Annotated in this window: 52 protein-coding genes, 1 tRNA gene and 2 rRNA genes (1 of these 55 running past the window's edge); 34 read left to right on the forward strand and 21 right to left on the reverse strand. The window is 67.7% G+C overall.

The annotated features are described in order from the left end of the window. Nucleotides 1–19: 19 nt before the first annotated feature. The 19 genes from ABD230_RS00005 (at nt 20) to ABD230_RS00095 (ending at nt 22,065) form a co-directional block, all read left to right on the forward strand. Nucleotides 20–1,544, forward strand: a 16S ribosomal RNA gene (locus tag ABD230_RS00005). 483 nt (nt 1,545–2,027) lie between these two features. Then, a 23S ribosomal RNA gene (locus ABD230_RS00010) occupies nt 2,028–5,130 on the forward strand. Together the 16S and 23S rRNA genes form the textbook arrangement of a ribosomal RNA operon. A gap of 997 nt (nt 5,131–6,127) precedes the next feature. After that, nucleotides 6,128–7,039 carry a hypothetical protein gene (locus tag ABD230_RS00015; RefSeq protein ID WP_344368571.1) on the forward strand — a complete coding sequence of 304 codons (912 nt, stop codon included), beginning with the start codon at nt 6,128–6,130 and terminating at the stop codon, nt 7,037–7,039. Next, nucleotides 7,036–8,064 (forward strand): HAD-IIA family hydrolase, encoded by a 1,029-nt coding sequence (locus ABD230_RS00020; protein WP_344368572.1) that lies wholly within the window; start codon nt 7,036–7,038, stop codon nt 8,062–8,064. The genes ABD230_RS00015 and ABD230_RS00020 overlap by 4 nt, the downstream gene beginning before the upstream one ends. 92 nt (nt 8,065–8,156) lie before the next feature. Next, nucleotides 8,157–8,345 carry a hypothetical protein gene (locus ABD230_RS00025; protein WP_344368573.1) on the forward strand — a complete coding sequence of 63 codons (189 nt, stop codon included), beginning with the start codon at nt 8,157–8,159 and terminating at the stop codon, nt 8,343–8,345. Between the two features lie 3 nt (nt 8,346–8,348). Then, nucleotides 8,349–9,158, forward strand: a complete 810-nt coding sequence (locus ABD230_RS00030) for a TlyA family RNA methyltransferase (RefSeq protein ID WP_344368574.1) — start codon at nt 8,349–8,351, stop codon at nt 9,156–9,158. Then, on the forward strand, nt 9,113–10,069 hold the full coding sequence (locus tag ABD230_RS00035) for an NAD kinase (protein WP_425546174.1): 957 nt from the start codon (nt 9,113–9,115) through the stop codon (nt 10,067–10,069). The genes ABD230_RS00030 and ABD230_RS00035 overlap by 46 nt, the downstream gene beginning before the upstream one ends. After that, entirely contained in the window at nt 10,062–11,759 is a 1,698-nt protein-coding gene (recN, locus tag ABD230_RS00040) for a DNA repair protein RecN (RefSeq protein ID WP_344368576.1), read from the forward strand. Before ABD230_RS00035 ends, recN begins: the two co-directional genes overlap by 8 nt. A gap of 186 nt (nt 11,760–11,945) precedes the next feature. Next, the gene (pyrG, locus tag ABD230_RS00045) at nt 11,946–13,607 is read left to right on the forward strand and encodes a CTP synthase (RefSeq protein ID WP_344368578.1); all 1,662 of its coding nucleotides are present in this window, start codon (nt 11,946–11,948) and stop codon (nt 13,605–13,607) included. Next, nucleotides 13,600–14,271 carry an NUDIX domain-containing protein gene (locus tag ABD230_RS00050; protein WP_344368580.1) on the forward strand — a complete coding sequence of 224 codons (672 nt, stop codon included), beginning with the start codon at nt 13,600–13,602 and terminating at the stop codon, nt 14,269–14,271. The genes pyrG and ABD230_RS00050 overlap by 8 nt, the downstream gene beginning before the upstream one ends. After that, nucleotides 14,268–15,173, forward strand: a complete 906-nt coding sequence (locus ABD230_RS00055) for a site-specific tyrosine recombinase XerD (RefSeq protein ID WP_344368581.1) — start codon at nt 14,268–14,270, stop codon at nt 15,171–15,173. The genes ABD230_RS00050 and ABD230_RS00055 overlap by 4 nt, the downstream gene beginning before the upstream one ends. Nucleotides 15,174–15,216: 43 nt before the next feature. Then, nucleotides 15,217–16,104 carry a ParA family protein gene (locus ABD230_RS00060; RefSeq protein ID WP_344368582.1) on the forward strand — a complete coding sequence of 296 codons (888 nt, stop codon included), beginning with the start codon at nt 15,217–15,219 and terminating at the stop codon, nt 16,102–16,104. Continuing rightward, nucleotides 16,088–16,945, forward strand: coding sequence for a segregation and condensation protein A (locus tag ABD230_RS00065; RefSeq protein WP_425546175.1), 858 nt, complete (start codon nt 16,088–16,090; stop codon nt 16,943–16,945). The genes ABD230_RS00060 and ABD230_RS00065 overlap by 17 nt, the downstream gene beginning before the upstream one ends. Beyond that, entirely contained in the window at nt 16,935–17,624 is a 690-nt protein-coding gene (scpB, locus tag ABD230_RS00070) for an SMC-Scp complex subunit ScpB (protein WP_344368583.1), read from the forward strand. The genes ABD230_RS00065 and scpB overlap by 11 nt, the downstream gene beginning before the upstream one ends. Then, complete coding sequence (locus ABD230_RS00075) at nt 17,611–18,408, forward strand: pseudouridine synthase (RefSeq protein ID WP_344368584.1); 798 nt, start codon at nt 17,611–17,613, stop codon at nt 18,406–18,408. The genes scpB and ABD230_RS00075 overlap by 14 nt, the downstream gene beginning before the upstream one ends. Before the next feature lies 1 nt (nt 18,409). After that, nucleotides 18,410–19,492: a prephenate dehydrogenase gene (locus tag ABD230_RS00080; RefSeq protein ID WP_344368585.1), complete on the forward strand. Its 1,083-nt coding sequence runs from the start codon at nt 18,410–18,412 to the stop codon at nt 19,490–19,492. A 2-nt stretch (nt 19,493–19,494) separates the two neighbouring features. Continuing rightward, the gene (gene cmk, locus ABD230_RS00085; RefSeq protein ID WP_344368586.1) at nt 19,495–20,184 is read left to right on the forward strand and encodes a (d)CMP kinase; all 690 of its coding nucleotides are present in this window, start codon (nt 19,495–19,497) and stop codon (nt 20,182–20,184) included. A 53-nt stretch (nt 20,185–20,237) separates the two neighbouring features. Continuing rightward, nucleotides 20,238–21,749, forward strand: a complete 1,512-nt coding sequence (gene der / locus ABD230_RS00090; RefSeq protein ID WP_344368588.1) for a ribosome biogenesis GTPase Der — start codon at nt 20,238–20,240, stop codon at nt 21,747–21,749. 79 nt (nt 21,750–21,828) lie between these two features. Continuing rightward, nucleotides 21,829–22,065 (forward strand): DUF167 domain-containing protein, encoded by a 237-nt coding sequence (locus tag ABD230_RS00095; RefSeq protein WP_344368589.1) that lies wholly within the window; start codon nt 21,829–21,831, stop codon nt 22,063–22,065. 56 nt (nt 22,066–22,121) lie between these two features. Here ABD230_RS00095 and ABD230_RS00100 read toward each other — a convergent pair whose 3' ends face one another. Beyond that, nucleotides 22,122–22,919 carry a YqjF family protein gene (locus ABD230_RS00100; protein WP_344368590.1) on the reverse strand — a complete coding sequence of 266 codons (798 nt, stop codon included), beginning with the start codon at nt 22,917–22,919 and terminating at the stop codon, nt 22,122–22,124. 53 nt (nt 22,920–22,972) lie between these two features. On the opposite strand from ABD230_RS00100, the gene ABD230_RS00105 reads away from it, so the two are divergent. Continuing rightward, complete coding sequence (locus ABD230_RS00105; RefSeq protein WP_344368592.1) at nt 22,973–23,455, forward strand: nitroreductase/quinone reductase family protein; 483 nt, start codon at nt 22,973–22,975, stop codon at nt 23,453–23,455. Nucleotides 23,456–23,465: 10 nt separating this feature from the next. Beyond that, entirely contained in the window at nt 23,466–24,440 is a 975-nt protein-coding gene (locus ABD230_RS00110; protein ID WP_344368593.1) for a CHAD domain-containing protein, read from the forward strand. Between the two features lie 58 nt (nt 24,441–24,498). Here ABD230_RS00110 and ABD230_RS00115 read toward each other — a convergent pair whose 3' ends face one another. Then, nucleotides 24,499–25,122, reverse strand: a complete 624-nt coding sequence (locus tag ABD230_RS00115) for a GNAT family N-acetyltransferase (protein WP_344368594.1) — start codon at nt 25,120–25,122, stop codon at nt 24,499–24,501. Nucleotides 25,123–25,131: 9 nt separating this feature from the next. Further along, nucleotides 25,132–25,662, reverse strand: a complete 531-nt coding sequence (locus tag ABD230_RS00120) for a nitroreductase family deazaflavin-dependent oxidoreductase (protein ID WP_344368596.1) — start codon at nt 25,660–25,662, stop codon at nt 25,132–25,134. A gap of 71 nt (nt 25,663–25,733) precedes the next feature. Between ABD230_RS00120 and ABD230_RS00125 the strand changes: the two genes are divergently transcribed. Together ABD230_RS00125 and ABD230_RS00130 are read left to right on the forward strand one after the other, a co-directional pair. Continuing rightward, nucleotides 25,734–26,222: a MarR family winged helix-turn-helix transcriptional regulator gene (locus ABD230_RS00125; RefSeq protein ID WP_344368598.1), complete on the forward strand. Its 489-nt coding sequence runs from the start codon at nt 25,734–25,736 to the stop codon at nt 26,220–26,222. Nucleotides 26,223–26,305: 83 nt separating this feature from the next. After that, nucleotides 26,306–26,382: transfer RNA gene (locus ABD230_RS00130), tRNA-Pro, on the forward strand. On the opposite strand, the gene ABD230_RS00135 is transcribed toward ABD230_RS00130, so the two are convergent. The 10 genes from ABD230_RS00135 to ABD230_RS00180 all read right to left on the reverse strand — a co-directional run bounded on the left by ABD230_RS00135 (nt 26,345) and on the right by ABD230_RS00180 (nt 34,940). Then, nucleotides 26,345–28,294 (reverse strand): recombinase family protein, encoded by a 1,950-nt coding sequence (locus ABD230_RS00135; RefSeq protein WP_344368600.1) that lies wholly within the window; start codon nt 28,292–28,294, stop codon nt 26,345–26,347. The genes ABD230_RS00130 and ABD230_RS00135 overlap by 38 nt on opposite strands. 203 nt (nt 28,295–28,497) lie before the next feature. Then, a complete protein-coding gene (locus ABD230_RS00140; RefSeq protein WP_344368601.1) occupies nt 28,498–29,307 on the reverse strand; it encodes a hypothetical protein in 810 nt (269 codons plus the stop codon). Further along, the gene (locus tag ABD230_RS00145) at nt 29,304–29,594 is read right to left on the reverse strand and encodes a hypothetical protein (protein ID WP_344368602.1); all 291 of its coding nucleotides are present in this window, start codon (nt 29,592–29,594) and stop codon (nt 29,304–29,306) included. The genes ABD230_RS00140 and ABD230_RS00145 overlap by 4 nt, the downstream gene beginning before the upstream one ends. Before the next feature lie 17 nt (nt 29,595–29,611). Next, nucleotides 29,612–30,433: a replication-relaxation family protein gene (locus tag ABD230_RS00150; RefSeq protein ID WP_344368603.1), complete on the reverse strand. Its 822-nt coding sequence runs from the start codon at nt 30,431–30,433 to the stop codon at nt 29,612–29,614. A 178-nt stretch (nt 30,434–30,611) separates the two neighbouring features. Continuing rightward, nucleotides 30,612–32,762 (reverse strand): type IV secretory system conjugative DNA transfer family protein, encoded by a 2,151-nt coding sequence (locus tag ABD230_RS00155; RefSeq protein ID WP_344368604.1) that lies wholly within the window; start codon nt 32,760–32,762, stop codon nt 30,612–30,614. 361 nt (nt 32,763–33,123) lie between these two features. Next, nucleotides 33,124–33,324, reverse strand: a complete 201-nt coding sequence (locus ABD230_RS00160) for a hypothetical protein (RefSeq protein WP_344368605.1) — start codon at nt 33,322–33,324, stop codon at nt 33,124–33,126. Next, nucleotides 33,324–33,941 (reverse strand): MT-A70 family methyltransferase, encoded by a 618-nt coding sequence (locus ABD230_RS00165; protein ID WP_344368606.1) that lies wholly within the window; start codon nt 33,939–33,941, stop codon nt 33,324–33,326. The genes ABD230_RS00160 and ABD230_RS00165 overlap by 1 nt, the downstream gene beginning before the upstream one ends. A gap of 194 nt (nt 33,942–34,135) precedes the next feature. After that, nucleotides 34,136–34,438 carry a hypothetical protein gene (locus ABD230_RS00170; protein ID WP_344368608.1) on the reverse strand — a complete coding sequence of 101 codons (303 nt, stop codon included), beginning with the start codon at nt 34,436–34,438 and terminating at the stop codon, nt 34,136–34,138. Continuing rightward, nucleotides 34,438–34,740 (reverse strand): hypothetical protein, encoded by a 303-nt coding sequence (locus ABD230_RS00175; RefSeq protein WP_344368609.1) that lies wholly within the window; start codon nt 34,738–34,740, stop codon nt 34,438–34,440. The genes ABD230_RS00170 and ABD230_RS00175 overlap by 1 nt, the downstream gene beginning before the upstream one ends. 2 nt (nt 34,741–34,742) lie before the next feature. Continuing rightward, nucleotides 34,743–34,940: a hypothetical protein gene (locus ABD230_RS00180; protein ID WP_344368610.1), complete on the reverse strand. Its 198-nt coding sequence runs from the start codon at nt 34,938–34,940 to the stop codon at nt 34,743–34,745. Between the two features lie 250 nt (nt 34,941–35,190). Between ABD230_RS00180 and ABD230_RS00185 the strand changes: the two genes are divergently transcribed. Beyond that, a complete protein-coding gene (locus ABD230_RS00185) occupies nt 35,191–36,183 on the forward strand; it encodes a hypothetical protein (protein WP_344368611.1) in 993 nt (330 codons plus the stop codon). A gap of 303 nt (nt 36,184–36,486) precedes the next feature. On the opposite strand, the gene ABD230_RS00190 is transcribed toward ABD230_RS00185, so the two are convergent. Then, entirely contained in the window at nt 36,487–37,041 is a 555-nt protein-coding gene (locus ABD230_RS00190) for a histone-like nucleoid-structuring protein Lsr2 (RefSeq protein WP_344368612.1), read from the reverse strand. Here ABD230_RS00190 and ABD230_RS00195 point away from each other — a divergent pair. From ABD230_RS00195 to ABD230_RS00230, 8 genes are all read left to right on the forward strand, one after another. Continuing rightward, nucleotides 36,938–37,258, forward strand: coding sequence for a ribbon-helix-helix domain-containing protein (locus tag ABD230_RS00195; protein WP_344370128.1), 321 nt, complete (start codon nt 36,938–36,940; stop codon nt 37,256–37,258). The genes ABD230_RS00190 and ABD230_RS00195 overlap by 104 nt on opposite strands. Before the next feature lie 288 nt (nt 37,259–37,546). After that, nucleotides 37,547–39,112, forward strand: coding sequence for a type I restriction-modification system subunit M (locus tag ABD230_RS00200; protein WP_344368613.1), 1,566 nt, complete (start codon nt 37,547–37,549; stop codon nt 39,110–39,112). After that, the gene (locus ABD230_RS00205; protein WP_344368615.1) at nt 39,109–40,281 is read left to right on the forward strand and encodes a restriction endonuclease subunit S; all 1,173 of its coding nucleotides are present in this window, start codon (nt 39,109–39,111) and stop codon (nt 40,279–40,281) included. Before ABD230_RS00200 ends, ABD230_RS00205 begins: the two co-directional genes overlap by 4 nt. Further along, complete coding sequence (locus ABD230_RS00210; protein WP_344368619.1) at nt 40,278–43,379, forward strand: type I restriction endonuclease subunit R; 3,102 nt, start codon at nt 40,278–40,280, stop codon at nt 43,377–43,379. Before ABD230_RS00205 ends, ABD230_RS00210 begins: the two co-directional genes overlap by 4 nt. A gap of 35 nt (nt 43,380–43,414) precedes the next feature. Then, on the forward strand, nt 43,415–44,152 hold the full coding sequence (locus tag ABD230_RS00215) for a DUF6414 family protein (RefSeq protein WP_344368620.1): 738 nt from the start codon (nt 43,415–43,417) through the stop codon (nt 44,150–44,152). After that, a complete protein-coding gene (locus ABD230_RS00220) occupies nt 44,142–45,311 on the forward strand; it encodes an AAA family ATPase (RefSeq protein ID WP_344368621.1) in 1,170 nt (389 codons plus the stop codon). The genes ABD230_RS00215 and ABD230_RS00220 overlap by 11 nt, the downstream gene beginning before the upstream one ends. Then, nucleotides 45,308–47,077, forward strand: a complete 1,770-nt coding sequence (locus tag ABD230_RS00225) for an ATP-dependent nuclease (RefSeq protein WP_344368622.1) — start codon at nt 45,308–45,310, stop codon at nt 47,075–47,077. Before ABD230_RS00220 ends, ABD230_RS00225 begins: the two co-directional genes overlap by 4 nt. After that, entirely contained in the window at nt 47,070–48,551 is a 1,482-nt protein-coding gene (locus ABD230_RS00230; protein WP_344368624.1) for a UvrD-helicase domain-containing protein, read from the forward strand. Before ABD230_RS00225 ends, ABD230_RS00230 begins: the two co-directional genes overlap by 8 nt. Nucleotides 48,552–48,733: 182 nt before the next feature. Here ABD230_RS00230 and ABD230_RS00235 read toward each other — a convergent pair whose 3' ends face one another. The 7 genes from ABD230_RS00235 to ABD230_RS00265 all read right to left on the reverse strand — a co-directional run bounded on the left by ABD230_RS00235 (nt 48,734) and on the right by ABD230_RS00265 (nt 56,416). Further along, nucleotides 48,734–48,910 (reverse strand): hypothetical protein, encoded by a 177-nt coding sequence (locus tag ABD230_RS00235; protein ID WP_344368626.1) that lies wholly within the window; start codon nt 48,908–48,910, stop codon nt 48,734–48,736. An 11-nt stretch (nt 48,911–48,921) separates the two neighbouring features. Further along, entirely contained in the window at nt 48,922–49,359 is a 438-nt protein-coding gene (locus ABD230_RS00240; RefSeq protein ID WP_344368627.1) for a hypothetical protein, read from the reverse strand. Nucleotides 49,360–49,500: 141 nt separating this feature from the next. Next, nucleotides 49,501–49,896 carry a hypothetical protein gene (locus tag ABD230_RS00245; RefSeq protein WP_344368628.1) on the reverse strand — a complete coding sequence of 132 codons (396 nt, stop codon included), beginning with the start codon at nt 49,894–49,896 and terminating at the stop codon, nt 49,501–49,503. 341 nt (nt 49,897–50,237) lie between these two features. After that, nucleotides 50,238–51,350, reverse strand: coding sequence for a hypothetical protein (locus tag ABD230_RS00250; RefSeq protein ID WP_344368631.1), 1,113 nt, complete (start codon nt 51,348–51,350; stop codon nt 50,238–50,240). A 334-nt stretch (nt 51,351–51,684) separates the two neighbouring features. After that, complete coding sequence (gene helR, locus ABD230_RS00255; protein WP_344368632.1) at nt 51,685–53,829, reverse strand: RNA polymerase recycling motor ATPase HelR; 2,145 nt, start codon at nt 53,827–53,829, stop codon at nt 51,685–51,687. Nucleotides 53,830–54,060: 231 nt separating this feature from the next. Next, nucleotides 54,061–54,834: a 2-oxo acid dehydrogenase subunit E2 gene (locus ABD230_RS00260; protein WP_344368633.1), complete on the reverse strand. Its 774-nt coding sequence runs from the start codon at nt 54,832–54,834 to the stop codon at nt 54,061–54,063. A gap of 22 nt (nt 54,835–54,856) precedes the next feature. Beyond that, a complete protein-coding gene (locus tag ABD230_RS00265; protein WP_344368636.1) occupies nt 54,857–56,416 on the reverse strand; it encodes a carboxylesterase/lipase family protein in 1,560 nt (519 codons plus the stop codon). Between the two features lie 93 nt (nt 56,417–56,509). On the opposite strand from ABD230_RS00265, the gene ABD230_RS00270 reads away from it, so the two are divergent. Both ABD230_RS00270 and ABD230_RS00275 read left to right on the forward strand, forming a co-directional pair. Continuing rightward, nucleotides 56,510–57,337, forward strand: a complete 828-nt coding sequence (locus ABD230_RS00270; RefSeq protein WP_344368637.1) for an NUDIX hydrolase — start codon at nt 56,510–56,512, stop codon at nt 57,335–57,337. Nucleotides 57,338–57,395: 58 nt separating this feature from the next. Beyond that, on the forward strand, nt 57,396–57,671 hold the 5' portion of the coding sequence (locus ABD230_RS00275) for a mismatch-specific DNA-glycosylase (protein WP_344368638.1). 303 nt of this gene lie beyond the right edge of the window; only the first 276 of its 579 coding nucleotides appear in the window; it begins with the start codon at nt 57,396–57,398; its stop codon lies beyond the right edge, outside the window.

Here is a 57,671-nt window from a genome sequence, read left to right on the forward strand (position 1 = left end):
GGGGTTGGTTGAACCATTTTTTTTGGAGAGTTTGATCCTGGCTCAGGACGAACGCTGGCGGCGTGCTTAACACATGCAAGTCGAACGATGAAGCCTAGCTTGCTGGGTGGATTAGTGGCGAACGGGTGAGTAACACGTGAGTAACCTGCCCTGGACTCTGGGATAACCCCGAGAAATCGGAGCTAATACCGGATAGGACCTTTCCCCGCATGGGGTTTGGTGGAAAGTTTTTCGGTTTGGGATGGACTCGCGGCCTATCAGCTTGTTGGTGAGGTAATGGCTCACCAAGGCGTCGACGGGTAGCCGGCCTGAGAGGGTGACCGGCCACACTGGGACTGAGACACGGCCCAGACTCCTACGGGAGGCAGCAGTGGGGAATATTGCACAATGGGCGCAAGCCTGATGCAGCAACGCCGCGTGCGGGATGACGGCCTTCGGGTTGTAAACCGCTTTTGTCAGGGAAGAAGGGCTTCGGCTTGACGGTACCTGGAGAAAAAGGACCGGCTAACTACGTGCCAGCAGCCGCGGTAATACGTAGGGTCCGAGCGTTGTCCGGAATTATTGGGCGTAAAGAGCTCGTAGGCGGTTTGTCGCGTCTGCTGTGAAATCCAGGGGCTCAACCCCTGGCCTGCAGTGGGTACGGGCAGACTTGAGTGGTGTAGGGGAGACTGGAATTCCTGGTGTAGCGGTGGAATGCGCAGATATCAGGAGGAACACCGATGGCGAAGGCAGGTCTCTGGGCACTTACTGACGCTGAGGAGCGAAAGCGTGGGGAGCGAACAGGATTAGATACCCTGGTAGTCCACGCCGTAAACGTTGGGCGCTAGATGTGGGGACCTTTCCACGGTTTCCGTGTCGTAGCTAACGCATTAAGCGCCCCGCCTGGGGAGTACGGCCGCAAGGCTAAAACTCAAAGGAATTGACGGGGGCCCGCACAAGCGGCGGAGCATGCGGATTAATTCGATGCAACGCGAAGAACCTTACCAAGGCTTGACATACACCGGAACACCCTGGAGACAGGGGACTCTTTGGACACTGGTGTACAGGTGGTGCATGGTTGTCGTCAGCTCGTGTCGTGAGATGTTGGGTTAAGTCCCGCAACGAGCGCAACCCTCGTCGCATGTTGCCAGCACGTTATGGTGGGGACTCATGTGAGACTGCCGGGGTCAACTCGGAGGAAGGTGGGGATGACGTCAAATCATCATGCCCCTTATGTCTTGGGCTTCACGCATGCTACAATGGCCGGTACAAAGGGCTGCGATGTCGTAAGGCGGAGCGAATCCCAAAAAGCCGGTCTCAGTTCGGATTGAGGTCTGCAACTCGACCTCATGAAGTCGGAGTCGCTAGTAATCGCAGATCAGCAACGCTGCGGTGAATACGTTCCCGGGCCTTGTACACACCGCCCGTCAAGTCATGAAAGTCGGTAACACCCGAAGCCGGTGGCCTAACCCTTGTGGAGGGAGCCGTCGAAGGTGGGATCGGTGATTAGGACTAAGTCGTAACAAGGTAGCCGTACCGGAAGGTGCGGCTGGATCACCTCCTTTCTAAGGAGCTACTCGCACCCTTTCGGGGGTGCGCAGTGCATGCCGGTTCCGAGGCGAACGTCCTCGGTCGGTGAGCTCATGGGTGGAACATTGACATAGGTGCTCGTCTGGATGGTTCAGACCTAGTACGCCTGCTTCGGTGGGTTGGAACGGTGGGGGCCGGATGGTCGGGTACGTGCACGCTGTTGGGTCCTGAGGGACCGGACATGGCCTGGTGCCTCCTGTCGGGGGTGCGGGTCGGGGTTGGTTCCCCGTGCAGGCCTTCATCGTTGCCGGCGTTCGCTGGTGGGGGTGGGGGTGCTGTCCGTCTGTTGAGAACTACATAGTGGACGCGAGCATCTTAGATTCGATGCCCTGGTCGCTCTTCGTGAGTGGTGGGGTGTCGGGTCACAAGGTCAAGCACGGTGCGCCCTTCGGGGTGTGCCGGACTGATCATTGGTCACCATCATCCTTCGGGGTGGTGGTTTCTGAAAACTCATGTGATTTCAAGTTTCTAAGAGCAAACGGTGGATGCCTTGGCATCTGGAGCCGAAGAAGGACGTCGTAATCTGCGATAAGCCTCGGGGAGCTGATAAACGAGCTGTGATCCGAGGATTTCCGAATGGGGAAACCCCGCCAGGCCCTTCGGGTGACCTGGTGACTCCCGCCTGAATGTATAGGGCGGGTAGAGGGAACGTGGGGAAGTGAAACATCTCAGTACCCACAGGAAGAGAAAACAACCGTGATTCCGTGAGTAGTGGCGAGCGAAAGCGGAAGAGGCTAAACCGGCCTTGTGTGATACCCGGCAGGGGTTGCATGGTCGGGGTTGTGGGACCTTTCGTGCTGTTCTGCCGGACAGCGACGGTGACGCGTCGGGTATAGACGAACCGGATTGAAAGCCGGACCGGAGTGGGTGTGAGTCCCGTAGTCGAAATGCCTGGCCGGCCGGAAGGGGATCCCAAGTAGCACGGGGCCCGAGAAATCCCGTGTGAATCTGTCAGGACCACCTGATAAGCCTAAATACTCCCAGATGACCGATAGCGGACAAGTACCGTGAGGGAAAGGTGAAAAGTACCCCGGGAGGGGAGTGAAAGAGTACCTGAAACCGTTTGCTTACAAACCGTCGGAGCCTCCTTGTTGGGGTGACGGCGTGCCTTTTGAAGAATGAGCCTGCGAGTTAGTGATCTGTGGCGAGGTTAACCCGTGTGGGGTAGCCGTAGCGAAAGCGAGTCTGAATAGGGCGATTGAGTCGCAGGTCCTAGACCCGAAGCGAAGTGATCTATCCATGGCCAGGTTGAAGCGACGGTAAGACGTCGTGGAGGACCGAACCCACTTAGGTTGAAAACTGAGGGGATGAGCTGTGGATAGGGGTGAAAGGCCAATCAAACTTCGTGATAGCTGGTTCTCTCCGAAATGCATTTAGGTGCAGCGTTGCGTGTTTCTTGCCGGAGGTAGAGCTACTGGATGGCCGATGGGCCTCAACAGGTTACTGACGTCAGCCAAACTCCGAATGCCGGTAAGTGAGAGCGCAGCAGTGAGACGGTGGGGGATAAGCTTCATCGTCGAGAGGGAAACAACCCAGACCACCGACTAAGGTCCCTAAGCGCGTGCTAAGTGGGAAAGGATGTGGAGTTGCACAGACAACCAGGAGGTTGGCTTAGAAGCAGCCACCCTTGAAAGAGTGCGTAATAGCTCACTGGTCAAGTGATTCCGCGCCGACAATGTAACGGGGCTCAAGCACGTCACCGAAGTCGTGGCATTGACATTTATGGTAGGCCTTCGTGGTCCAGCCGTGTCGATGGGTAGGAGAGCGTCGTGTGCCGGGTGAAGCGGCGGTGGAAACCAGCCGTGGACGGCACACGAGTGAGAATGCAGGCATGAGTAGCGAAAGACGGGTGAGAAACCCGTCCTCCGGAAGACCAAGGGTTCCAGGGTCAAGCTAATCTGCCCTGGGTAAGTCGGGACCTAAGGCGAGGCCGACAGGCGTAGTCGATGGACAACGGGTTGATATTCCCGTACCGGCGAAGAACCGCCCACACGAGACCAGGAGTGCTAAGCATCCCAAGCCGTGCATGATCCCTTCGGGGTGACGCGCGGGGCGGCATGCGACCCCGTCTGGTGGAGTGAGCGTGATAACAGGTGTGACGCAGGAAGGTAGCCCAGCCCGGGCGATGGTTGTCCCGGGGCAAGCGTGTAGGCCGAGCGATAGGCAAATCCGTCGCTCATGATGGTTGAGACGCGATGCGGATGAAAAGTGGGTGATCCTATGCTGCCGAGAAAAGCATCGACGCGAGGTTCCAGCCGCCCGTACCCCAAACCGACTCAGGTGGTCAGGTAGAGAATACCGAGGAGATCGAGAGAATCGTGGTTAAGGAACTCGGCAAAATGCCCCCGTAACTTCGGGAGAAGGGGGGCCGGATACGTGAACACCCTCGCGGTGGGAAGCGTTGAAGGCCGCAGAGACCAGTGGGAAGCGACTGTTTACTAAAAACACAGGTCCGTGCCAAGTCGCAAGACGATGTATACGGACTGACGCCTGCCCGGTGCTGGAAGGTTAAGAGGACCGGTTAGCTCTTCGGAGCGAAGCTGAGAATTTAAGCCCCAGTAAACGGCGGTGGTAACTATAACCATCCTAAGGTAGCGAAATTCCTTGTCGGGTAAGTTCCGACCTGCACGAATGGCGTAACGACTTCCCAGCTGTCTCAACCGCGAACTCGGCGAAATTGCATTACGAGTAAAGATGCTCGTTACGCGCAGAAGGACGGAAAGACCCCGTGACCTTTACTACAGCTTGGTATTGGTGTTCGGTGTGGCTTGTGTAGGATAGGTGGGAGACTGTGAAGCGGGCACGCCAGTGTTCGTGGAGTCATTGTTGAAATACCACTCTGGTCACTCTGGATATCTAACTTCGAACCGTGATCCGGTTCAGGGACAGTGCCTGGTGGGTAGTTTAACTGGGGCGGTTGCCTCCCAAAGAGTAACGGAGGCGCCCAAAGGTTCCCTCAACCTGGTTGGCAATCAGGTGGCGAGTGTAAGTGCACAAGGGAGCTTGACTGTGAGACTGACAGGTCGAGCAGGGACGAAAGTCGGGACTAGTGATCCGGCAGTGGCTTGTGGAAGCGCTGTCGCTCAACGGATAAAAGGTACCTCGGGGATAACAGGCTGATCTTGCCCAAGAGTCCATATCGACGGCATGGTTTGGCACCTCGATGTCGGCTCGTCGCATCCTGGGGCTGGAGTAGGTCCCAAGGGTTGGGCTGTTCGCCCATTAAAGCGGTACGCGAGCTGGGTTTAGAACGTCGTGAGACAGTTCGGTCCCTATCCTCTGCGCGCGCAGGAAATTTGAGAGGATCTGACCCTAGTACGAGAGGACCGGGTTGGACGAACCTCTGGTGTGCCAGTTGTTCCGCCAGGAGCACCGCTGGTTAGCTACGTTCGGGATGGATAACCGCTGAAAGCATCTAAGCGGGAAGCCGGCCTCGAGATGAGATTTCCATCCCCTTCGGGGGGAGAGGCTCCCAGCCAGACGACTGGGTTGATAGGCCAGATGTGGAAGCACCGCAAGGTGTGCAGCTGACTGGTACTAATACGCCGACAACTTGACAATCACTCATTCACACCATCGTTGTAAGGCAGCGGTGTGGAGCCTGATACTCGCGTCCACTCTGTGGTTCCCTTCAGACGGAAACACACACAACCGAACAGAGACAACACCCCCACCCCCCGGAAGCTAAGACTCGCAGCGCCGATGGTACTGCAGGGGCGACCCTGTGGGAGAGTAGGACACCGCCGGACATTCATTGCAGAGTGGCCACCCGCAGCGTTCAATAGCGAACGCCGGCGGGTGGCCATTCTTCGTTAACGCAGGGGCTCCGCAACGGCCCGAGAGTACGGTTGAGTCCACAGGACTCCCAAGGCAGGACGACAGGAACACCGTGAGCGATTCCACGCAGGATCCCGGCGAGCGCCGGAAGGACCGAGACGACGATCGCCGCAGCGGCCGTGCTGAGCGCTCCGGGAGTTCGGGCCAGGGTCGTCGGCCCGGTCGGGACGGCGGGCCGCGAGGCGGCGCCGGCGCGAGGTCGTCCGGGCGCGAGGGCGAGCGTCGCTCCGGTTCGCGCGACGATCGCGGGCAGGACCGAGGACATCATGCGCGTGGCGGGACCCGGCGCGACGACGACCGCTCGTACGGCGCGAGTCGCGACGGCGGACGGTCATACGGTTCGCGTCGCGACGGGGAGCGGTCGTCCGGGGCGCGTCGCGATGACGCGCGTGGATACGGTTCCCGCCGTGAGGGCGAGCGGTCCTCCGGCCAGCGGCGAGACGGGGACCGGTCGTACGGCGCCGGTCGTGACGGCGGGCGGTCGTACGGTTCGCGTCGTGACGGTGACCGGTCGTCCGCGCCTCGTCGCGATCGGGACGGCGCGCGGGGCTTCTCCCGCGACGACCGACGCGATCAGGGGCAGGGCCGCGGCCGACCCGAGCGCTCGGGCGGAGCGCGTGAGCCGCGTCACGGCGGGCGCGTCGCCGGCCGCCCGGCGCAGCGCGCCGGCGATCGGGGGCGGGATCGCGCGCCGCGCGCGGCCGTCCACGGCGCCGCCGAGTTGGCGGTCCGGCCGCGACACGACGATCCGCCGGTCGCTGACCGGATCACGCCGAGGGACCTCGACTCCGCCGCGCGTGCCGAACTGAAGACCCTCTCGAAGGAGAACGCCGACTGGGTCGCGCGGCACCTCGTCGCCGCGGCCGAGGCGCTGGAGGACGACCCGGGCCTGGCGCACCGTCACGCGCTCTCCGCCGCGCGTCGTGCAGGACGCGTTGCCGTCGTCCGCGAGACCCTCGCGATCACGGCCTACGCCACGGGGGACTTCCCGCTCGCGCTGCGCGAGCTCCGCACCTACCGCCGGCTCTCCGGGCACGACGACCAGATCGCGCTCATGGTCGACAGCGAACGCGGTGTCGGGCGACCGGACCGGGCCCTCGAGCTCGGCCGCTCCGTCGACCGCTCGACGCTTCCCCCGCAGGTGCAGGCCGCGCTCGCGATCGCGATGTCCGGCGCACGCCTGGATCTCGACCAGCCCGAGCTCGCCCTCGCCGAACTCGAGATCCCGCAGCTCGACCCCGATCGCGCGTTCTCGTACAGCCCGGCCCTGTTCGCCGCCTACGCCGAGGTCCTCGAGGAGCTCGAGCGGACGGACGAGGCGGCCGACTGGCGCGCCCTCACGGAGCGCGCCGAGGCGGCGCTCGACGGTGCGCGTCCGGACTTCGTCGAGGTCTTCGAGCTCGAGGAGGACGAGGCGCCCGTGCCGATCGCCGACGGCGGGAACCCGGTCGACGACGAGGCCGCGACGGCAGCCGAGGAAGACGTCGAGTCAGGATCGTCGACGGACGTCGAGGGAGCCGATTCGGAGGCCGAGCCGACCGAGTCGTCCGACCCCGCGGATGCGATCGAGCCGGAGGTCGCGGCGATCCTCGCCGAGACCGCGGGACTCGACGACGACACCGACCGGGCATGAGCCCGCTGTTCGGCCCGCGCCGCGGCGCGGCGCCCCTCGACGGCGTCGACGCCGTCTTCGCGGACCTCGATGGTGTCGTGTACGCCGGACCGCACGCGATCCCGCATGCGGTCGAGAGCCTGAACCGGGTCGCCGAGACGATGCCGGTCGCGTACCTCACGAACAACGCGTCGCGCAGCGACGAGCAGGTCGCCGCGCACCTGCGCTCGCTCGGGCTGCGCCCCTCCGCTCGGGACGTCGTCACCTCGCCGCAGGCCGCGATACGGCTGCTCGCGGCATCCGTCGACCCGGGGTCCCTCGTGCTCGTCGTCGGCGGCGACGGCATCGTCACCGAGCTCGAGCGGCACGGCTACCGCGTGACGCGCTCGGCCGACGATGCACCGGACGCGGTGATGCAGGGCTTCCACCCCGACGTGGGATGGCGGCAGCTCGCGGAGGCGGCCTTCGCCCTCAACGCCCACGGCGGCCCGGGGGAGCCGGGCGGCATCCCGTGGATCGCGACCAACATGGACTGGACCATCCCCGTCGAGCGCGGCATCGCCCCCGGCAACGGCACGCTGGTGTCGGCCGTGCACACGGCCGCAGGGCGCTTCCCGGAGGTCGCGGGCAAGCCGGAGGCGCCGATCTTCGACGAGGCGTGCGAGCGGTTCGGCGCCGAACGGCCGCTCATGGTCGGCGACCGGCTCGACACCGACATCCGCGGAGCCAACCGCGCCGGCATGGCCTCGCTGCTCGTGCTCACCGGCATCGACCGGGCGAAGCAGGCGCTGGCGGCGGATGCCGCGAGCCGGCCGGACTTCATCGTCGCCGACCTGCGGCAGCTGCACGATCCGTACCCCGAGGTGGAGCGACGCCGCGGCGGAGTGCGCGTCGGGCGCGCCGAGGTGCGCGTCGACGGCCGCCGCGTCGTGATCGAGCGCGACGGCGACGAGCCGCTCGACCTCCTGCGCGCAGCGTGCCTCGCGATCTGGGAGTGCGGGACGGCGATCCACGCCCTGGACGTGCCCGAGCGCCTGTACCGCTGATCCGGGCCGACGCCGCTCGGGCCGGGCCCGATGCGATCCGCCCCGCGGCGCGGGCCGCCCTCGGTGACGGCGGCACCGGGTACCGTGGAGGCGTGAGCACAGGAGACCTCGACGCCGACGAGCCGATGGAGACGACCGACGACCTCCCGGCGTCCGCCGCCGACGCGCTCGAGGCGATCGACAGGGCGCCGCTCGAGGAGCGCGCCGCGGGATTCGACGCGCTGGCCGAGCAGTTGCGGCGCGAGCTCGAGCGGTCCGACCCGGCGCGCGCCGCGGGCTGATCGGTGGCCGACCAGCGGCTCGATGCGGCACTGGCGGCGCGGGGGCTCGCCCGTTCGCGCACGCACGCGGCCGCGCTCATCGCCGACGGCGCGGTGCGCGTCGACGGCCGGCCGGCGACGAAGGCCTCCCACCGCGTGGCGGAGGACGCCGTGATCGACGTGGCCGGCGCCGACCACTACGTCAGTCGCGCGGCGCACAAGCTCCTCGCCGCACTCGATGCCTTCGCCGTCGACCCGGCCGATCGCGTCGTGCTCGACGCCGGCGCGTCGACCGGCGGGTTCACCCAGGTGCTGCTCGAGCGGGGCGCGCGCACGGTGCTGGCGGTCGACGTGGGACACGGCCAGCTGGCCGCGCAACTGCAGGGCGCTGCGGGGCTCGTCCTCGTCGAGGGCTGCAACGTGCGTCACCTCGATGCGCCGAGGCTCGCCGCCCTGACCGGGGTCGCGGAGCGCCCGACGCTCGTGACCGCCGACCTGTCGTTCATCTCGCTCACCACCGTCCTGCCCGCACTGCAGGCGTCGGCCGCGCCGGACGCCGAGTTCGTCCTCCTCGTGAAGCCGCAGTTCGAGGTCGGTCGCAGCGGCACGCGCGAGGGCGTCGTGCGCGACGCCGACGCCCGTGGCGACGCCGTCATGAACGTGCTGTGGGCCGCCCACGACCTCGGCCTGCGCACCGCCGGCGTCCTGTCCTCCCCGATCGCCGGCACGCACGGCAATCTCGAGGTCCTGGTCCTGCTGAGCACGACTCGGGGCGGGGATCCGTCAGAATGGTCGGGTCGGGTCCGAGAATCGACAGGAGGCGTCACGGCGTGAGCGATGCACGGCACTTCCTCGTGGTCTCGCACACCGGTCGTACCTCGGCACTGGATGCCACGGCCGACGTGTGCGGCCAGCTCGCGTCCGCCGGTGCGATCCCCGTGGTCGCCGCGGAGCAGTGGCACGACGTCATGTCGGCGCTGCCCGAGCTCGAGGGCATGGTCAAGCGGTTCGAGGAGGTCTCGCCGGCCTCGATCGAGCTCGTGATCGTGCTCGGCGGCGACGGCACGATCCTGCGCGCCGCCGAGCTCACGCGCGACCATCCCGTGCCGCTGCTCGGCGTGAACCTCGGCCACGTCGGCTTCCTCGCCGAGAGCGAACGCGACGACCTGGGCTACACGGTCGGCCGCGCACTCGCACGCGACTACACGGTCGAGGAGCGCACGACCCTGTCGGTCCGCGCCAAGGTCGCCGAGGAGGTCGTCTACGAGGGCTGGGCACTCAACGAGGCGACGGTCGAGAAGGCCGAGCGCGAGCGCATGCTCGAGGTCGTCATCGAGGTCGACCGGCGGCCGCTGTCGTCGTTCGGCTGCGACGGCGTCGTGATGTCCACGCCGACCGGGTCCACGGCGTACTCGTTCTCCGCCGGGGGGCCGGTCGTCTGGCCCGCCGTCGAGGCGCTCCTGCTGGTGCCGCTCAGCGCGCACGCGCTCTTCGCTCGCCCGCTCGTCGTCGGGCCGGAGTCCTCGCTCGCAGTCGAGGTGCTCCAGCGCACCGAGGCGTCCGCCGTCATCTGGTGCGACGGGCGACGGATGTTCGAGCTGCCGCCCGGGGCTCGCGTCATCGTCCGCCGGTCGACCGTGCCGGTCCGGCTCGCACGGCTCCACCAGGCCCCGTTCACCGATCGGCTCGTCAACAAGTTCCAGCTCCCCGTGACGGGATGGAAGGGGCCGGTCGCCGGTGATTGAGGAACTCGGGATCCGCGACCTCGGCGTGATCGCCGAGGCCGCGCTGCCGCTCGGACCGGGATTCACGGCGGTCACGGGCGAGACGGGCGCGGGCAAGACCATGGTCGTCACGGCGCTCGGGCTCCTCCTCGGCTCCCGTGCCGACGCCGGCACCGTGCGCGCGGGCGCGAAGCAGGCATGGGTCGAGGGGCGGTGGCTGCTCGCCGACCCCGACGCCGTGGCCGAGCGCGTCGCCGACGCCGGCGGCGAGATCGACGCGGGCGAGCTGCTGCTCGGGCGATCGGTGTCCGCCGAGGGCCGGAGCCGCGCGATCGTCGGCGGCCGCAGCGCGCCGGTCGGGGTCCTCGCCGAGCTCGCCGACCACCTCGTCGTCGTGCACGGGCAGGCCGACCAGCAGCGACTGCGCTCGGCGACCGCGCAGCGGGAGGCGCTCGACCGCTTCGCCGGGCCCGACCTGGGCGCGGTGCTCGGCGAGTACCGTTCGGCCTTCCGCGCCTGGCGATCCGAGGCCGAGGAACTCCGTGCGCTCCGCGACCATCACGACGAGCGGCTCCGCGAGGCCGAGGAGCTGCGGCAGGCGCTCGACGAGCTCGAGGCGGCGGATCCGCAGCCCGGAGAGGACGACGCGCTCCAGGAGCGCGCCGAACGGCTGACCAACCTCGAGGAGCTGCGGCTCGCCGCCGCCCAGGCCCGTGAGCTCGTCTCCGCGGAGGTCGCAGGTGACGACACTCCCGACGCGATCACGCTCGTCGAGTCCGCACGCCGCCACGTCGAGCGGGTCGTCGCGCACGACGCCGCGCTCGCACCGATCGCCGAGGGCATCGCGAGCGCCGGCTTCGCCCTCGCCGACGCCGCGACCGAGCTGTCGAGCTACCTGGCCGGACTCGACGCCGACGGCGCCGCGGAGCTCGAGACGGTCCAGGAGCGGCGGGCCGTGCTCACCGCGCTCGCGCGTCGGCACGGATCCCTCGACGCCGCCCTGTCCTTCCGGCACGACGGCGGGCTCCGGCTCGTCGAGCTCGACGGCGACGACGACCGGATCGCCGAACTCGAGGACCGGGTCGCGCAGCACGCGGCCGCGGTCGACGAACTGGCCGACCGACTCACGGCGCTCCGCACGGACGCGGCCGGTCGCCTGGCCGCGGCCGTCACGGCGGAGCTGTCGGCGCTCGCCATGCCCGACGCCGAACTCACGGTGGCGGTCGAACGGGCCGCGGAGCCCGCGGCGCACGGGCGCGACCAGGTCGCGATCCTCCTGCGACCTCATTCCGGCACCGAGCCCCGTCCGGTCGCGAAGGGCGCGTCGGGCGGCGAGCTCTCGCGGGTGATGCTCGCGATCGAGGTGGTCATCGCCGGGGCCGATCCGGTGCCCACGTTCGTCTTCGACGAGGTCGACGCCGGCGTCGGCGGCGCCGCCGCGATCGAGATCGGCCGCCGGCTCGCGCGGCTCGCCGAGCGGTCGCAGGTCATCGTCGTGACGCACCTCGCCCAGGTCGCGGCGTTCGCCACGAACCACCTGAGCGTCGTGAAGGGCACCGACGGCCGGGTGACGGCGTCGAGCGTCCGCCAGCTCGAGGGCACCGATCGCGAGGCCGAGATGGCGCGACTGCTCTCCGGGCTCGCCGACTCCGAGTCCGGGCTCGCCCACGCACGCGAGCTGCTCGAGATCGCCGACCGCGACGCCGCCTGACGCGCGACACGCCGCGCAGTCGCATCGTCCCCGGTCGGGTCCGAGCCCGGATTCATGCGGCACGCGGCCGGGGCGGCACCCCGCAGCACGGGTGTCGGAGCATTCCCAGCCGGGAGTCGGATAGACTACAAGCCCGTGGTGGATGATCGCGGCGCAGACATTTCGAACACTGAACTCACGAACACCGTGACCAAGCACATCTTCGTGACTGGCGGTGTCGTTTCCTCACTGGGCAAGGGCCTGACGGCGGCAAGCCTCGGCAACCTGCTCACGGCGCGGGGCCTGCGGGTGGTGATGCAGAAGCTCGACCCCTACCTCAACGTCGATCCCGGCACGATGAACCCGTTCCAGCACGGCGAGGTCTTCGTGACCGACGACGGCGCCGAGACCGACCTCGACATCGGCCACTACGAGCGCTTCCTCGACATCAACCTGTCGCAGGCCGCGAACGTCACGACGGGCCAGATCTACTCGACGGTCATCGCCAAGGAGCGTCGCGGCGAGTACCTCGGCGACACCGTCCAGGTGATCCCGCACATCACCGACGAGATCAAGCGCCGGATGCGCCTGCAGGCGTCCGAGACGCCGAAGCCCGACGTGATCATCACCGAGATCGGCGGGACGGTCGGCGACATCGAGTCGCAGCCGTTCATCGAGTCCGCCCGCCAGGTGCGCCACGAGCTCGGCCGCAAGAACGTGTTCTTCGTGCACGTCTCGCTCGTGCCGTTCATGGGCGCCTCGGGCGAGCAGAAGACGAAGCCGACGCAGCACTCCGTCGCCGCGCTGCGCTCCATCGGCATCCAGCCCGACGCGCTCGTGCTCCGCAGCGACCGTCCCGTCACCGAGGCGAACAAGCGCAAGATCGCGCTCATGTGCGACGTCGACGAGGGCGCCGTCGTGAACGCGGTCGACGTGCCCTCCATCTACGACATCCCGACGATGCTGCACGAGCAGGGGCTCGACGCGTACCTCATCGACGCGCTCGACCTCGACGGCAAGGCGGCCGAGGTCGACTGGTCGGCCTGGTCCGACCTGCTGAAGGTCGTGCACGACCCCGCCCACGAGGTCACCATCGGCCTCGTCGGCAAGTACATCGACCTGCCCGACGCCTACCTCTCGGTCACCGAGGCGCTGCGCGCCGGCGGCTTCGCGAACGACACGCGCGTGACCATCGAGTGGATCCCGTCCGACGAGTGCCGCACGCCCGAGGGCGCGAAGGAGAAGCTCTCGCACCTCGACGGCATCTGCGTGCCCGGCGGCTTCGGCGTCCGCGGCATCGAGGGCAAGCTCGGCGCCCTGCACTTCGCGCGCGAGAACGGCATCCCCACGCTCGGGCTGTGCCTCGGCCTGCAGTGCATGGTGATCGAGTACTCCCGCAACGTGGTCGGCCTGGCCGACGCGTCGTCGAGCGAGTTCGACCCCGACACCGAGTTCCCGGTCATTGCGACCATGGAGGAGCAGGTCGAGATCATCGCCGGGGGCGACCTCGGCGGAACGATGCGCCTCGGCCTCTACCCGGCGGCCCTCGCCGAGGGCTCGATCGTCGAGGAGCTGTACGGCTCCCCGCAGATCAGCGAGCGCCACCGTCACCGCTACGAGGTGAACAACGCCTTCCGCGACCGCATCGCCGAGGCGGGCCTCGTGTTCTCCGGCATGTCGCCCGACCGCCACCTCGTCGAGTTCGTCGAGCTGCCGCGCGACGTGCACCCGTTCTACGTCGCCACGCAGGCGCACCCCGAGCTCCGGAGCCGCCCGAACGACGCGCACCCGCTCTTCCGCGGCCTCGTCGCCGCGGCGCTCGAGCGGCACCAGGCCAGCCTGCTGTTCGACGACGTCGACGATGCCTGACACGGCCGCCGTCGCAGGCGACCGGGACGCGCTGCCCGCCGACGAGTACGTCGACCTCCCGATCCTCGAACGCGAGACCGTGTTCGAGGGTCGGATCTGGGACGTGCGGCGCGACACGCTCGACTACGGTCCCGCCGGCGCCCGCATCGTGCGCGAGTACGTGGCGCACCCGGGAGCCGTCGCCATCCTCGCCCTCGACGAGACGGACCGGGTGCTGCTCATCAAGCAGTACCGGCAGCCCGTCCGGGCCCGCGAGTGGGAGATCCCGGCGGGCCTGCTCGACGTCGCGGAGGAGCCCCCGCTCGAGGCGGCCAAGCGCGAGCTCGCCGAGGAGGCCGACCTCGTGGCATCCGACTGGGCGGTGCTCGCCGACTACTTCACGACGCCCGGCGGCAGCGACGAGGCGATCCGCGTCTACCTCGCGCGCGGGCTCGCAGCGGCGCCCGAGGTGCACGAGCGCGAGGACGAGGAGGCCGACATGGAGCGTCGCTGGGTGCCGCTCGACGCCTGCGTCGACGCCGTGCTCGCGCGCCGGACCGGCAACCCCTCGTTCACCGTCGGCGTGCTCGCCGCGGCGGCCGCGAGGTCGCGGGACTGGTCGACGCTCGGCCCGGCGGACGCGGCGTGGCCGGCGCACCCCAGCCAGAGGCCGGCCGCCGGGTGAGTGGGCGCGCGGTCGACGACTACCTGCGGCACCTCACCGTGGAGCGCGGCCTCGCGCGCAACACCCTCGCGTCGTACCGGCGCGACCTCGCGATCTACGGCGAGTGGCTCGACGCCGCGGGGATCGCCGGACCCGAGGCCGCGACCGGGGCGGACCTCGCCGCGTTCGTGCGGTACCTCGGCGGCGAACGCCAGCCGCCGCTCGCGGTCTCCTCGATCGCGCGCGTGGTCTCCGCGGTCCGCGGCCTGCACCGCTTCCTCGCCGAGGAGGGGCGCACGCCGACCGACCCCGCCCGCGACCTCCGCCCGCCGAAGCTGCCGATGCGGCTTCCCAAGGCGATCCCCGTCGAGGACGTCGCGGCCATCATCGAGGCCGCGCGCGTCGGCGAGGACGTCACGGCGCTCCGCGACGTGGCGCTGCTCGAACTGCTCTACGCCACCGGCGCCCGGGTCTCGGAGGCCACGGCACTGAACGTCGACGACCTCGTCGACGACGAGGTCGTGCGCCTCTTCGGCAAGGGCGGGACGCAGCGGATCGTGCCGGTGGGCAGCTACGCGCGACGCGCCCTCGACGCGTACCTCGTGCGTTCCCGTCCCGTGCTGTCGGTGCGGGGGAGCGCGACCCCGGCGCTCTTCCTCGGCGTCCGCGGCCGACGGATGTCGCGGCAGGCCGTCTGGCAGGTGCTGCAGGATGCCGCGGAGCGCGCCGGCGTCGCGGCATCCGTCTCGCCGCACACGCTCCGGCACTCCTTCGCGACGCACCTGCTCGCGGGCGGGGCCGACGTGCGCGTCGTGCAGGAACTGCTCGGGCACGCGTCCGTGGCGACGACGCAGATCTACACCCTGGTCACGGCCGACACACTCCGCGAGATGTACACGGTCGCGCACCCCCGCGCTCGTTAGAATCGACCAAGCAATCCGGATACGACGGGGAGAGAGCCGCACCGTGACCTACGAACACGACCCGGCGGACGGCACCGCCACGCTGGAGTCGTCGGACCTGGGTCCCACCGGCCGCCCCGCACGCGACTTCCCCGAGCCCGAGGCGCTGCGCTCGCACGGCCCGGCCCGCATCATCGCCCTCTGCAACCAGAAGGGCGGCGTCGGCAAGACCACGACGACGATCAACCTGGGTGCGGCGCTGGCCGACTACGGCCGCCGCGTGCTCGCGGTCGACTTCGACCCGCAGGGCGCCCTGTCGGCCGGGCTCGGCGTCCAGACGCACGACGTCCCCACCGTCTACGACCTGCTGCTTTCGCGCGGCGTGGCACCCGCCGACGCCGTCCAGCGGACCGCGGTCGAGGGCCTCGACGTCATCCCGGCGAACATCGACCTGTCCGCCGCCGAGGTGCACCTCGTGACCGAGGTCGCCCGCGAGCAGATCCTCGCCGGCGTGCTGCGCAAGGTCTCGGGCGACTACGACGTGGTGCTCATCGACTGCCAGCCCTCGCTCGGCCTGCTCACCGTGAACGCGCTGACGGCCAGCCACGGCGTCGTGATCCCGCTCGAGTGCGAGTACTTCGCCCTCCGCGGGGTGGCCCTGCTCATCGAGACCATCGACAAGGTCCGCGACCGGCTGAACCCGGCGATCACGCTCGACGGCATCCTCGCGACCATGTACGACGCCCGCACGCTGCACTCGCGCGAGGTGCTCGAGCGCGTCGTCGACGCGTTCGACGACCGCGTGCTCGAGACCGTCATCACCCGGACCGTGAAGTTCCCGGATGCCACCGTCGCCGCGACCCCGATCACCGAGTTCGCCCCCGACCACCCCGCCTCCCGGGCCTACCGACAGCTCGCCAGGGAGCTGATCGACCGTGGCGCGGTCGCCTGAGCCCAGCGCGGCGGCACCGACCTCCGAGGCGCAGGATGCGCACGAGCACGACGTCGAGCCAGAGTTCCGCGTCGCGCTGTCCAACTTCGAGGGTCCGTTCGACCTGCTGCTCTCCCTCATCGCCAAGCACGAGCTCGACATCACCGAGGTGTCGCTCTCGGCCGTCACCGACGAGTTCATCGCGTACCTGCGCGGCATCGAGACCGACGAGGACCTCGACCGTGCGAGCGAGTTCCTCGTCGTGGCGGCGACGCTGCTCGACCTGAAGGTCGCGGGGCTGCTGCCGCAGGGCGAACTCGTCGACGCCGAGGACGTCGCGCTGCTCGAGGCGCGCGACCTGCTGTTCGCCCGCCTGCTGCAGTACCGGGCGTTCAAGGAGGCCGCGCAGTGGTTCGGCGGACGCATCGAGGCCGAGTCGGTCCGGCACGCGCGGAGCGTCCGCCTCGAGGAGCGCTTCCGGCAGCGCGCACCGGAGCTGCGGTGGACCGTGGATGCTGCGGACTTCGCCGCCCTCGCGACGCTCGCCCTCACGCCGCGCGAGATCCCGACCGTGGGCCTGGACCACCTGCACGCGCCGCTCGTGTCGATCCGCGAGCAGGCGGCGCACGTCGTGGCGGTGCTCCGCAGCGGCGAGCCCGTGACGTTCCGCCAGCTGATCGCCGGCGTCGACCGGCCGGGCGTGGTCGTGGCGCGGTTCCTCGCCGTGCTCGAGCTGTACCGGCACGCGGCGATCGGGTTCGACCAGCTCGAGCCGCTGGGGGAGCTGACCCTGCACTGGGCCGCGAGCGAGCACTGGTCCGACGACCGACTGGAGAGCCTGGGAGCCGACTATGACGAGTGAGACCGACGACGTGGCCGTGGACGCGACCGGAGGCCCCGAGGTCTCCGTGGCGACGCCGCTCGACGTGCCCGGCCAGCCGCGACTCGACCTCGACCGCGCGATCGAGGCCCTGCTGTTCATCGCCGACGAGCCGCAGAGCCTCGTGCACCTCGCGGCCGCGGTCGCCCGGCCCATCGCAGAGGTGAAGGCGTCCATCGCGCGGCTGCGGGCCGACTACGACGGCGGGGCGGCGTCCGGCGAGCCGCGGACCGACGCGGGGGAGCAGGCCGGCGGAAGCGGCATCCGTCGCGCCTTCGAGCTGCGGGAGGTCGGCGGGGGCTGGCGGTTCTACGCCCGCACCGAGTACGACGCCCTCATCACGAGCGCCGTGCTCGCGCAGACCTCGACGAAGCTCAGCCAGGCGGCGCTCGAGACACTCGCCGTGATCGCCTACAAGCAGCCGATCTCGCGGTCCTCGATCGCGTCGATCCGGGCCGTGAACGTCGACTCCGTCGTCCGCACCCTGCTCGGCCGGGGCCTCATCACCGAGGTCGACACCGACGAGGAGACGGGCGCGATCCTCTACGGCACGACCGACCTGCTGCTCACGAACCTCGGCATCTCGTCGCTCGACGACCTGCCGCCGATCTCGCCGCTGCTCGACGGCGGCCAGGAGGGATTCGACCGTGACCTCGTCTGATCGCACCGGGGGCGCCGACGCCGCGCCCGAGGGCGTCCGGCTGCAGAAGGCGCTCGCCGCGGCCGGCGTCGCCAGCCGCCGCGTCGTCGAGAACCTGATCGTCGAGGGCCGCATCGAGGTGAACGGCCGCGTCGTCACGGAGCTCGGCACCCGCATCGACCCGCTCGCCGACGAGGTCTCGGTCGACGGGGTCGCGGTGCAGCTCGACCAGGACAAGCGGTACTTCATGCTGAACAAGCCGCGCGGCGTCGTCTCGTCGATGCGGGACGAACAGGGCCGGCCCGACCTGCGCCGGTTCACGGACCCGCTCGACGTGCGGGTCTTCAACGTCGGCCGCCTCGACGGCGACACGAGCGGCCTGCTGCTGCTCACCAACGACGGCGACCTCGCCCACGTGCTCGCGCACCCGTCGTTCGGCGTCGAGAAGACGTACATCGCGAAGGTGACGGGTCGGATGACGGCCCAGACCCTGCAGCAGCTGAAGCGCGGGATCGAGCTCGAGGACGGCCCGATCCGGGTCGACCGCGCCAAGATCCTGCAGCCGCAGCCCGACGCCGGGCACACGATGGTCGAGGTCACCCTGCACTCGGGTCGCAACCGGATCGTGCGTCGCATGCTCGACGCCGTCGGCCACCCCGTCGTCGAGCTCGTGCGCCGGCAGTTCGGCCCGCTGCACCTCGGCACCCTGCGCTCGGGCCACGTGCGCGAGTTGTCTAAGATCGAACTCGGCCAGCTCCTGACCATCGCCCGCGCGGCGGACGCCGGCCGGAAGGGGAAGCGCTGACGTGGTCGAGTCACGGCTCATCGGACCGGTGCGCGTCGTCGGCGCCGGCCTGCTCGGCACGAGCATCGCCCTCGGGCTCCGCGCCCGCGGCATCGAGGTGATCCTCGCCGACGCGTCCCCGACGCACGTCGCGATCGCGGTCGACCTCGGCGCCGGTCGGCCCGCACGCCCCGAGGACGCACCGCAGCTCATCGTCGTCGCCGTGCCGCCGGACGTCACCGCGAGCGTCGTCGCGGCCGAGCTCGAGGCGTTCCCCGACTCGATCGTCACGGACGTCGCGAGCGTCAAGGCGGGCGTGCTCGCCGAGCTCGTCGAGGCCGGTGCCGACGTCTCGCGGTACATCGGGTCGCATCCGCTGGCCGGTCGCGAGCGCGGCGGCCCGCTCGCCGCGCGCGCCGACCTCTTCGCGGGGCGGCCGTGGGTGGTCGCCGCGCACGACGAGATCAGCTATCGCCGGGCGGGCGCCATCGACGACCTGATCCTCGACCTCGGCGCGACGCTCGTCGAGATGACGCCCGAGGAGCACGACCGCGGCGTCGCGCTCATCTCGCACGTGCCGCAGGTCGTCTCGAGCATCATGGCGCGCCGCTTCATCGACGCCCCGAACGCGGCCCTCGGCCTGGCCGGCCAGGGCGTGCGTGACGTGACCCGGGTGGCGGCGAGCGACCCGGACCTCTGGGTGCAGATCCTCGGCGCCAACGCGCTCCCGGTGCGCGACATCCTGCTCGCATACCGCGACGACCTCGATCGCTTCATCGACGCCCTCGCCGACCCCGCCGCCCCAGGCGCGCGCCGCCGCGTCGCCGAGGAGCTCACGGGCGGCAACACCGGCGTGGCGCGCCTGCCCGGCAAGCACGGCACCGACAAGCGCTTCACGACGATCGTCGTCATGGTCGACGACCGGCCGGGCCAGCTCGCCCGGCTCCTCGCCGAGATCGGCGAGATCGGCGTGAACCTCGAAGACCTCCGCCTCGAGCACTCGCCCGGCCGCCAGGTCGGCCTGGCGGAGATCGCCGTGCTTCCCGAGGCGGCGGACCGACTGACCACCGAGCTGGCCGCGCGCGGCTGGCGGATCGCAGGATGAGCATGACCCACCCCCCAGTCCTCCCGTTCGTCGTCGCCGTCGACGGCCCCGCCGGCAGCGGCAAGTCGAGCGTCTCGAAGGAGGTCGCCCGCCGCCTCGGCTGGGGCTTCCTCGACACCGGCGCCGCGTACCGGGCGCTCGCCTGGCACGTGGAGGCGTCCGGCGTCGACACCGACGACCCGGCATCGGTGATCTCGTGCCTCGATTCGTTCGCATACCGCATCGGCACCGACCCCACCGGCTACTCGGTGCACGTCGGGGCGACGGACGTGACGCACGCCATCCGCGAGCCCGGCATCTCGGGCGTCGTCAGCCGGGTCGCGCGCGTGCCCGAGGTGCGCACCCACCTCATCGAGCTGTTCCGCGCGATCATGGCGGCGGAGCGCCGCGGCGGGATCGTCGTCGAGGGCCGCGACATCACCACGGTCGTCGCGCCCGACGCGCCCGCCCGGATCCTGCTGACCGCCTCCGAGGAGGTGCGCATGGCGCGCCGATCCGCCGAGCTCGTCGGGCATTCGGCGGCGGCGACCGGGGCGCAGCTGCAGGCCCGCGACGCCGCCGACTCCAAGGTCGTCGACTTCATGAACGCGGCCGACGGCGTCGTGACGGTCGATTCGACCGACCTCGACTTCGACGAGACGGTCGAGGCCGTGCTCGCGGTCATCCGGGATGCTCAGGTTCGAACTGGTTGAATAGACCGGTTGTGCGCTCGCGCGCGCGACCCCGAGACCATCCAGGAGTTGCCATGACCGATCGCGACGTCGAGTACGACGCCCCCGACGACGACCTCGCCGACCGCCTCGCCGACGTCGACGAGGACCTCGCCGACCAGCGTGCGGCGGCGCTCCGTTCCGGCCTCGACGACTACGAACTCGACGTCGACGACCTCGACCTGCTCGAGCACGCCGACGAGGGCGAGGAGGGCATCCGCACCCTGCCCGCACTGCCCGTCATCGCGATCGTCGGCCGGCCGAACGTCGGCAAGTCCGCGCTCGTCAACCGCATCCTCGGTCGCCGCGAGGCGGTCGTCGAGGACACCCCCGGCGTCACGCGCGACCGCGTCTCGTACAAGGGGGAGTGGCTCGACCGTCGCTTCACGCTCGTGGACACAGGCGGGTGGGAGCCCGACGCCCGCGGCATCGACGCGTCGGTCGCCGCGCAGGCGGAGGTCGCGATCGAACTGTGCGACGTCGTGCTCTTCGTCGTCGACGCGACCGTCGGCGCGACCGCCACCGACGAGCACGTCGTGCGCCTGCTGCGCAAGACCAGGAAGCCCGTCTTCCTCGTCGCCAACAAGGTCGACGACGCCCGCCAGGAGCCGGAGGCCGCCGCGCTGTGGAACCTCGGGCTCGGCGAGCCGTACCCGGTGTCGGCGCTGCACGGCCGCGGTGTCGCGGACCTCCTCGACGAGGTGTTCCGCGTGCTGCCGCTGGTGTCCGCGGTCGCGAAGGAGGAGTTCGGCGGTCCCCGACGAGTCGCGATCCTCGGCCGCCCGAACGTCGGCAAGTCGAGCCTGCTGAACAAGGCGGCGCGCGAGGAGCGCGTCGTCGTGAACGACCTCGCTGGCACGACCCGCGACCCCGTCGACGAGCAGATCGAGCTCGGCGGCAGGGTGTGGCGCTTCGTCGACACCGCCGGCATCCGCCGTCGCGTGCACCTGCAGCAGGGCGCCGACTTCTACGCGTCGCTGCGCACCCAGGCCGCGCTCGAGAAGGCCGAGGTCGCCGTCGTGCTCCTCGATGTCTCGCAGCCCATCTCCGAGCAGGACGTGCGCATCATCGACCTCGTGCTCGAGTCGGGCCGCGCGCTCGTGCTCGCGTACAACAAGTGGGACCTCCTCGACGACGACCGCCGCCGGTACCTCGAACGTGAGATCGAGCAGGACCTCCACCACGTCGCCTGGGCGCCGCGCGTCAACATCTCCGCGAAGACCGGGCGCCACCTCGAGAAGCTGGTTCCCGCCCTCGAGGCGGCGCTCGAGTCGTGGGACACGCGCATCCCGACGGGCAAGTTCAACGCCTTCCTCACCGAGCTCGTGCAGGCCCACCCGCACCCGCTGCGGGGCGGCAAGCAGCCGCGCATCCTGTTCGGCACGCAGGCCGCGACGCGGCCGCCGACGTTCGTGCTGTTCACGACCGGCTTCCTCGACGCGGGCTACCGCCGGTTCATCCAGCGCCGCCTGCGCGAGATCTACGGCTTCGTCGGCTCGCCGATCGTGCTGAACATGCGCGTGCGCGAGCGGCGCCAGCGGGCGTAGCGACGGTGAGGCGGCGGTCGCGTATGTCGGATGCGGTCGAGTGGATGCCGCGGCGCGGCCGCGCACGGACGGCGCGGTCGTGGAACTGACCGTCCGGGTCAAGCCCGGCAGTCGGCGCGGACCGCTCGTCGAGGCGACTCCCGACGACCCCGCGGCATCCGTGACGGTCCACGTGCGCGAGCGCGCGGTCGACGGGGCCGCCAATGCCGGCGTCGTCGCCGCGCTCGCCGACCACTACGGCGTGCGGCGCGGCGACGTCGAGATCCTCCGCGGGCATGCCGCGCGGATCAAGCGCGTGCGCATCGACGGCGCCTGAGACCCGGGTCGCCCTGACGCCGAGGTCGCTCGCGGGCCGTCGTCGCCCGCGCGTGGTCAGGCGGGGACCGGCCCGCCCGCCCGGACGGGAGCCCAGCGCCACGCGGGGGCGGCGAGCGCCCGCGGACGGCTGAACGCGGTGCGGACGCCGGACGACGCGAGCACCGAGTCCGGCGCGCGCCCGGCGAGGTCGGGGAAGCCGCTCGCGGCGAGCAGCTCGTCGTCGAGTTCGAGCAGCTCCGCCCGCTGCAGCGGCCAGGGCTCGTGCGTGTTGCGCGCCCACCAGGTGCGCCCCAGGTGGCGTTCGTGGTATCCCCATCGCGCCGTGAGGAAACCGACGAGCTCCGCGTCGGGCGCGTCGGGCGGGACCGGCGCCCCGAGACGCGCGCGGATGCGGGTCGACGGGCCGCCGAGGCCGTGCCGACGGCTCCGGAAGTCGAGCTCGAGCCCGCCGGCATCCACTCGCCTCGTCACGCTCGATCGCGCCCAGTGGTACGGCAGTCCCCAGCCCGCGCGGGCCGCGAGGACGGGCAGCAGGCGGCCCGCCTCGAGGGTGCGGAACACCACGCCGTGGCGGCCCCGCTCGTCACGCGAGTACAGCCGGACGTTGACCTCGACGAACGTGCCGAGCCGCGGCATGGCCGGCAGCGGCGGGAAGCGCGTGTCGGCGAGCACGAACGGGATGAGCCCGACCCACGTGTCGCCGCCGATGACGTCCGGGCGGGTGCCCGGCGGCAGGTGCGGCTCGACCAGACCGGGATCGACCCGCCAGTGGAGGAAGAGCACGTCGCGCCAGTGCTGCTCGACCGCGCGACGCCCGGGCAGTGGTGGGGGAAGGGTCGGGTTGCCGTGCACGTCCCCATCCTCGCGGCACTGCCGGGCGGTTGTCACGGGCGTACGCTCGCACCATGGCCTCCGACGGCGGGATCCTGGGCGATCGCTGGCTCGCGCGGCTCTCCGGCCTCCACCGGTGGGTGATCCGGATGACCCGCGGTCGGCTGGGCTGGCGGATCGGCGGCATGACCACGGTCGAGCTGCACACGACCGGGCGACGCTCCGGACGGCCGCGGTCGGCAATCCTGTCGGCGCCGATCATCGAGCCCGGCCGCGTGGTGCTCGTCGCTTCGAAGGGCGGCGCCGACCACCATCCGGCGTGGTACCTGAACCTCGACGCGGACCCGGACGTCGTGGTGGAACTGCGGGACGGCACGCGGCGGATGCGCGCGCGCACCGCGACGCGCGACGAGCGGGCCGCGCTGTGGCCGCGCGTGACGGCCGTCTACTCCGGCTACGCGCACTACCAGGAGCGCACCCGACGGGAGATCCCGATCGTGATCTGCGAGCCCCGGGGCGGGCCGGATGTCCCGGGCCGTTCGTCGTCGGCCGCCTAGCATGGGCCGCATGTCCGATTCCGGGCCCTCGGGCGCATCGGCCGACCCGTTGGACGGGCGGGCCGCGGCGGACGCGGATGCCGGAGCGGCAGCACTCGCGGCGATCCGCGCCATCGCCGACCGGATGGCGGAGCTCGAGCCGGAGGCCGAGGCGGACGAGCCGGACGCCGTGCACCAGCTGCGCACGCACGTGCGACGCCTGCGGAGCCTGCTCGCGGCGTTCGGTCCGCTGTTCGACCCGTCGGCGACGCTGGCGCTGCGCCGACGGTTCGGCGAGTTCGGCCGCGAGCTGGGCACGGTGCGCGACATCGAGGTGCGGATCCAGGTCGCCGAACGGGCGCTCGACGTGGCGGAGGAGCACGACCCGCACCGCGACGTCGTCGCGGTGCCCGAGCAGGCCGCAGCGGTGCGCGAGCGGCTCGTCGACGACGAGGTCGAGGCGCACCGCCTCGCGCACGCGCGGTTCGTGGAACGGCAGCGGATGCCACGGGCCACGGGCCGTCGCGAGGCGCTGGCGACGTTCCTCGACGCGCCCGCATTCACGCCGCGCGCCTCGGGTCCGGCGCGCGAGGTGCTCGGCGAGCTCGTCGAGCACGAGGCGCGCCGGGCGGTGAAGCGGACGAAGCGCCTCCGGGGCGACGGCGATGTCGCGGCCCTGCACGAGGTGCGGAAGGCCGGGCGGCGGCTCCGCTACGCCGCCGAGTCGGTCGTGGACGAGCCCGTCGCGCGATTCGGATCGGCGGCGACGAGACTCGCCGAGGCGGGAGAGGCACTCCACGACGTGCTCGGCGACCATCGCGACGAGATGCTCTTCGCGGAGCACGTGCGACGCGCGGGCGCCCATGCCGCGCACGCCGGGGCTCCCTCGGCCGCGTTCGAGGCGCTGGCCGTGGCCGCCGACCGACGTGCCGACGAGCACCTCGCCGACCTGGACGACGCCGTCGCCGAGCTCAGGGCGGCGACGAAGGCCTGGCGCGCACGCTGAGCGCTGGGCGCCGCCACCGTCGTCGGCGTGCTCGGCCTGCTCCGCGCGATCGGCGTGATCAGCGGGTGAGGTCGCGCTGCATGACGACGCGGTGGGGCTTCGGCCGGGCGACCTCGACGAACCCCACCGCCTCGAACATCGAGACCGTGCCGGGAAACAGGTCGGCGGCCGGCGGCTTGGAGCGCGCGGTCGGATCGACGGCGTAGGCCTCGAGCACACGGGCGCCGTGCTCGCGCGCGGTGTCGACGGCGGCAGCGGCGAGGGCCGCACCGACGCCGCGTCGCCGGAACGCGCGCGGCACGACGAAGCACGAGACCGCCCAGACCTCGGCGTCGTCGAAGTCGTCCTCGGGGGAGACCGAGGCGACCTGGCTGAACGGCAGTCGCGGAAGCTCGCTCCGCGGCTCGACCGCGCACCACCCGACCGGGGTGTCGCCGTCGTAGGCGAGCAGGCCCGGCCCCGGCCCTGGAGCGGCGAGTTGGTCGGCGAGTCGCCCACGCAGCTCGTCGGCCGTCGCCTCGTCGAAGCTCGCGCCGCGGAGCTTGTACCACTGGCACCAGCAGGTCGCGGGGTCGCCGCGCGTGCCGAAGACGGCCTCGACGTCGGCGAACGGGGCGGTGTTCGCGGCGACGATCCGGAGGGTGGCCGCACCCACCTCGGTGCGATCGGAGGTCTCGGTCATGCGGCGACGCTACCGCGCGCCGGCGACATCGCCGCCGTCCGTCGGGGTCTGCTCCGCGCCGGCGCCCGTCGGCTCCAGGCGCAGCGCCCGGAGATCCTCGGCGAGCACGCGCAGGTCGTCCGGATCGGACGTGAACGCCTCGCCCAGGGCGGCCCTGCCGAGCATCGCCGCCGCCTTCGGGTACCGCCGCTGGTAGTCGGCCAGGAGCTCGACCCGTTCGTCCTCGTCGAGGTCGATCGCGTCGGCGGCGAAGCGCTGCGACCGCCAGTCGACCCGCACCCGGGGATGCGCGACCGCGTTCCGGTACCAGTCGGTGCGCGCTCCGCGGCTCGCCACGACCCAGAGCGTCGGGGGACCGGATGCCGGAACCTCGCGGCGCACCACCTCGAGCACCGTCGCCCGCTCGATCCCGCTCGAGCGGCCGAACGCGGTGAGCATCAGGAACCGGCCGCCCATCAGCCGGCCGAGCCGTGCTCGATACAGCGCCGAGGGCGCGTGGTAGAACCAGGCGAGCACGGGTCCGGGCTTCTTCATCGCCATGCCGCCAGCCTAGGGACGCAGCGGCGGCGAGCCGACCGTGAATCGCGGGAATCGTGAAGTAGCATCACGATGTGCCCGGCCAACCCTCCCCGCTCGACCGCATCCTCGAGATCGCGGACCTCCTCGAGCGCGACCTGGAGCACGAATTCGCCGGAAGCTCGCTCAGCACGGCGCGCATGCGGTTGCTGTGGCAGCTCGCCCGCACGGGGCCGTCGACGCAGCAGGCGCTCGCCGCGCGGCTGCAGGTGAGCCCGCGCAACGTCACCGGCCTGGTCGACGCGCTCGAGGCATCCGGCTACGTCACCCGGGCGCCGCACCCGGCCGACCGGCGCGCCGTGCTCGTCACGCTCACCGACGACGCCGACGGGCTCATGCGCGAGATGGAGCGCGACCACGCCGAACTCACCTCCGTGCTCCTGCTCGCCGTCGCACCCGAGGACCGCGCCGCGTTCGTGCGCGGCATCGACGCGATCGCCGAGCGGATGCGGCTGCTCGCCGAGGCGGCGGACGCCGGCCGCACCGCGGCGCGCCAGGCGAGCGGGCCCGCGGTGCACGCCTGACGCAGCCCGCGCACCCGCAGCGTGCACGAGCACCCCTCCGGAACCCGCTATGATTGACGAGTTGCCTCCGGAGCCGGGGGCATCGGGCTGTGGCGCAGCTTGGTAGCGCACTTGACTGGGGGTCAAGGGGTCGCAGGTTCAAATCCTGTCAGCCCGACCATTGCAGGCTTATTCAAACCTTTGGATTGAATGACCCTGTTTGGTAACGAATGAGAGCCTTCCGCATTGCGGGAGGCTCTCTTCACTTTGCTGGGCGCGTGTGCCACGACGGCGGGGCGGTGGTGTGCGTTCCAGTCGTGGAGGGCGGCGTTGACTTCGGTTCGTTCGGTCGCGATGTCGAGGTCACCGTTGGTAACGCGCACGAGGAGGCGTTTGAAGAAGGCTCCGAGAAGGTCACGGCGAACGTTGTCCGGGAGTCGCTGGTAGAGCGCGCCGGGGTCATCGAGGAGATCGACGTGTGCGAACGCTTGCTCGACGCCTCGTTGGATACGCTCCACGGTTGTCGTGAGCCTCTCGGAAACGAGTCCTTTCTGGAGCGTGACGGCTTCGAGGCGCTGGCGGAGTCTGTCGATGGCTAGCGTGCCGTCGGCGGCGAGGTCGATTAGCCGTTCTTCCTGCGCCTCGAGTTTTCGCAGCTGCTTGCCAAGCGCTTCTCTCTCGTCTTGGTCGGCGGCTTGAAGATCTGCGAGCGCGCGGCGAACTTCGTCGCGAATGGCGGCGAGGTCTTCGCTGTCGAATCGTTCTGCAGCGACAACGCGCTCGACTTCTGCTTCGACGTCGTCCAGGCGCACGGTGCTCATCGAACAGAGCCCGCGCTGCTTGGCCGTGCAGACGTAGTACTCATAGGTGCCGCCGTTCCCCTTGTTCTGGCTGTAGACCAGCCGGCTATTGCGGCCGGCGTCGGCGCATTCGGCGCAGTACAGAATGCCGCGCAGATAGTGGAAATGAATCCGGTCACGGTCGCCCTTCCGGTTGCGGCCGTCGAGGATGGCTTGAACGCTGAGGAACAGCTCTTTGGAGATGAGTGGCTGGTGTCGTCCCGCGTACAGGCGTCCCTTGTAGCGCATGACGCCCGTGTAGTACGGATCGCGCAGGATCACGGCGAGTTGGCTGCTCGACAGCGGACGAGCGGTCCTCCTTCCCGATGCGCGAGTCGTCAGTCCCTGGTCCTCCAGCATCATCTGGAGCTGCGTCACCGAGAATTGGTTCGTGGCGTACTGCTCGAATGCCCACACGATTATGGGCGCGCGAACGGGATCGACGTCGATGGTGTTGACGAGGCGCCCGCCGTAGTCCTTCCGGACGTTGAGGTAGCCGAGCTTGGCGCGCCCGACGCTTCCGCCACGTTCGACCTTGTGGGCCATCTTGATGCGGATATCCTCGCCGCTCATGCGGACTTGCAGCTCGTTGACGACGTCGGTGATGGCTTCCATCGCGTCGCCCATGTAGCCGTCGCCGAAGTTCTCCTTCGCGGAAACGAGGGTCACGCCCTTCTCTCGCAGGTGCCGCTTCGTGACGGCAGCATCGAGGTGGTTTCGGAAGACGCGGGAGCGCATGTAGATCACGACGTACTTCACTTCGGGGTTGCTGTCGATGAACCGCAGGAGCTTCTTGAATTCGGGTCGCTTGTCGATGGTCTGCGCCGACTGGCCGGGTTCGACGAACTCGCGCACGATCGGCGCGTGAAGTTCCTTCGCCTTCTTGGTCGCCCACTCGCGCTGCGTCGCAATGCTGTTGCCGTCCGCTTCGAGGTCGGCGGCAGTGTTCAGTTGCCGGGTCGTTGAGACGCGCAGGTATGAGACCGCGGCACCGCCTCGGCCAACCTCGTCGATCGCTTCATCGTCCCGGAAGAGGTGTTCAAGTCCGGCGACCGACGTCAGTAGCGGCGCTTCGGTTGTTGTTTCATCCATCTGTGGGCTCATGAGCAGTCCTCCTTCGGTTAGGTCCTCCGGATTAACGCTCGTCATGGCCCCGAAGTCCAGCCCTTCGGCGGCTTCCACGGCACCTTCAGCGGCTTCCGCCGGTGTCGCGCGACGGATGTAGTTTTTACCTCGCTCATCATGGTTCGTCATGGCAGGTCACCTCTTCAACCGTGGGACTCTGCTTGGGCATCTCCTGGCTCCCTGTACCGAGAGGTGAGGGCGCGTCGCGATACGGCGCAAGCCCGCGCAGCACTTTTGCGAGCCGTCGGGGGTCCGGTCGTGCCTTCCAGACGGCGACGATCTTGATCAGCCTGATGGCCCGCGGTCGACCGCGCTGTCGTGCCTTGCCTGACTCATTTGCTGAAGACATGGACCTGCCATCCTTCGGCGACGATGTCGTAGACCTCCCGGACGTGGTCCTGAGTCAGCTCGTAGTCAAGGGTGATCGCGGCTTCGGGAAGGCCGTGGTCCGATGCGATGGCGCGAAGGTCGGCCTCGAGCGGCGCAAGTTCGGCGAGGTCGCGAACGGCGTCTTCGACGTAGTTGTAGCTGGCGACGTAGCTCTCGCGGAAGGATTCGAGCAGGTTCGGATCGGCAGCGTTCACGTCGGGCAGCGTGAGGAAGGCGCGAAAGCTGGGCTCTTGGTATTCATCGAGGGCTTCGAGCCGCGCGGCGAGTGCGATGAGGTCGCGCGCGTTAAGCGTTGCCGGGACGGATGCATACTGCTCACCGTCTGAGACCGGGAGCTTGGTGCGGAGGAGGGTGCGCGCGAGCTCAGGGTCAAGCTGCTCATTCATGAATTGTCGCCCCGTGCTGGTGCCTTCGCGGGCCACCAGGAAGGTGCCGAACCAGTGGATCCACCGTTTCGCTTCGGGTGGCGTGCCGGGATCGTTGTAGAGGCTGAGGTACTCCTCGCGGAGCGCGAGGTAGCTGCCCGTGCCGCTGTCGGCGAAACGGGCCAGGACGCTGTCGCCCCCGGTGGCCCGGCTGAGCGCTTCAGCGATGTCGCGTGCGGTATCGAACTTGAGCTCGCTCTTCTGTTCGGCGGCCTCGGTGATGCCCGCCTCGATGCGCTCTTCGAGAGTGGCCTCGCGAATCACGAGTTCGCCGGACTCCGGCTCCGATTCAGGACCGACTGGGAGGTTGGGTTCGTGCTCATTCATGATCGGCTCCTCTCAGCGAGTACGTAGCGTCCGAGGGCGTCGACCCAGCCCTCCCGCTCGAACGGCACTTCGAGGTGGTTGAGTTCGTCGATTGCGGCTTGGGCGTCGAGGGCACCGGTGGAAGCGAAGTGCTCCAGGGTGGTGCCGGAGCCTTCGTGGAGGCTCGCGGCGATGAGCCGGGCGACGGTTTCGCTTCGGGCTTCGGGATCCATGGCGAGGCCGATCTCGATGAGTTGGCGTGCGCGGTCGGTTTCGTCCGGCGCAGCGGTGATGGTTGATGAGTTCATGTCTTTCCTCCTTTCGGTTAGGTGGTGACGGTCGCGTTGTAGGGCGCGAGGTGACGCAGCATGGCGTCGGGGGTGATGACCCAGAACAGGTCCGGGTCGAGCGTGCGCTCCGCGCGTATGGCGTCGCGAAGCGCTACTGCCCGCTTCCTGGTCGGGATGATCCAGACGACGGCCGGGAAGAGTCCGCGGGTGGTCTGCTCGGTGCCCGTGCGCTGGTACTGCTGGTAGGTGCGGCACTTCCGCAGCACCGCATTGGTGTGCTCGGTTCCGAGATCGACTTCGACGAATGAGTGCGTCTCGGTTTCGGTGTCAGCGGTGACGACCAGTAGGTCGGGCCTCAGTGTGATGGCGTCCGTGCCGGTGCTGTTGAAGGTTCGCCAGCAGGCGGATTCAACCTCGAGGTCCAGGAGTTCGAAGCTATCGATGCTCACCTGCTCCCTCAGCATGACGGCGATGTCGGCGACGGCGAGGGTGTGCGCAGTGAACGAGAGGCTCGGTTCGGTGTAGCGCCGACGGGTCGGGTCGCCGCGCCTGGCTCGCAGGTACCGTTCGCCGGCCGCACCGAGGTGCCAAATGGTCAGGGCGGAACCGTGCTTGATCCCGCCGATGCGACGTTCCAGCCGTGCGACTGCGCCGAGTCCCTCGAGGCGGTTCAGGATGCGGCTCGTGCCTCGGGTTGCTGCGCTCGCTGTTGCGTGATCGCCGAACGGTCGTGCGGGCAGATGAAGGCGCTGGAGCTGGCGAGTGGTGAGCAGCCGGAACTGCTCGAGGTCCTCAAGGATGCGGATGTCACGCTCGGTGAGATGCGGGCCGAGATCGCGAGTGGCCTGAGCGTTCATGGTGTCGCCTCCTGAGCGGCGCTGTCCGCTGCTATGCAGCGGGAGTCCCATCCCGGAACGGCCGGAAGCGGCCAGAACACGGCCAACAGTGGCGGTGGGTGTTCGTCGTGACTGGAAGGCCGAGCGGAACACCGGTCGGAACGGTCAGGCAGGAGGTCGAGTCGTTGAACGTCTGTTGTCATGACCGCCTCGCCTTCTGGTGGGAGTGCCGCGCGGTGCCCGCTCCTGGTTGGAACGAGCTGGCTTGGCCGGTGGCGGGTGTGTCGACGAGAGGCTTGCGTGCGCCGTAGTGTTCCCGGCTGGTTTCTCGGATGAGCGCTCCTGCGCCAACGATCGGTGCGGGCGGCAGGGTGCGCGCGGAGCACCATCCTGCAGGAGTGCCGCCCGCGAGGAGGTGCGCATAGATCTCATACCTCGGCAGGGTCTGGAAGTCGTCGGCGGCGAGCTGCGGAGCTTGCCGGGCCAAGTCGCGCGCATCGTCTGGTTGCAGAGCGAAGCAGATCTTGGAGCGAGCATTGACGTCGAGCGCCGATCGCAGTCCGGGCGGCAGCTGGTCGCGGTACTGGTGCGCGAGGTGCAAGGCGACCCCGTAAGAGCGTGAGGTCGCGAGGACATCTGAGATTGGCGTCGGCAGGTGGAGATAGTTCTGCACCTCGTCGATGAAGACCATGCCCGGGTGCTTCATGGGTGCCTTCTCGCGGGCTCGTTCGAGGGTGGCCATCCAGAGTTCGGCGACGATGAGGCTGCCGAGTAGTCGCGACGCTCCCGTGCCGAGGAGTCCGTCGTTGAGCGGGACGAGCACGATCTTCTTCTCTTGGAAGATGTCGCGGAGCCGGAACCGTGGTTTCGGTTGTCCGAGGACGGCGACGAGCGGCTTTCGCATGACGATTTTGCGGAGCTTGTTAAGCGGGGCCGCGATGGCGGCAGCCCGCTGGCCGGGGCGCATCTCTTCGAACTCGGCCCAGAAGGCTGCCAGCGTCGGGTCGTCCTGTACAGCCGCGATGACCGGACGACGGAACGCGGCATCGGTGAGGAGCCGCGGCAGGTCGATTAGCGTGTATGGCTCCGGGCGGGTCTGCCCTGCCCTGGCGAGGGAGAGCAGCGCGCCCTGGATGAGGTACTCGGTGCGCGGACCCCATCCATCCTGGAAGAGGGCGCCTAGGGCGGCGAGGATCCCGTCGACCACGATGTCCGGATCGCGGTCGCCGACGTCGAGCGGGTTGAACCCGACCGTGGCGTCCGTCTCGGTGGCATCGAGGACAACGATGCGGTCCGCTGCCTCGGCGGGCGCTGTGTCGAGAATCCGGTCAATGAGCTGCGCCTTCGGCTCGATCACGCAGCAGGCCCGCCCTGCTCGTATGTCGGACAGGATCAGATGCTCCAGCAGCGTTGATTTTCCGGAGCCGGTCGGGCCGACGGCCACGAGATGCTGGAGGCGGCTCTGCGGGTCGATCCCGACGAGGCGCTCGGGGCCGGAGGCGGTGCCGACCGCGAAGACGGCTTCGCTGTTGCTCACGATCTCCGGCACCGGCAGCATCCGCGGATGGACGCCCGGCACACCGGGATAGTCCCGTTCGCCGAGCGGCCAGCCCAGCAGCGGCACGAGCTCAGCGACGCCGAGACACAGCCGTGCGCCGACGCCGGCGGTACCGGCTATCCACCTGGCGACGGTGTCGTGCAGGAGGGAGAACCTGACGCCAGGGCTCTCGAGCGACTGCAGTGCCCCGAAGAGCTCCCAGGTCAGGGCGTGGCAACGCTTGGAAGTCTTGGCAGCAATCCCGATGCGGAGGACGGTGTCGAGGCGGGCCTGGGAGGCGTGGCTTGCCATGCGGTGCTTGACGTCAGTCGGTGCGGGGCGGGCACCGTCGAGGAGTCGGGAGCCGAGCGGCTGGAGCGGATCGAGCGGCGCGGTTATCAGTTGCGCTGGGCGGTGCGATCTGCCGATCAGAAGCTGCAGCGCGATGACTTCCTCACCACGACGTGAGGCGAAGGCTTGGTAGACCGCCCCGACCAGTTCCTCCGGATCGACCTCGGCCAGCGGCAGGCCGCTCGGGCGGGCCAAAACTCGGCTGACAGCGGCCACAGGAGCCCGCGTGGCGGCCCCAAACCGGATCCCCGGCACCATGCCCGCGAGCAGGCGCTTCAGCGGGTGAACGGCTGTTGGGGTGCAGCCGAGCAAGGGTGCAACCCCGTCGGTCGTGGCCTGCACTTCGAACACGAGCGGGCGCGACACGTCGCTTCCTGCGAGGCGCGTGATGAGTGCCGTGACCGTTGACGGGTTCAGTGGGCGTGGCAGGTAGAGGCGGGTGAAGACGAATGGCTCAGGCATGATCGTCCTCCTCGTTTGCGCGGCCGTCAGCCTCTGCGCGGGCTTCGACTTCGAGTCGTGCCTGCTCCAGGCCTTGAACGGTCAGGAACCGTCCGATCGGGGTGAATCGTTCGTCCTCCCCGTGGTCCGGGGCGACGTGTACGTGCCGGTCGCGACGCATACGATGCACGCGACGGCTACGACGATTGCTCATGGTGGGCCTCCCTTCTGAAGGGTTCGTTTCGCTCCTCGGACGAGACGGGTGAAGGGGGTCGCCCACCTGATTGGCGCTTGTTATGAACTTGGACGCGAGAGTTGTCAAGCGGAATGAGGCAGTGTTGTCTATTCCGCAACGACTCGACAGAGGCGAACGTGCTCATGCTCACCACCGGTGTTCGCGCCAGTGCCGCACTCCCACGACCGCGGCCCAGATGACGAGTGCGATTCCCGCGATGAGCACCAGCCAGCCCCAGAACTGCGCCAGCAGCTCCAGCGCGAGCGATAGTGCGACGATGCCGCCGAGAATGAGCAAGCAGGCATGGAAGAAGCGCTGTGGCGTAGGGGTGGGCGTCTCGTCGGCCATCAGTCATCACCAACCCCTGCGGCCGTGCTGGTTCGGGTGAAGTCGCTCGTCACGGGGTAGCCCGGGATCGTGATGTCGGACTCGATCTCGTTGCCCCACACCGACCAGTCCGCGTGGCTGTTCGGGCGCTGCCGTGCGAAGAGCTCGAGGTAGGGGCCGTCGAGGACCCGCTCGATGAGCGGGATCATCTCTTCGGGTTTCTGACTGTGCGCCTGCCGCGGAAATAGCAGCGTCGAGCGCTGCCCGCGGAACTTGAACGGCGCCTTGCCGCGGACGCCATGCAGCAGGATCTCGTGGGTGCCGCGGAAGTAGTTGCCGAGGCCCATGTAGTACTTGTCCCAGACCGCGTTCGTCTTGTAGGTGAAGCCCCACGCCTTCATGACCTCGAGCGCGCCCGGCAGTGCTGCGTTCGTCGTCCACAGCAGCAGCGTCGCGTTGTCCGCAGCGAGGTCCGCGACCGGCAGCTGCTTGATGCGGTCGAGGGTCATCAGGTCGTAGTGGTGGATCGCACCGCGGTCGCCGGCCTGGGCGATGTCCCAGGGCGGGTCGGCGTAGATCACGGCGTACCGTTTCGCGTTCGGGGCCGCCTGCGTGGCGCCCGGGGTGTGGTTGGTCATGTCAAAGAACTCCTTCCTCTCGTCCCGCACGGGAGACCCCGGCGGGCGTAGCGAGGACTGGTTATGCGCCCATCGGCGCGGGTCGTCAATATTCCGGTCGCCGTCGTTGCGAAAACCGCAACGAGCGGAAGACGAGAACGGGGCGGTGAAGCAGCTACCACTCCCACAGGTGCAGCTGCCCCACCGCCCCGAGGTCACGAGTCCGAGGACTCGCTCGGGACGTGCCCGGAGGCGAGATACGACTCGCGGATGAGCGCCTTGCGGGCCTCGTGCGCCTCCATTCCGAGCGCGTTCGCCAACTGCAGCACGGTCGCGCGGAGCTCGTCCTGCGTTCGGTCGAGCTCGGCCTCGATCCGCGCGATACGCGCCCGACGGCGGCGGATGATCCCGATCACGAGCCACTCACCTCCCTTCCATAGCCCGTAACCGACGTACGCGACGACCGCGACGGCGACCCAGGCCGCAATGCCGATGAGGGCGAGAATGCCGAGCAGCATCAGCCCCACCGCCGGATCGCCGCGGAGGCGCCGAGCGTGTAGCTGTCGACGATCTCCCGGTAGCGGGCCTCGCCGAGCGGCGCGACCGTGATGAGGTGCTGCTCGAGCGCGGTCAGGGCGCCGACGTGCTCGAGCGCGGTGTGCGTGAGCAGCGCGCGCCCGTCCTCGACGAGCTTGGCGACGACCGCGCGGGACTGCACGCGCTCGACCTCGCGGCGGGTCTGGCGTTGGGCTCCGAGCGAGAGAGCACCGAGGTTATGACCGTTCAAGGGTCCCGGGAACGGGGTCAGTTCGGTGTTCATGATCACTCCTGCTCCTCGTCAAGCAGTCGAGGGACCGCGCAGATGATCTGCTGGCCGTCGGACAGTCGACGGTTCGCCTTGACGCTCGCGATCATGTGATTGCCCGCCTCGACGACGAGTTCACCGACCCGAACCCCCTTCTCATAAACCGGGAAGGCGTAGCGGTTCGTGTGGGCATGCGTTACCGTCTTGTTGGTCACTGGAATCTCCTTCTACTTGGCCGTAGCGGGTATTGAGTTGTGGCCTCGATGGCCCAGCGTTGCCGCGCTGGGCCATCTCGCAATCTCATTGTCGGAAGCAAATTGCGCGCGCGAAAGGCTCGGACTGCATATTCTCCGGAGAAGGTTGGACGAGTCGGATTCTTGCGGTCTTGTCGGGACAAATCGGGACGCAGCCTTGCCCTGACACACCTGATGCCTCATAATCCGCGTCAGAAAGTGAGTTGCGAACGTGGATACGAATAACCCTCTCTTGGTGGCGTTACAGGCTGCCCTTCAGGCTGCTGTTCGATACGGTCTCGACGGGACCGCTGATGCTCAGGGGCTTCTCTGGGTAACGTCGGATGTCGACGGCGACCGCCGACACGATCCCGTACCTGCCGTGGAGATCGCCGACGCCGTTAAGAGCATTCCTGACGAACAACGGCAGCTGCGGGATCAAGCTGAGCAGCTGCTAGCGCTGGGGGCGGCGAGGGGGCGGTCGCTCGTCGAGCGTCACCACGCGTTTGTCAAGCTTCGTGGCGTCTCCAACTGGGACGTCGCGCGAAAACCTGCACACCAGGGGTTAGTTCTGGCAACAATTGCGCAGACTTGGTGGAATAGACGCGAAGAAGTAGCCCCAGCAAGAAACAGTTACGCCAGTTATCGCGTCATTCGATACGAGCGCAGATATGTACTGCCTGGCGGCAAGGGCTTCGGGCCGATGAGAACCACATACGAAAGGGTAATCGAGGCCACGGAGGACGGGCTCTCGGAATTCCGGACGATGGCCGCATTTCACTGGTCGAGTGGACCGGACCCCGCATATTCCCTTATGACCGACGGACAACTCGGGATTGAAAACAGTCGCGCGGATCAGATTGACGGGAATCCGGGTACTCGGATGGATATTGTGGTCAAGTTTGCTCCAATGAAGGCGGGAGATATGCGCACCATTTCCATCCTCAGAGAACAGCAGCTTGAGCTCGGCGACATCGGAGAGCCAGGAGACGACACGCTCCTCTACGTGGCCCCTGACTTCCAGGTGGATGAACTGGCGATCTCGGTGCGGTTCGGTGAAGGCCTCGCCGCGCGAACAGTCGAAACCTTCGCAAATGCTCGGATCAACGATCTCAGAGCGCTGGCTGTGCGAAGTGGCACGCTACGGGTAGTCGATGGTGTCGCCGCCCAGACGTGGCAGAAGCCGCTGATCGGCCGTGCCAGCGGGTTGCGCATCCTCTGGTGAGCGAGGCTGGTCTCACTTAGGATCGCCCCAAGCGACGAAGGGGGACCAACGTGAGGGACTGGAAGAATCCACGCCTGATGGCCTTTGGGCCGGGCGGAGGTAGCGACATGGACACCGGCCACGAGGGATCGGATGCTCCTGGCAGTGACAGCGGCAACGACAGCGACAACGATCACGGTGGCGGCCACTCGGGTCGTCACTAAACATCAGGCTTCAGTTGCACTCAGCCGGAGCATCGAGCGCTGCTCCCCGGCTGAGTACAATCACGACCTCATTGGTCCGCGGGGCCGGCTCGTCGGCAAGCTATGAGCGGGTCTTGGGCTGTCTCGCCGTGCCGGTACGACGGGCCGCCTTCCGTCGATTCGTGCGGCGCGCCGCTGCGGCAAAGGGTTGGAGCACGTTTCTGAGGGCAGTGGCATTAGCGGCCGAGAGATCGATCTCGTAGTCGACCCCCTCGACGCTAAAGGAGACCGTTTCGGCCGCTTCGCTTCCGTCAATGTCGTCCACCAACGTGACGATCGTCCTCTTGGCCAAAGGTGGCCCGCCTTCCTGTTCAATGTGCGACAGCCGGAAGCCTAGCGGGTACCGACTGATTCGCCTTGGCGGCGGCTGTCGTAGTATTCGCAACATAGCGATGAGAAGATTGACGCCCGTTCTTATCGGTCCATAATCGTGCTCGCTCCCCGTTGGCAAGCGGCTTCCCAAGAAGAGTCCAGTCAGGATTCGTCGGCCGCTCCCGATGAGGAGGCTCACCATGAGTGAGAACACCCCCGCCGCCGGCCTTCCGGCAGCACCCAGTCCGGTGCGCACCTTGGCTGTGCGCATGACCGACGACCTGCGAGCGCAGTTGGACGTCATCGCCCAGCTCAACGACCGCAGCGTTACCGAAGAGATCCGAATCGCCCTCGAGGCCTGGGTGCGGACCAGCAAGTCCGACCCCAAGGTCCTCGCCAGGGCCGAGGCGGTGCGAGCCGAGATCGAGCGCGAAGCGAAGACCAAGCAGAACGCGATCGAGGCCATCTTCGGCAGCACGAGCGGTGCAAAAACACCGCGCAAGCCTCCGGCATCCGCCTGAATGACTCAGGCAACTGCGGTGACTGCCCGGACGAGAACCTCGCGTTTCTCGTCCGGCGCGGTCGCCGCCTTCTACGTGCTTCGACAGGTGCGCTTCACTAAAACACCTGATTATGCAATAATTCAGAGCAGATAGCAGCTCCGGTTGTAGCGCGTTCATGCTCCCGGCTGCATCAGTTGCTGCCCCGTTCGGGGCGCGGCACCTCCAGGACGTCGGTGGGCACCGATACCTTGTAGATGCATCCCGAGCACAACTTAATCGCGCGCTGGAGCGCCAGGAGACGAATACATGGCACCGACCACCAAAGAAGGACAGCGCGCTGAGCTGCACAAGACCATCTGGCGAATCGCGAATGACCTACGTGGGTCGGTTGACGGCTGGGACTTCAAGAGCTACGTGCTCGGCATGCTGTTCTACCGTTTTATCTCGGAGAACCTGACCGCGTATATCAACAAGGGCGAGCACGAGGCTGGCGAGTCCGACTTTGACTACGCTCACCTCCCCGACGCCCAGGCCGAGTTCGGGCGCAAGGAGACGGTGGCCGAGAAGGGTTTCTACGTTCTACCCTCGGAGCTTTTCCGGAACGTGCGCGGGCGAGCGTCTAAGGACGAGAACCTCAACGAGACCCTCGAGCGGGTCTTCAAGAACATCGAAGGCTCAGCGGTCGGGGCAGACAGCGAGGACGACCTGAAGGGCCTCTTCGACGACCTCGACGTGAACAGCTCGAAGCTCGGCAACTCCGTCGCCAAGCGCAACGAGAAGCTCGTCAAGTTGCTTGATGCAATCGGCGACCTGCCGCTCGGCAACTTCGAAGACAACTCGATCGACCTTTTCGGTGACGCCTACGAGTACCTGATGCAGATGTACGCCTCGCAGGCCGGTAAGTCCGGTGGTGAGTACTACACCCCGCAGGAGGTCTCTGAGGTGCTCGCCCGCATCACGGTCATGGGCAAGAAGCGGGTCAACAAGGTCTACGACCCGGCCGCCGGATCCGGTTCGCTGTTGCTCAAGTTCGCGAAGGTGCTCGGTCGCGAGAACGTTGGCGGGTTCTTTGGTCAGGAGATAAATCTGACGACGTACAACCTTGCACGGATCAACATGTTCCTGCACGACGTCAACTATGAGAAGTTCGACATCGCGCACGGCGACACCCTGCTCGACCCGCAGCACTGGGACGACGAGCCGTTCGAGGCGATCGTTTCCAATCCGCCCTACTCGATCAGGTGGGAGGGTGACGCTAACCCGCTCCTCATCAACGACGAGCGCTTCGCACCGGCCGGTGTGCTTGCGCCGAAGTCGAAGGCCGACCTCGCCTTCACGATGCACATCCTGAACTGGCTCGCCGTGAACGGTACGGCCGCCATCGTTGAGTTCCCTGGCGTGCTTTACCGCGGGGGAGCGGAGCAGAAGATCCGCAAGTACCTGATCGACAACAACTACGTAGATGCCGTGATCCAGCTACCGCCGGATCTGTTCTTCGGCACCACCATCGCCACCTGCATCATCGTGCTCAAGAAGTCCAAAACCGACAACTCGGTGCTCTTCATCAATGCGTCGGACGAATTCAAGCGCGTCGGCAACAAGAACAAGCTCTCGCCGGACAACCAGCAGAACATTCTGATGGCGCTCGGCGTGCGGGAGGACGAGGAGCACTTCGCGACGCTCGTCCCGAACGAGGACATCGCAGCCAACGACTACAACATTTCCGTCTCGTCGTACGTCGACAAGGAAGACACCCGCGAGGCAGTCGACATCACAGCGCTCAACGCGGAGATTGCCGAGATCGTTGCGAGACAGGCTGAGCTGCGCGTCTCGATCGACGAGATCGTCGCGGACCTGGAGGGCTCCAAGTGAGCCGTGTAGACGAACTGATCGCCGAACTCGCGCCCGAGGGGGTCGAGATCAAGACCCTGGGCGATGTCGGGCAGTTCGTCCGCGGGAACGGCTTGCAGAAGTCTGACCTCACTGACGAGGGTGCACCTGCTATCCACTACGGACAGGTGCACACCCACTACGGAGTGTGGGCGGATACGACCAAGTCCTTCACCGATCCGGAGTACGCAGGGAGGCTGCGCCGCGCGAAGCATGGCGATCTCGTCATTGCGACAACGAGCGAGGATGATGCCGCAGTCGCCAAGGCAACCGCTTGGCTCGGGGAATCCGAAGCGGCAGTGAGCGGCGATGCATACATCTACCGCCACGAGCTCGATCCCAAGTACGTCGCGTATTTCTTCGGTTCGACCATGTTCCAGGACCAGAAGGCTCGACACATCACGGGCACGAAGGTTCGCCGTGTCTCCGGCGATGCACTCGCCAAGATCCGAATCCCCGTGCCGCCTATCGAGGTGCAGCGCGAGATAGCGGGAATCTTAGATAAGTTCACCCGGCTGGAAGCGGAGCTGGAAGCGGAGCTGGAAGCTCGACGGAACCAGTACGTCCACTACCGGCGCGAACTCCTCGATCTTGGGGTGGAGACGCCGCTCGGGGCGCTCGGAGACTTGGCCAGGAATCTCGATAGTCGTCGGAAGCCGGTGACCAAGGGCGCGCGAACCTCCGGAGACATCCCGTACTACGGCGCCTCCGGTGTCGTCGACTACGTGAGCGGCTACATCTTCGATGGTGACTATCTGTTGGTTTCCGAGGACGGCGCGAACCTCCTTGCGCGCTCGACCCCAATCGCCTTCTCGATCACGGGCAAGACGTGGGTCAACAACCACGCGCACGTTCTCGAGTTTGAGACGTACGCTGAGCGCCGTTTTGTCGAGATCTACCTCAACTCAATCGATCTGGCTCCGTTCGTTTCCGGTGCTGCGCAGCCCAAGCTGAATAAAGCGAACCTCAATCGGATCCCTGTGCCAAACCCGCCTATCGAAGAGAAGCAGCGCATCGTGGCGCTTCTCGACAAGTTCGACACCCTTGTCAACGATCTGAGTGTCGGTCTACCTGCGGAGATCACTGCCCGCCGTAAGCAGTACGCCTTCTACCGCGACAAGCTCCTCGCTATCGGGGAGGCCGCCGCATGAGTGAGTCTCTTCCTCGCAAGTACGATCCGATCGCCATCTCTGCTGAGTCCACAGTTGTCGCGGAGTACATCCCTGACACCTACGCCTCGGCGGCGTACCAGTCGGAGGCCACGCTGGAGCAGGAACTGATCTGCCTCCTCGAATCGCAGGCTTATGAGTACCTCGCTGTCACCTCGGAGGTGCAGCTGGTCGCGAATCTGCGCGCCCAGCTTGAGGCGCTGAACCACATCACCTTCTCCGACAAGGAATGGACCGACTTCTTCGACACCAAGATCGCCGGCAAGAACGACGGCCTTGTTGAGAAGACTGTGCGCGTCCAGGAGGACCACGTCCAGCTCCTGAAGCGTGACGACGGGTCGACAAAGAACATCACGCTACTGGACAAGCAGAACATCCACAACAACCGCCTCCAGGTCATCAACCAGTACGAGATCGGCCAGGGCGAAGGCGGCGCGAAGTACGCGAACCGCTACGACGTGACAGTGCTCGTCAACGGGCTGCCGATGGTGCACATCGAGCTCAAGCGCCGCGGCGTCGATATCCGCGAGGCTTTTAATCAGATCAACCGCTACCAGCGCGACAGCTTCTGGGCCGGCTCTGGTCTGTTCGAGTACGTGCAGCTGTTCGTGATCAGCAACGGCACGCTGACCAAGTACTACTCAAACACCACCCGTACCCAGCACATCAGCGAGGGTAGGAAGCAGACCAAGGGGCGCAAGACCTCGAACTCCTTCGAGTTCACATCGTGGTGGGCGGACGCGCAGAACAAGCCGATCACCGACCTGACTTCATTCGCGAAGACCTTCTTCGCCAAGCACACGCTGCTGAACATCCTCACCCGCTTCTGCGTGCTCACCGCCGACCGCCTCCTGCTCGTGATGCGCCCGTATCAGATCGTCGCGACCGAGCGGATCCTGCAGCGCATCGACATCGCCACCAACTACAAGCAACTCGGGACCGTTGCCGGAGGTGGCTACGTCTGGCATACGACCGGCTCGGGCAAGACTCTGACGAGCTTCAAGACGGCGCAGTTGGCGTCGAAGCTCCCGAGCGTCGACAAGGTGCTCTTCGTCGTCGACCGCAAGGATCTCGACTACCAGACAATGCGCGAGTACGACCGGTTCGAGAAGGGCGCGGCCAACTCGAACACGTCAACGGCGGTGTTGAAGAAGCAGCTCGAGGATCCGAACGCGCGGATCATCATCACGACGATCCAGAAGCTCTCGACGTTCATCAAGGCAAACAAGGCGCACGCGATTACGAAAGACCATGTCGTGATCATCTTCGACGAGTGCCACCGCTCGCAGTTCGGGGACATGCACACCGACATCACCCGCGCCTTCAGGCGCTACAACCTGTTCGGCTTCACCGGCACCCCGATCTTCGCAGTCAACGCCGGCACGGGCGGCAACCCGCAACTCAAAACCACGGAGCAGGCGTTCGGCGAGAAGCTCCACACCTACACGATCGTGGATGCGATCACCGACAAGAACGTGCTGCCGTTCCGGATCGACTACGTCAACACCGTCAAGGTCGGCACCATCATCGACAAGCAGGTGTCGGCCATCGACACCGAGAAGGCAATACTGGCCCCGGAGCGCATCAGCCAGATCGTGCAGTACACACTGGAGCACTTCGATCAGAAGACCAAGCGCTCCTCGAGCTACGAGCACTCCGTCGTGACCAACGTTGCCGAGTTGACCCGTGCCCGGCGCCAGGCCGAGGCTCTGCGTGAGCGCAAGCGGGTGCGCGGCTTCAACGCCATCTTCGCGACCGCCTCCATCGATGCCGCGCGTCGCTACTACAACCACTTCCAGATCCAGCAGGAAGCGCTCCCTGCCGACCGCCGCCTGAAGATCGGCCTGATCTACTCCTACGGTGCAAATGACGCCAGCGACGACGGCATCCTCGACGACGAGGCCTTCGACACCGATGCGCTGAGCACGGACGCGCGCAGCTTCCTTGAAGATGCGATCCAGGACTACAACGACATCTTCGGCACCAGCTACGACACCAGCGCTGACAAGTTCCAGAACTACTACAAGGACCTCTCGCAGCGGCTGAAGAACCGAGAACTCGACCTCGTCATCGTGGTCAACATGTTCCTCACCGGCTTCGACGCCACGACGCTCAACACGCTCTTCGTCGACAAGAACCTGCGGGCGCACGGCCTGATCCAGGCGTACTCGCGCACCAACCGCATCCTCAACTCGGTCAAGACGTACGGCAACATCGTCGCCTTCCGCGACCTCGAAGAGGAGACCAACGCCGCCCTCGAACTGTTCGGCAACAAGGACGCCCGCGGCGTCGTCCTGCTCAAGCCGTACGGTGACTATTACGGCGAGTACTCCGAGAAGGTCGAAGAACTCCTAGCGTCATTCCCGCTCGGCCAGCAGATCATCGGAGAGGCTGCGCAGAAGGAGTTCATCCAACTCCTCGGGCAGATCCTCCGGCTCGAGAACATCCTCACCTCCTTCGACGACTTCGCCGGGCATGAGATTCTCACGGAGCGTCAGGGGCAGGACTACCGCAGCGTCTACCTCGATCTGTATGCCGAGTTCCGCAAGGACAAGGACGCCGACAAGGAACTCATCAACGACGACGTCGTGTTCGAGATCGAGCTGATCAAGCAGGTAGAGATCAACGTCGACTACATCCTGATGCTTGTCCAGAAGTACCGGAGCCAGCACGGTGACGGCGACGACAAGGAGATCCGTGCCGATATCTCCCGGGCCGTCGACGCCAGCCCGACCCTGCGCAACAAGAAGGACCTCATCGAAGCCTTCGTCGACTCCGTCTCGGTCGACGGCGCCATCGACGAGGAGTGGCGGGCCTTTATCGCCGCCAAGCGCGAAGCCGAACTCGAAGCGATCATCGAGGACGAACGACTCCGGGCGGACGCCACTCGCGCATTCATCGAGATCGCGTTCCGCGACGGAGCGCTTCGCACCACCGGCACTGCGATCACCAAGGTACTTCCGCCTGCGTCTCGCTTCGCTGCGGACGGCGGCCACGGTGAGAAGAAGCAGCGCGTGATTGAGAAGCTCGGGGGGTTCTTCGAGCGGTTCTTTGGGTTGATCGCAGGAGGAGACGACTGATGGCGGGTGCGAGCAACGACGCTGCGAATGCGTCCATGATCAAGATCGTCTACTTCGATGAGGAGTCTGCGTCGGACTATCTGGACATCTCCGCTGGCGGAAAGACAGCTTCCACGAGCGAGCAGGTTCAAGAGCGGTCGAAGGAGACGCACGCCAAGGTTGAGGCGGGCTTGATGGCAAAGCTGAGCTGGCTGCCATTCCTCGGTGCGTCAGGCGAACTGAGTTCCGGGGCCGGGGCGTCAGCCGCAGGCAAGAGCATACTCAGCAAGACGCTGTCGAACACGATTCTGACCGACTACTTGGCAAAGGCAGATGAAGATCCTCGGGTAGCCCAGCTTCGAGATCTTCGGGTGACAGCGCCCAAGGACTCGATGGCGTTCATGAAGATGTTCACGCCCTACATGGTCATGCTGAAGATGGATGACATCCCCGTCGATCTGGCGCGGATGGATGAGGTGCTCGTAGGTGCGAAGGGGTACTACGAGCTGCTTGGCGAAAGCGCTGACGGCGCCAAACGCGTGCTGCGATTCAATCTCAGGGCGTTTCGCAACAACTACGGACTCGCCGACCTCGGGCGGATGCGCCTTGTGTTCCACGGAGTTCTCGTCGGGCGGACTTCCGAGCGTGCGCTCGGTATGCAGGCAGAGATGTCTGGCGGTTCGGCCGGCGGCCCGGTGACGGCCGCCGAACTTGTCGATGGCAAGCTCGCGGAGGATGACGACCTACTAGACGTCTACGACGTCATCCTGGCAGGAGTTGAGCATGTCGGGTGACACCAAAGTCACCATCTACTACGGCCCGCTGTCCTGGCTCCACTCGCAACTTGGCGCGAAGAAGGGCGAGTATCTGCTCGACATCGTGAGCGAGCGAGACGAAGCGAAGCGGCGCATTACTCACACGGTTGAGGGCCAGCCGATTCCTGAAGCCGAGGAGTTCGAGGCGCGGCCGAAGCGGATTGTTGCCGAGTCTGCGGACTATGCGAGCGTGCAGGAGCACGCGATCATGAACTTCGTTGGCCTGATTCGCTCGATCGATCCTGAGCAGCTCGTCCTGCATAACCCGCCCGCACACATCCACACGCAACTCGAGCGGGAGTTCTCGACACAGGTGAAGCGGTACTCCTATCCGACGGTGACGCGGGATACGCTCATCCGATTCCGCGATGGCTTTGCCGACCATCTAGTCGGGCAGACGGCTGTCAAGGAGTCGCTGCTTGCTGCGCTCTACTCGCTGACCACCGGCCGACGAACCAAGCCGGTCGTCCTGATGTTCTACGGACCGTCAGGTGTCGGCAAGACCGAGACCGCCCAGTTCGTCAACGGGCTGCTCGGCGGCACGCTCCTGCGCAAGCAGTTTTCGATGTTCCATAACGAGAAGTTCGCGTCGTATCTCTTCGGCGGGACGCACTCCGAGGACTCTTTCGCACGCGACCTGCTCGATCGCGAGTCTGGCGTGATCTTGATCGACGAGTTTGACAAAGCGAACTCCGTCTTCCATAGCGCCTTCTACCAGCTCTTTGACAGCGGGGTCTTCGAGGACAAGAACTACAGTGTCCAGGTCGGCCCGTCACTGATCCTCTGCACCTCGAACTACGGCACCGAAGACGAGATCCGACAGGCACTCGGTGACGCCCTGTACTCCCGGTTCGACTCCCTGGTTCGGTTCAAGCCGCTGTCCAAGAATGAACTCCAGCAGGTCATCAACCGACTCGTCGACAACCGCTTCGCCAAGCTCGCGCCTGATGAGCAGAATCGGCTGGACCCCGACGACGTCAAGACCATGCTGTACCCGCTCGCTGACAAGTCTGGCAACGTGCGCAAGCTCGGCAAGCTAATCGACGAAGTTATCGCCCTGGTGCTCGTGCGCGCGGTACTCAACGAAGAGGCACTGGCCGACGTCACAGCCTCCGGCGACAAGGAGCACGAAGCATGAGGGTCAGGCGGCTGGAGATCAAGAACTTCCGGGGCATCAAGTCCCTGGACTGGGCTCTGCCCTCGGACCAGCGGCTCATCGTTCTGGTTGGCCCGGGCGATAGCGGCAAATCTACGATCCTCGAGGCGATCCACTATCTGCTCGGAGACCGATGGAACATCCCGGTCTCTGACACCGACTTCTATGGCGTCGACGTATCCAGCCCGATCGTTGTCAAGGCGGTGCTCGTTGACATTCCGGATGCGCTTCGCAAGGAGAACGCCTTCGGTCTCTGGCTCAGCGGCCTGGACGCGGAGGGGGTTCTGCATCAAGACCCGGAGGACGACCACACCCCCGCTATGATCGCGTGCTTGACTGTCGATGAGACGCTCGAACCGAAGTGGACAGTCGAACGCGTCGATGGACAGTCGCAGGTACTGACTTCCTCGCAGCGTCACCACTTCTCGACGTTCAAGGTTGATGACCGTAACGACACACAACTGCGCTGGACGCGGACGTCTGCCTTGGGACGAATGTCCGTCCGGGACGGCGGTGACCGCCAGGCTCTGTCGGCGGCATCGAGGGCGGCACAGCAGGCATTGGCGAGCCACGAAAGCGCGTCCCTCACCGAGCTTGCCGCGCAGGTGCAGGCACGCGCCAATTCGATTGGCGGCGGGCAGTTCACGGATATCAAGCCAGGCTTGGACACCTCGCGATCGTCGATGGGTGCCGGCCTAGCGCTCTATGAGGACGTCGTGCCGCTGACCAGCTTTGGGCTCGGCAGCCGTCGTCTCGCAAGTCTCGCCATCCAGCAGCTCGCCGCGGGGAGTCGTGCAGTGGCGGTAGTCGATGAGATCGAGGATGGGCTCGAACCACATCGGGCAGTTCGGCTTCTGAACTACCTCTTGGCAGACGACGACTACTCGCAAGTCGTGGTCACCACTCACTCACCGGTCGTCGTGGAGCAAGCGCAGATCGCGAACTTGGCGACCGTGCAGTCGCACGATGGAGTCGTCACGATTACTTCGCTTGCGGGTGCCTCGGAGGAACTGCAACGGGTACGTCGTTCGCGTCCATCGTCGCTGTTGGCTCGCCGGGTTATCGTTGCGGAGGGCAAGACGGAACACGGGCTACTGATGGCCTGCCTCGATGCGTGGGACACGGAGCGCATCGCTGACGGCCGGTCGACATCGGCCGGCGAAGGGGTCGCAGTGCAGGACGGCCAGGGAGGTTCCGAGGTTCCGCGTCGTGCTGCGGCGCTCTCGGCCCTGGGCTATGCCGTGGCTGGGTTCATGGACAACGAAGATCGCAGCGTGGACGCGGCTGTCGAGGCTGCGGAGTCCACAGGCGTCACGATTGTCCGGTGGGACACCGGGCACAACATCGAGTCGCAGATCTGCGCCAATCTCAACGCAAATGGGCTCACCAAGTTTGTTGAGCTCGGCGTCGAACGCCGTGCAGCCGAAAGCACCGTACTCGATGACCTCACGTCAATCGACTCGGCCAACCCCATCACTTCGCTCGATGTGCAGACCTGGATCAGTGCGGGCACGACACTTGATGAGGCGCGAGACCGGATTGCCGTTGCAGCCAACAAGAGGAAATGGTTCAAGGAGGTTGACGACGGACGAGCGCTCGGCGAGTGGATCATGCAATACCGGACGCGGACTGCACTCCGCGAGGTCGTGCGGCGACTCGACGACATATACGCCTTCGTCTATCCACAGCCCTTGCCCATTGAGACTGAGGACACCGAGGTGGGAAGTGACCCCTCAGCCCATGGATGATGCTCTCAAGGCACTCGCCGCCAGTTTGCTTGCCGCCGCGCCCGCCTCAGTGGAAATGCCCGCGGGTACGGGTAAGACACATCTACTCGCAGCGGCGGTAGCGACAGCGGCCGATGACTCGAAGCGGTCGCTCGTGCTGACCCACACTAATGCTGGGGTAGATGCCATCCGCAAAAGGCTGCGATCGTTTGGGGTGCCCTCCGGGATGGCGAGGGTCGAGACCATCACGAGTTGGGCATTCTCGCTTGTTCGAGCTTACCCGCACCTGGCAGGGATCGTAGTTGCGGAGACCCCAGATTGGGCGCTCTCAGACCAATACGTCGAGGGCGCGGCCCGAGTCGCCGCGGCCACAGCCATCGCTGAGGTTCATGCTACGAGCTTCGATTATGTGTTCGTGGATGAGTATCAGGACTGCACCCTCGTCCACCACGCCTTCATTACCGCGATAGCCGATGCCGTCCCGAGGACAGTTCTCCTCGGCGACCGGCTACAGGCAATCTTCGGATTCACTGGGGCGTTGGCCGAATGGGACGCTCACGTCTTGCCGAGCTTTCCTGCATTCGCAGTAGAGCCAATACCTCAGCGGTGGAGAGGCCACAACGAGGCACTTGGCACATGGCTGCTCCAGGTCAGGTCGCACCTGGTCGATGGGCTGGACTTCGACTTCACTGAGCACAGCGTGCCGCATCTCACGCTCGTCACCGACACCAGCCCTACCAGCGTTGCCGCCGTCGCCCATGCGTTCAGGGACTTCGGTGAGACCGTACTGTTGCTTGACGGCGCAGCCTGGCGGGTCGCCGGACATGCGAGTCGACTCAATGGCAGCTACGCCGTCATGGAAGACATCAACGGTCGATTCATGCGTGACCAGATCAACGGCAACTGCAGCTCACCGCAGCACCCCGTGCTTCCGCTGCCGGCCCCGGGAGAGCCGGGCCTAGCGCGCTGGTTTGCTCAGTTTGCGAAGGCGTGCGTCATCGGACTCGGCGACCTCAACAATCCGGTGCTGCAGCGGCTCGAGCGCAACCAGTCCCTGACAGGGCTCTCCCGCGACGGCATCCAACCTGTGGTCAATGCGCTGGAGCAGCTCCGATCGACCGCAACCTATGAGCAACTTGCAGCTGCTGCGCGCGAGGTTCGGGCTATCAGCCAGGTGAAGGTCTACCGCTGGGAAGCATGGGCTGACACCCTCGCTGCAATCGCGTTGTCGGCGGAGAACGGTGAACCCGCCATCGACAACTTCGGACGTGTCCGCGAACGTCTTCGGCGCCAAGGGCGCAAGAGCCATGCGCGTATCGCCTCCAGAACACTTCTCGTCAAGGGACTCGAATACGATCACGTCGTAATCGCCGACCTCTCTCAGTTCCGCGACCCTAGGCACCTCTACGTCGCGCTTTCGAGGGCACGCAAGTCGGTCACAGTGATCGGCGGCTCCATGCGCATTCGCCTTCAGAACGATCGTCCGCGAGCCTGATCGAGATCTGGATCGTCGAGAATACGCGCGGCTAGCACTCCTACTCCGAAGCCGGCGGAGACAAAACACCGTCGGGAGATTCAACGACTGGCGACCCGCTTGCTGTGACCGACACGCCCACGCCCGAGGGGATCTCAACGGCTGACGTTGGCATGACGTCGCCGAAGCTGTCGTCGTTGTCGCTACCCACTTTCGCGCCCGTCTCTCGCGTTTGTCTGGTAGCCCTCGACGACCCGCGTCTCGATCCCGCGCCCATTGTCGCCATGCGTCAGATAGCCACCAACGGCAGTCGGGATGTCGACCGCTGCCTGCGGCATTACGCCGCCAAAGGAGTCATCGTCGGATGAGTTGTTGCCCATGATGCTCATTTCTAATAGCCGGCGCCCGTCAGCACGGGCTCAACAACAAATCTAACGACCACCGCCGACGTCCAGGCGAGCACGAGCATGCCGACGGCGCCTTCGAGATAGTTCGTCTTTCGCTCCAGGTCGGCTCGGGCAGCACCGAGTTCGTCGAACTTGTCCGCGACGAGCCGCCACTGCGCGTCGTACGGCGAGGCTTCGAGATATGCCTTGACGTGCGCTCGCTTGAGCTGGACCGCCCTGCTCTTCCAGTAGCGGATGCCTGCAAGGCTCAGGAACGCCGACACGAGCGAGAGGAACGCGGGAATGAGCGACCACCCGAGGCTGCTGCTCGCCACTGAGAAAGCGGTGACGCCGGCTGCTGCCAGAACGATAGATGCGCGCGTGACCGCATTCGCCTGGCGACCAGCCACGCTTTCCAGTTCACGATCAAGCTCGGCGGCCACCAGCGTGAGCTGCGCGACTGGAACAGCGGGGGCTGCAGTCGTGCGCTTCCGACGTCTCCACACAGCGGGAACCCTATCGAACGTCGCGGAAGACACCGCCACTCCTCATCGGCAGTTCACTCGAACGGCTCGTCACACCGCTCAGACTGGCTCCGGACCTGTTGGCGGCCGCAGCGTCACCCCTGCGGCGAGAATCGCAACGCGCATCGTCTCCTGGTTCACCGTCAGTCGCTCCGCTACCTGCGATAGCGACAGCCCGGACTCGTACAGCCGCGCAGCCTCACTCACCTGCTCCGCCGTCAACGGCTGCCGGCGCACAACCGCGCTGTTCGCTCGCAGGATGCTGAGGATCGTGGACTTCGCAACGCCGTACCCGGTAGCCAGCGCGGTCGACGTCTCGCCCGCTTCATAGCGAGCGACGACATGAGCACGCTGCTCATCACCCAGCCGCTTCCAGCTCCGCCGCGTCGGAGGGTCGAGCTTCCGCGAAAAATCTCCGCTGGACGCCAAAATCTGCCGTAGATTGGCGACCGCCACCCCTGTTAGCGAAATTGTGGAACAGAGGTAAACAAGGTCGACGGAAGAAGCCCCGGAAACTCGCAGGAGTCTCCGGGGCTTTCGCGTTGCTCCGAAGACGTGTGGCGCAGGTCGACATCTCGAATGCGCAGCGCGGCGACCCCGCCAATTCGCAATCACGTGAGCGCGGCCTTCGGCCTGGTTACAGCGAGACACGGGGTTGAAGGGGATCATCCGGTGCTTGTACGCGTACTTGAACACCTTCCGCACTGTCTTGTAGGTACGGACACGCTCGTCTCCCGACCGAGACCTGCCGTCGGCCTTCGGCTTCGGGTCGGCTCGAACCCGGCCCGTTCCGCTGCTCAGTCCGTGACGCCCATGTTCGGCCGATGCCAGGCGACCCACAGAGCGGCGATCACCGCAGTCGGCACCACGCCGAGCAGGACGTGCCAGGCCGGATCCGGAGACCCGACATCCGCCACGAGGCTCACCCCGAGGCAGGTCACGCCGAGCCCAGCGAGGATCGTCGCCGGGAGGAAGATCCACGTCCAGACGTGCGTCATGCTCATCTGGAGCACGACGGCGGCCGCGCTGGGCGGACGACGGACGACGGCACGCCCGTGCCGGAGGCGTGCCAGCGCGGATCCGGCACGCGACCCGTGTCTCGCCTGCGGGCCACGACTGCCCCAGAACCTCGTCGGCATGAGCAGGCTGTCGTAGAGGAACAGCGTGGCGAAGTAGAGTCCAGCCGAAGCGCCGAACGCGATGAACGCGGCCCACTCGAACCAGTGCGGCGGATCGACGACCGCCCCCTGCAGCAGGAACGTCGTGAGCCCGATGATGACCGTGCCGAGCGAGGCCGCCGTGGTCATCTTCGATTTCACCTTGGCCCGGATCTCGTCGGCCTCCTCCGGACCGTCGTCCGAGACGGTCCACGTGACGCGCCAGCGCGCCGACCCCGTCTCGCGCACGAGGCACACGAGTTCGCCGCGGGCGACGGGCGTCGCCGTCCGAGTGAACGCGCTCGCGAGCCATCCGATCAGGGGCTCATTGCCGACGACCAGCGGCGCGTCGTTCGTCGTCCGCCGTGCCTCGCTGCGCCCGGCGGTCCGGCCGTTCAGCCAGCCCACCAGCTCGCGGAACGACCGCTCGTTCGGGCGATACGCGCCAAGGTCGGTCGCGGGATCGCGGCCGCGCGTTATCCAGCTGGGCATCGCCGTCGGCATCCAGTCCGCCCGTGCCGGGCCGGACGCGGGTGCTCCTGGAGCCCCATCATCGTCGAACGGCCAGTTCGCGACGCCATCGTCACGCTTGTCGCGCTCTCGCAGTCCGAACAACGTGCGCGCCACGAGGAGGTCGGCGGTCTCGCGGACCTCCCGGTCGCCCGAGGTGCACCAGACCCGGATCGAGCGTCCCGGGTCACCCCGCCACTCGCCGTCGAGCCATTCGGCGAACCGACCGGCCACGGATGCCACGTGCTTCGACCCCTCCGAGGTCAGACGTCCGTTCCGATGCTCGGCATGTCGCATCAGAAGGAGGTACTGCGGATCTCGCGAGGTGTCGGTCATGAGCCGGCCCGTTCGGACGTGCGTTGGCGTTGCAGCGCGCGAGGCGAGCGCGGTTGCGAGGCTACTCCGAACCGGTCGGCGCGACCACGTGCGGCGATTCCCACCGAAGTTGTCCGATCTCGTTGGGTCAGGCACGGTATCGCCGTTCGTATCGCCCTCGTACTTGAGATGGATCGCACACGCTCCGAATCGTTCATGCTCATCGCGTCGTGACCAGAGCAGGCGTAACTCGTGCAGCGAGTCAGCTCGTCAGCAGGACCAGCCGCTGCGTCGCCCGGGTCATCGCGACGTAGCGGTCGACGGCGCCCTCGATGCCGCCGCCGAAGCGGTCGGGGTCGACGAGGACCACGAGGTCGAACTCCAGGCCCTTCACGTGGTCGGGGTCGAGCACGCGGACGCGCGGTCGCTCGGCGACACCGGCGGCGCCGATCACGCAGGCGGTGCCCTCGTCGTGCACGGCGAGCCAGTCGTCGAGGACGGCGTCGACGTCGGCGGCCGCGCCGTAGGCGACGGGGATGCCGCTGCGGCGCACGGACGTCGGCACGTTCGCGTCGGGCAGTGCGGCGCGGATCACCGGCGCCGCCTCGGCCATGATCTCCTCGGGGGTCCGGTAGTTCACCGTCAGGGACGACTCGGCGATGGCCCGGATCCCCACGCGCTCCAGTCGGCCACGCCACGTCTCGGCGAACCCGTGACGCGCCTGGGCGCGATCGCCGACCACCGTGAGGCTCCGCGACGGGCATCGCCGCAGGATCATGCGCCACTCGGCGTCGGTGAGCTCCTGCGCCTCGTCGATCACGACGTGCGCGAACGGGCCGGCGAGGCGATCGACCTCGAGCGCGGGCGCCGCGTCACGGTCGACGAGCGAGTTCCGGGCATCCTCGCCGCGCAGGATCGGGGTGATGAGCTGCTCGTCGCCGTCGTCGGCCGAGATGAGGTAGTCGAGCACCTCCGACATCCGCTCCCGTTCGCGGGCGAGCGTCGCCTCGCGGCGGTGCCGGTCGCGCACGGATTCCGGGTCGCCGACGCGCGCCCGCGCCGCATCGAGCAGGGGCAGGTCGGCGACCGTCCACGCTCGGGGGTCCGGTCGCTGCAGCGCTCGGAGGTCGTCGCCGTCGAGCCACGGAGCGCACTCGCTGAGGAGGTCGGCATCGGCCCAGAGGCCGGCGACCACGTCGACCGTATCGAGCAGCGGCCACGCCCGGTCGAACGTCTCGGCGAGCGCCTCGTTCCGCAGGAGCGAACGTCGCGCGACCGCCTCCGGCACGCCCGGGAGCCGCCCGGCGATCAGCCCGAGCAGCGCGTCCCAGACCTGGTCGCGTGCCTCGTCGTGCGTGGTGCCCGGCTCTGCGGCGTCGAACACGTCGGCCCAGTCGGCGGGCCCCACAGCGACATCCGCCCAGTCGGTCTCGACCACGAGCGTGGTCGTCGGCGGTCGTTCGACGGATGCCACGGCCCGCTCGACCGCGTCGACCATCGCGCTGCTCGACTTCAGCGCCGCCACGTGCGGGTCGGGCTCGGGCACCGCGCCGGCACCCTCGGGCACGAGCTCGCGGAGCGTGCACGTCCGCACCCCGTCCTCGCCGAGGCTCGGGAGCACATCGGCGATGTACGCCAGGTACGGCTGGTGCGGGCCGACGAAGAGGACCCCGCCCCTGCGGCCGCTCAGCCGCGGATCGGCGTACAGCAGGTACGCGGCGCGGTGCAGCGCGACGACCGTCTTGCCCGTACCCGGTCCGCCGTCCACCACGAGCGCCCCGTGCGAGGAGGCGCGGATGATGGCGTCCTGGTCGGCCTGGATGGTACCGAGCACGTCGCGCATCCTCGCGGACCGGCTGCCGCGCAGGGCGGCCAGCAGTGCGGAGTCCTCGTCGAGCGCCGCGCCGTGCCGGAGCGCGCCGGACGTGAACACCTCGTCCCAGTAGTCGGTGACACGTCCGCCCGTCCAGCGATAGCGTCGGCGGCTCTCCAACCCCATGGGATCGGCGAGCGTCGCGGCGAAGTACGGCGCTGCCGCCTCGGCGCGCCAGTCGACGAGCAGCCGCCGCCCGTCGGCATCCGTCAGGCCGAGCCGTCCGATGTACACCGGCTCCGGGTCGTCGGCCGCGACGATGCGCCCGAGGCACAGGTCCAGCCGGAATCGCCGGAGCGTCCGCAACCGGGCCGAGAGCCGGTGGATCTCGAGGTCGCGGTCGAGCGCCGCCTGGCCGGACCGGCCCGGCAGGCGGCGGAGCACGTCGAGCCGATCGGACAGCTCCGCGACGGATGCCTCGAGCCGCGCCGTGACCGCCGCGAACTGCTGCGCGTCGCGGTCGATGAGGGCGGGGTCCGCCTTGGCGGACAGGCGTGCGGGGAGATCGAAGACGTCGGCGGTCACGGCGGTCATGGCATCGGCTCCGAGATGTGGTGGTGAACGGCGGGCGCGAGGCGCCTCCGGCCGCGGTCCGAGGGGCGTCCGCGGGTAGCGCCGACGCCGATGCGCTCGACCGGCCACCGATTCTGCGCCCTGAGGGGGCCCTTGCCGCAAGCCCCCACCCCCGCAGTACCATGGAAGTGGCGGGGATCACGGTCCCCGCCGTTCGCGTCTCCGCGTGCGGCGCGCCGGGCGGCCCCGGGCTCACACGTCGCCGGCGAGTGCCGAGGCCGATTCCACGAGGTCGCGGAGGGTCTCAGTGAACCGGGTCGCCGGCGCCCCGTCGATCACGGCGTGGTCGAAGCTCAGCGTGAGCGGGAGCATCGACCGCGCCACGACGACGCCGTCGCGCACGATCGCCCGTTCGCGCACGGCGCCCACGGTCGCGATCACCGTCAGCGGCGCCAGCGGCACGGCCCAGCCCCAGCTCGTGGTGAACATCCCGATCGACGTGACGCCGACCGCGGGCCCGAATCCGGACGCGATGCTCGGGCGGGCGCCCGCGATGCGGATCGCGGCTCGGCGCAGCGGCCCGGGCAGTCGCAGCACGCCGCGCATCATCCCGTGCGCCTCGTGGGATTCGCCGGGTCCGTACTTCGATTCGCGGAGCAGCGCCGAGAGCTCGACGGGCGATCGACGGTCCGCGCTGCGGATCGTGAGGACGTCGAGCACGATCCGTCCCTCCCAGTGGCGCTCGACGGTCGCGCCGACGTCGACCCGGTCGAACACGAGGATCCGGTTCCCCGAACGCCGCGCGTTCACGTCCGGATGGAGCGCGACCGACCTGGCGAAGGACGCGAGCACGAACCCGGTCCAGGACACCAGGCCGTCCGCGTCGGCGATGCGGCGGGCGGCCTCGGACACGTCGAGCTCGATCAGCGCGTGGATCTGCGGGCGGCGCCCGGCGCTCGCGAGGCGATCGAGCACGGGTCGGCGCTCGCGCGGGATCCGCCGGAGCTCGTACCCCCGGTCGTTCATCGTCCGCATCCCATGGCCCCGCCTAACGCGCGCCCGCCCAGAACCCGCGTTCCCATCGGCGTGGATCGGCGACCGCGTCGGAGTCCACGTCGAACCGCATCGTCCACCGGGCGTCCGGCTCGTAGGCCGGCCACGCCTCGCCGGGGTCCCCGGTGGCGGCGAAGGCGATCCACGAGCGGTGCATCACCTCGGCGAGTCCCTGGGGCGGGTCGGACCCGAGCATCGGGCCGAACAGCGGCGTGGACGGCGCGACCGTGTCGAAGACGAACGGGATCTCGAGCGCGTGGACGGCGCCGAGCCCGGGCGCCGGCCAGGCGAACTCGTACATGTAGGTCCTCCCGGTCCCGCCGGACGCGACATGCGCCTCGGCGAGCCGGATCGCGGGCAGCCGCATCCACCAGTCCGTCTGGACCGCCGAGAAGATGTCGCCGGCGGCGGCCGACGGCGCGTGCGCGCGATAGGCGGCGAGCGTCGCGTGCGGTTCGGGGCGGTACACCGCCAGCGACTGGTAGCCGACGCGGTCGACGGGAGCAGTCAGGATGTCGTCGGTGATCGAGGCGTGCACGCCGCTCACCACGCTCCACAGCCGCCAGTCGTCGGCGTTGGTCCCGACGATGAGGTCGATATCGCGCGATGCCCCTGCCGCGACGAGGTCGAGCGGTGCGCCCGGCAGGACGTCGCCGTCGATCACCGGCTGCCATGGCATGGTCGTTGCGACGACCGGCAGCCCCCAGCGTTCCGGATCGGGGCGAGCGAGGAGCTCCGCCTTGAGGGCGGCCTGTGCGGCGAGCAGTCGCTCCACGCCGGTCGCGGCGATCGCCTCGCGGGTCGCGGGCACCCCGAGCCGATCGGCGAGCATCGTCCCGATCCGGCGGGCGTCGTCGCCGGTGAGGGCGTGATGGGCGGCCCCGCTCTGCAGGATCGCCCGCCCGAACAGGCCCTCGGCCCGCGGCATCGCCAGGAGCGCGCCGATGCTCATCGCGCCGGCCGACTCGCCGAACACGGTGACGTTGCCGGGGTCGCCGCCGAAGGCCGCGATGTTCTCCCGCACCCACTCGAGCGCGGCGACCTGGTCGAGCAGACCGACGTTCGCGATCCCGTCGCCGAGGTGCAGGAAGCCCTCGGCGCCCGGCCGCCACGTGATGACCACGCACACGACGCCGTCGCGGGCGAACCGGCTCCCGTCATAGGCCGCGGTCGAACTCAGTTCGAACATGCCGCCCTGGATCCACACCATGACCGGCAGCCCGCCGGTTGCGGGGTCCGGCGTCCACAGGTTGAGGTTCAGGACCTCGTCCGCCGCCGCGGCGTGCGCGACCTGCGCGAAGGCGCTCCCCACGTCGTGCCAGTCCTCGCCCGCGCCCCCGTCCGGCCCGCCGGTGGACGGCGGAGCCACCTGCGAGGGCTCCGGTCCGGGTCGCGTGGCGTCGCGGACCCCGGTCCACGGCACCACCGGCTCCGGGGGTCGAAGCCGTCGATCGCCCGACGGCGGCGCGGCGTACGGCACGCCGAGGAAGGTCCGGATGCCGTCCCGGACGGATCCTCGCACGGTCCCCCCGGTCGTCGCGACCACCGCGTCCATGCGCTCACGGTGCTCCCGCCCGCCGGCGGCGAGCAGGGTCCAAGGTCCCGGATCGACATCGCGGCGGTCGTTGCGCACCCTACGGTTGACGGCATGGACGTGACTGCCGCTGCAGGTGCGGTCGTGCGGGACGAGTCGGGACGGATCCTGCTCGTACGGCGCGGCCGCGACCCGCAACGCGGACGCTGGTCGGTGCCCGGCGGACGCGTCGAGCCGGGGGAGACCCTCGTGGAGGCCGCCGCGCGCGAGGTGCTCGAGGAGACCGGGTTGCGCGTGGAGGTCGGCGACGAACTGTGGTCGGTGGACATCCCGGCAGGGGAAGGCCGTGTCTACCGCGTGCACGACTTCTCGGCGACCGTGATCGGCGGCGCGCTCGTCGCGGGCGACGACGCGGTCGACGTGCGGTGGGTCGATACCGACCGGGTGGCCCGGTTCCGCCTCGCACCGCCGCTCGCGGACCACCTCCGCGAGGCGGGCGTGATCCCGCGCCTGCCCTGGATCGACGAGCACGTCGTCGTGATCGACGCCCCGCCTCCGGTGGTCCGCGCCGCCCTCGAACGCGTGCTCGAGCGCGCGGGCGGTCGCACCGTCGCCCGGGTGCTCGGATGCGACGACCTCGCGCCGGGCGGACCGCGGCCGTTCGCGGTGGGATCCAGCGTGCCCGGGTTCCACGTCGTGCGCGTCGCGCCGGACGAGCTCGTGCTCGCCGGCCGCCACCGGTTCTCCGACTACGGACTCGTGTTCCGCATCGAGGCCCTCGGTGCAGGCGGGGCGCGACTGCGCGCCGTGACGTCGGCGAGCTTCCCCGGCCCGTTCGGCGCCGTCTACCGAGCGCTCGTCATCGGCACGCGCCTGCATGTCCTCGCGACCCGCCGCATGCTGTCCGCGACCCGACGCGGCGCCGGGCCGGCCGCTCGGTAGGCTGCCGACGGGCGGTCCACCGGTGGCCGACGGAGCCGACGGGCAGGGGAGGCGGGTCATGGGATTCACCCGGGCCGAGCTCGAGTCCTTCCGGGGCCGGAGCGTGCCCGACCTCATGCCCGAGCACCCGCGGCTCGTGTTCGTCGGCATCAACCCGGGACTGTGGACGGCGGCGACCGGCGCGCACTTCGCGCGCCCGGGCAATCGGTTCTACCCCGCGCTCGCCGAGGCGGGGATCATCCCGCGCCTCCCCGATGTCGCGAACGGGATGACCGAGGCCGACCGGCGGATGTTCCTGGACGCCGGGATCGGCATCTCCAACCTCGTGCACCGG

It is taken from the genome of Agromyces tropicus, assembly GCF_039531345.1.
Lineage (GTDB): Bacteria > Actinomycetota > Actinomycetes > Actinomycetales > Microbacteriaceae > Agromyces > Agromyces tropicus.

Bases quoted from the DNA above. Each gene is read 5' to 3' on its own strand.
- ABD230_RS00150 (WP_344368603.1), bottom strand. From the start codon at position 30,433: ATGAACGCTCAGGCCACTCGCGATCTCGGCCCGCATCTCACCGAGCGT.
- cmk (WP_344368586.1), top strand. From the start codon at position 19,495: ATGACCCACCCCCCAGTCCTCCCGTTCGTCGTCGCCGTCGACGGCCCC.
- ABD230_RS00050 (WP_344368580.1), top strand. From the start codon at position 13,600: ATGCCTGACACGGCCGCCGTCGCAGGCGACCGGGACGCGCTGCCCGCC.
- ABD230_RS00220 (WP_344368621.1), top strand. From the start codon at position 44,142: ATGTCGGGTGACACCAAAGTCACCATCTACTACGGCCCGCTGTCCTGG.
- ABD230_RS00175 (WP_344368609.1), bottom strand. From the start codon at position 34,740: ATGAACACCGAACTGACCCCGTTCCCGGGACCCTTGAACGGTCATAAC.
- ABD230_RS00270 (WP_344368637.1), top strand. From the start codon at position 56,510: ATGGACGTGACTGCCGCTGCAGGTGCGGTCGTGCGGGACGAGTCGGGA.
- ABD230_RS00135 (WP_344368600.1), bottom strand. From the start codon at position 28,294: ATGACGAACCATGATGAGCGAGGTAAAAACTACATCCGTCGCGCGACA.
- ABD230_RS00140 (WP_344368601.1), bottom strand. From the start codon at position 29,307: ATGAATGAGCACGAACCCAACCTCCCAGTCGGTCCTGAATCGGAGCCG.
- ABD230_RS00120 (WP_344368596.1), bottom strand. From the start codon at position 25,662: ATGGCGATGAAGAAGCCCGGACCCGTGCTCGCCTGGTTCTACCACGCG.
- ABD230_RS00260 (WP_344368633.1), bottom strand. From the start codon at position 54,834: ATGAACGACCGGGGGTACGAGCTCCGGCGGATCCCGCGCGAGCGCCGA.
- ABD230_RS00265 (WP_344368636.1), bottom strand. From the start codon at position 56,416: ATGGACGCGGTGGTCGCGACGACCGGGGGGACCGTGCGAGGATCCGTC.
- ABD230_RS00110 (WP_344368593.1), top strand. From the start codon at position 23,466: ATGTCCGATTCCGGGCCCTCGGGCGCATCGGCCGACCCGTTGGACGGG.
- ABD230_RS00235 (WP_344368626.1), bottom strand. From the start codon at position 48,910: ATGGGCAACAACTCATCCGACGATGACTCCTTTGGCGGCGTAATGCCG.
- ABD230_RS00145 (WP_344368602.1), bottom strand. From the start codon at position 29,594: ATGAACTCATCAACCATCACCGCTGCGCCGGACGAAACCGACCGCGCA.
- ABD230_RS00115 (WP_344368594.1), bottom strand. From the start codon at position 25,122: ATGACCGAGACCTCCGATCGCACCGAGGTGGGTGCGGCCACCCTCCGG.
- ABD230_RS00230 (WP_344368624.1), top strand. From the start codon at position 47,070: ATGGATGATGCTCTCAAGGCACTCGCCGCCAGTTTGCTTGCCGCCGCG.
- helR (WP_344368632.1), bottom strand. From the start codon at position 53,829: ATGACCGCCGTGACCGCCGACGTCTTCGATCTCCCCGCACGCCTGTCC.
- ABD230_RS00170 (WP_344368608.1), bottom strand. From the start codon at position 34,438: ATGCTGCTCGGCATTCTCGCCCTCATCGGCATTGCGGCCTGGGTCGCC.
- ABD230_RS00165 (WP_344368606.1), bottom strand. From the start codon at position 33,941: ATGACCAACCACACCCCGGGCGCCACGCAGGCGGCCCCGAACGCGAAA.
- ABD230_RS00035 (WP_425546174.1), top strand. From the start codon at position 9,113: ATGGTCGGGTCGGGTCCGAGAATCGACAGGAGGCGTCACGGCGTGAGC.
- ABD230_RS00160 (WP_344368605.1), bottom strand. From the start codon at position 33,324: ATGGCCGACGAGACGCCCACCCCTACGCCACAGCGCTTCTTCCATGCC.
- ABD230_RS00215 (WP_344368620.1), top strand. From the start codon at position 43,415: ATGATCAAGATCGTCTACTTCGATGAGGAGTCTGCGTCGGACTATCTG.
- ABD230_RS00225 (WP_344368622.1), top strand. From the start codon at position 45,308: ATGAGGGTCAGGCGGCTGGAGATCAAGAACTTCCGGGGCATCAAGTCC.
- ABD230_RS00195 (WP_344370128.1), top strand. From the start codon at position 36,938: ATGAGTGAGAACACCCCCGCCGCCGGCCTTCCGGCAGCACCCAGTCCG.
- der (WP_344368588.1), top strand. From the start codon at position 20,238: ATGACCGATCGCGACGTCGAGTACGACGCCCCCGACGACGACCTCGCC.
- ABD230_RS00210 (WP_344368619.1), top strand. From the start codon at position 40,278: ATGAGTGAGTCTCTTCCTCGCAAGTACGATCCGATCGCCATCTCTGCT.
- ABD230_RS00190 (WP_344368612.1), bottom strand. From the start codon at position 37,041: ATGACGTCCAACTGCGCTCGCAGGTCGTCGGTCATGCGCACAGCCAAG.
- ABD230_RS00105 (WP_344368592.1), top strand. From the start codon at position 22,973: ATGGCCTCCGACGGCGGGATCCTGGGCGATCGCTGGCTCGCGCGGCTC.
- ABD230_RS00155 (WP_344368604.1), bottom strand. From the start codon at position 32,762: ATGCCTGAGCCATTCGTCTTCACCCGCCTCTACCTGCCACGCCCACTG.
- scpB (WP_344368583.1), top strand. From the start codon at position 16,935: ATGACGAGTGAGACCGACGACGTGGCCGTGGACGCGACCGGAGGCCCC.
- ABD230_RS00020 (WP_344368572.1), top strand. From the start codon at position 7,036: ATGAGCCCGCTGTTCGGCCCGCGCCGCGGCGCGGCGCCCCTCGACGGC.
- ABD230_RS00200 (WP_344368613.1), top strand. From the start codon at position 37,547: ATGGCACCGACCACCAAAGAAGGACAGCGCGCTGAGCTGCACAAGACC.